The 57,671-nt window shown below is 59.0% G+C and carries 48 protein-coding genes and 1 tRNA gene (1 of these 49 running past the window's edge); 23 read left to right on the forward strand and 26 right to left on the reverse strand.

From position 1 onward, the window contains the following. On the reverse strand, positions 1 to 275 hold the 5' end (the start) of the coding sequence (gene rcsB, locus MKR05_RS17440; RefSeq protein ID WP_004201684.1) for a response regulator transcription factor RcsB. It extends 376 nt beyond the left edge of the window; only the first 275 of its 651 coding nucleotides appear in the window; its start codon is at positions 273 to 275; the stop codon falls past the left edge of the window. A 15-nt stretch (positions 276 to 290) separates the two neighbouring features. After that, positions 291 to 2,948: a phosphotransferase RcsD gene (rcsD, locus tag MKR05_RS17445; protein ID WP_165457838.1), complete on the reverse strand. Its 2,658-nt coding sequence runs from the start codon at positions 2,946 to 2,948 to the stop codon at positions 291 to 293. A gap of 772 nt (positions 2,949 to 3,720) precedes the next feature. Here rcsD and ompK36 point away from each other — a divergent pair. The 6 genes from ompK36 to mgtE all read left to right on the forward strand — a co-directional run bounded on the left by ompK36 (position 3,721) and on the right by mgtE (position 11,063). Further along, complete coding sequence (gene ompK36 / locus MKR05_RS17450; RefSeq protein ID WP_044524243.1) at positions 3,721 to 4,812, forward strand: porin OmpK36; 1,092 nt, start codon at positions 3,721 to 3,723, stop codon at positions 4,810 to 4,812. A 103-nt stretch (positions 4,813 to 4,915) separates the two neighbouring features. After that, positions 4,916 to 5,968: an FAD:protein FMN transferase ApbE gene (gene apbE / locus MKR05_RS17455; RefSeq protein ID WP_238875205.1), complete on the forward strand. Its 1,053-nt coding sequence runs from the start codon at positions 4,916 to 4,918 to the stop codon at positions 5,966 to 5,968. Positions 5,969 to 6,041: 73 nt separating this feature from the next. After that, positions 6,042 to 7,106, forward strand: a complete 1,065-nt coding sequence (ada, locus tag MKR05_RS17460; protein ID WP_117129361.1) for a bifunctional DNA-binding transcriptional regulator/O6-methylguanine-DNA methyltransferase Ada — start codon at positions 6,042 to 6,044, stop codon at positions 7,104 to 7,106. Next, entirely contained in the window at positions 7,106 to 7,759 is a 654-nt protein-coding gene (gene alkB, locus MKR05_RS17465) for a DNA oxidative demethylase AlkB (protein ID WP_130940576.1), read from the forward strand. The genes ada and alkB overlap by 1 nt, the downstream gene beginning before the upstream one ends. A gap of 74 nt (positions 7,760 to 7,833) precedes the next feature. Next, positions 7,834 to 9,477 (forward strand): multidrug ABC transporter permease/ATP-binding protein, encoded by a 1,644-nt coding sequence (locus tag MKR05_RS17470; RefSeq protein WP_238875203.1) that lies wholly within the window; start codon positions 7,834 to 7,836, stop codon positions 9,475 to 9,477. 149 nt (positions 9,478 to 9,626) lie between these two features. After that, a complete protein-coding gene (gene mgtE, locus MKR05_RS17475) occupies positions 9,627 to 11,063 on the forward strand; it encodes a magnesium transporter (RefSeq protein WP_023290477.1) in 1,437 nt (478 codons plus the stop codon). Here mgtE and MKR05_RS17480 read toward each other — a convergent pair. Next, positions 11,026 to 12,264 (reverse strand): SulP family inorganic anion transporter, encoded by a 1,239-nt coding sequence (locus tag MKR05_RS17480; protein ID WP_023290476.1) that lies wholly within the window; start codon positions 12,262 to 12,264, stop codon positions 11,026 to 11,028. The genes mgtE and MKR05_RS17480 overlap by 38 nt on opposite strands. A 282-nt stretch (positions 12,265 to 12,546) precedes the next feature. On the opposite strand from MKR05_RS17480, the gene mqo reads away from it, so the two are divergent. Beyond that, positions 12,547 to 14,181: a malate dehydrogenase (quinone) gene (gene mqo / locus MKR05_RS17485; RefSeq protein ID WP_032453547.1), complete on the forward strand. Its 1,635-nt coding sequence runs from the start codon at positions 12,547 to 12,549 to the stop codon at positions 14,179 to 14,181. 55 nt (positions 14,182 to 14,236) lie between these two features. On the opposite strand, the gene eco is transcribed toward mqo, so the two are convergent. The 5 genes from eco to MKR05_RS17510 form a co-directional block, all read right to left on the reverse strand. Beyond that, positions 14,237 to 14,728: a serine protease inhibitor ecotin gene (eco, locus tag MKR05_RS17490; RefSeq protein ID WP_023290474.1), complete on the reverse strand. Its 492-nt coding sequence runs from the start codon at positions 14,726 to 14,728 to the stop codon at positions 14,237 to 14,239. A gap of 174 nt (positions 14,729 to 14,902) precedes the next feature. Further along, positions 14,903 to 16,012 (reverse strand): AI-2E family transporter, encoded by a 1,110-nt coding sequence (locus tag MKR05_RS17495; protein WP_032453546.1) that lies wholly within the window; start codon positions 16,010 to 16,012, stop codon positions 14,903 to 14,905. 187 nt (positions 16,013 to 16,199) lie between these two features. Further along, a tRNA-Pro gene (locus MKR05_RS17500) sits at positions 16,200 to 16,276 on the reverse strand. A gap of 76 nt (positions 16,277 to 16,352) precedes the next feature. Then, positions 16,353 to 18,113 carry an LPS biosynthesis-modulating metalloenzyme YejM gene (gene yejM / locus MKR05_RS17505; RefSeq protein ID WP_049013176.1) on the reverse strand — a complete coding sequence of 587 codons (1,761 nt, stop codon included), beginning with the start codon at positions 18,111 to 18,113 and terminating at the stop codon, positions 16,353 to 16,355. A gap of 18 nt (positions 18,114 to 18,131) precedes the next feature. Continuing rightward, a complete protein-coding gene (locus tag MKR05_RS17510; RefSeq protein ID WP_004195346.1) occupies positions 18,132 to 18,359 on the reverse strand; it encodes a YejL family protein in 228 nt (75 codons plus the stop codon). A gap of 186 nt (positions 18,360 to 18,545) precedes the next feature. Here MKR05_RS17510 and yejK point away from each other — a divergent pair, with 186 nt between their 5' ends. Then, a complete protein-coding gene (gene yejK / locus MKR05_RS17515) occupies positions 18,546 to 19,553 on the forward strand; it encodes a nucleoid-associated protein YejK (RefSeq protein ID WP_004144267.1) in 1,008 nt (335 codons plus the stop codon). Between the two features lie 13 nt (positions 19,554 to 19,566). Here yejK and MKR05_RS17520 read toward each other — a convergent pair whose 3' ends face one another. Then, positions 19,567 to 20,334: a DeoR/GlpR family DNA-binding transcription regulator gene (locus tag MKR05_RS17520; RefSeq protein ID WP_044524236.1), complete on the reverse strand. Its 768-nt coding sequence runs from the start codon at positions 20,332 to 20,334 to the stop codon at positions 19,567 to 19,569. Positions 20,335 to 20,415: 81 nt separating this feature from the next. On the opposite strand from MKR05_RS17520, the gene MKR05_RS17525 reads away from it, so the two are divergent. Next, entirely contained in the window at positions 20,416 to 21,012 is a 597-nt protein-coding gene (locus tag MKR05_RS17525) for an NUDIX domain-containing protein (protein ID WP_032453543.1), read from the forward strand. A gap of 20 nt (positions 21,013 to 21,032) precedes the next feature. On the opposite strand, the gene MKR05_RS17530 is transcribed toward MKR05_RS17525, so the two are convergent. Beyond that, the gene (locus tag MKR05_RS17530; protein WP_032453542.1) at positions 21,033 to 22,319 is read right to left on the reverse strand and encodes a serine hydrolase; all 1,287 of its coding nucleotides are present in this window, start codon (positions 22,317 to 22,319) and stop codon (positions 21,033 to 21,035) included. A gap of 103 nt (positions 22,320 to 22,422) precedes the next feature. Between MKR05_RS17530 and MKR05_RS17535 the strand changes: the two genes are divergently transcribed. Next, on the forward strand, positions 22,423 to 23,310 hold the full coding sequence (locus MKR05_RS17535; RefSeq protein WP_050533202.1) for a LysR family transcriptional regulator: 888 nt from the start codon (positions 22,423 to 22,425) through the stop codon (positions 23,308 to 23,310). Between the two features lie 58 nt (positions 23,311 to 23,368). Here MKR05_RS17535 and rplY read toward each other — a convergent pair whose 3' ends face one another. Together rplY and MKR05_RS17545 are read right to left on the reverse strand one after the other, a co-directional pair. After that, on the reverse strand, positions 23,369 to 23,653 hold the full coding sequence (gene rplY / locus MKR05_RS17540; RefSeq protein WP_044524232.1) for a 50S ribosomal protein L25: 285 nt from the start codon (positions 23,651 to 23,653) through the stop codon (positions 23,369 to 23,371). 136 nt (positions 23,654 to 23,789) lie between these two features. Next, positions 23,790 to 25,547 (reverse strand): DEAD/DEAH box helicase, encoded by a 1,758-nt coding sequence (locus MKR05_RS17545; protein WP_195805872.1) that lies wholly within the window; start codon positions 25,545 to 25,547, stop codon positions 23,790 to 23,792. 147 nt (positions 25,548 to 25,694) lie between these two features. On the opposite strand from MKR05_RS17545, the gene rsuA reads away from it, so the two are divergent. The 3 genes from rsuA (at position 25,695) to MKR05_RS17560 (ending at position 28,282) form a co-directional block, all read left to right on the forward strand. Beyond that, positions 25,695 to 26,414, forward strand: a complete 720-nt coding sequence (gene rsuA / locus MKR05_RS17550) for a 16S rRNA pseudouridine(516) synthase RsuA (protein WP_023290466.1) — start codon at positions 25,695 to 25,697, stop codon at positions 26,412 to 26,414. Beyond that, positions 26,411 to 27,607, forward strand: a complete 1,197-nt coding sequence (locus MKR05_RS17555; protein ID WP_238875201.1) for a Bcr/CflA family multidrug efflux MFS transporter — start codon at positions 26,411 to 26,413, stop codon at positions 27,605 to 27,607. Before rsuA ends, MKR05_RS17555 begins: the two co-directional genes overlap by 4 nt. Before the next feature lie 330 nt (positions 27,608 to 27,937). Then, positions 27,938 to 28,282, forward strand: coding sequence for a YejG family protein (locus tag MKR05_RS17560; protein ID WP_002912974.1), 345 nt, complete (start codon positions 27,938 to 27,940; stop codon positions 28,280 to 28,282). A 3-nt stretch (positions 28,283 to 28,285) separates the two neighbouring features. Here MKR05_RS17560 and yejF read toward each other — a convergent pair whose 3' ends face one another. From yejF to MKR05_RS17605, 9 genes are all read right to left on the reverse strand, one after another. Beyond that, complete coding sequence (gene yejF / locus MKR05_RS17565) at positions 28,286 to 29,875, reverse strand: microcin C ABC transporter ATP-binding protein YejF (protein ID WP_049013695.1); 1,590 nt, start codon at positions 29,873 to 29,875, stop codon at positions 28,286 to 28,288. 1 nt (position 29,876) lies between these two features. Further along, positions 29,877 to 30,902 (reverse strand): microcin C ABC transporter permease, encoded by a 1,026-nt coding sequence (locus tag MKR05_RS17570; protein WP_165457842.1) that lies wholly within the window; start codon positions 30,900 to 30,902, stop codon positions 29,877 to 29,879. Beyond that, a complete protein-coding gene (locus tag MKR05_RS17575) occupies positions 30,902 to 31,996 on the reverse strand; it encodes a microcin C ABC transporter permease YejB (protein ID WP_004201658.1) in 1,095 nt (364 codons plus the stop codon). Before MKR05_RS17575 ends, MKR05_RS17570 begins: the two co-directional genes overlap by 1 nt. Before the next feature lie 9 nt (positions 31,997 to 32,005). After that, the gene (locus MKR05_RS17580) at positions 32,006 to 33,811 is read right to left on the reverse strand and encodes an extracellular solute-binding protein (protein ID WP_104466547.1); all 1,806 of its coding nucleotides are present in this window, start codon (positions 33,809 to 33,811) and stop codon (positions 32,006 to 32,008) included. Between the two features lie 68 nt (positions 33,812 to 33,879). Further along, positions 33,880 to 35,442, reverse strand: a complete 1,563-nt coding sequence (locus MKR05_RS17585; RefSeq protein ID WP_023290460.1) for a cyclic di-GMP phosphodiesterase — start codon at positions 35,440 to 35,442, stop codon at positions 33,880 to 33,882. A gap of 187 nt (positions 35,443 to 35,629) precedes the next feature. Then, on the reverse strand, positions 35,630 to 36,199 hold the full coding sequence (gene mepS, locus MKR05_RS17590; RefSeq protein WP_004201653.1) for a bifunctional murein DD-endopeptidase/murein LD-carboxypeptidase: 570 nt from the start codon (positions 36,197 to 36,199) through the stop codon (positions 35,630 to 35,632). Between the two features lie 426 nt (positions 36,200 to 36,625). Continuing rightward, the gene (locus MKR05_RS17595) at positions 36,626 to 37,339 is read right to left on the reverse strand and encodes a phosphatase PAP2 family protein (RefSeq protein ID WP_179207808.1); all 714 of its coding nucleotides are present in this window, start codon (positions 37,337 to 37,339) and stop codon (positions 36,626 to 36,628) included. Positions 37,340 to 37,376: 37 nt separating this feature from the next. Next, on the reverse strand, positions 37,377 to 38,354 hold the full coding sequence (locus tag MKR05_RS17600) for a GTP-binding protein (protein WP_023290457.1): 978 nt from the start codon (positions 38,352 to 38,354) through the stop codon (positions 37,377 to 37,379). Positions 38,355 to 38,474: 120 nt separating this feature from the next. Further along, positions 38,475 to 39,941, reverse strand: a complete 1,467-nt coding sequence (locus MKR05_RS17605; RefSeq protein WP_171882372.1) for a mannitol dehydrogenase family protein — start codon at positions 39,939 to 39,941, stop codon at positions 38,475 to 38,477. A gap of 207 nt (positions 39,942 to 40,148) precedes the next feature. Between MKR05_RS17605 and uxuA the strand changes: the two genes are divergently transcribed. Next, complete coding sequence (gene uxuA, locus MKR05_RS17610; protein WP_023290455.1) at positions 40,149 to 41,339, forward strand: mannonate dehydratase; 1,191 nt, start codon at positions 40,149 to 40,151, stop codon at positions 41,337 to 41,339. Between the two features lie 71 nt (positions 41,340 to 41,410). On the opposite strand, the gene yeiP is transcribed toward uxuA, so the two are convergent. Continuing rightward, positions 41,411 to 41,983, reverse strand: coding sequence for an elongation factor P-like protein YeiP (yeiP, locus tag MKR05_RS17615; protein ID WP_002912951.1), 573 nt, complete (start codon positions 41,981 to 41,983; stop codon positions 41,411 to 41,413). A gap of 147 nt (positions 41,984 to 42,130) precedes the next feature. On the opposite strand from yeiP, the gene MKR05_RS17620 reads away from it, so the two are divergent. Then, a complete protein-coding gene (locus MKR05_RS17620) occupies positions 42,131 to 42,385 on the forward strand; it encodes a YkgJ family cysteine cluster protein (RefSeq protein WP_023290454.1) in 255 nt (84 codons plus the stop codon). A 2-nt stretch (positions 42,386 to 42,387) separates the two neighbouring features. On the opposite strand, the gene MKR05_RS17625 is transcribed toward MKR05_RS17620, so the two are convergent. Continuing rightward, positions 42,388 to 43,320 (reverse strand): LysR family transcriptional regulator, encoded by a 933-nt coding sequence (locus MKR05_RS17625; protein ID WP_032453533.1) that lies wholly within the window; start codon positions 43,318 to 43,320, stop codon positions 42,388 to 42,390. 213 nt (positions 43,321 to 43,533) lie between these two features. Here MKR05_RS17625 and MKR05_RS17630 point away from each other — a divergent pair, with 213 nt between their 5' ends. Continuing rightward, positions 43,534 to 43,878 carry a DUF3302 domain-containing protein gene (locus tag MKR05_RS17630; RefSeq protein WP_032453532.1) on the forward strand — a complete coding sequence of 115 codons (345 nt, stop codon included), beginning with the start codon at positions 43,534 to 43,536 and terminating at the stop codon, positions 43,876 to 43,878. A gap of 1 nt (position 43,879) precedes the next feature. Continuing rightward, positions 43,880 to 45,016, forward strand: coding sequence for an HlyD family secretion protein (locus tag MKR05_RS17635; protein WP_068814686.1), 1,137 nt, complete (start codon positions 43,880 to 43,882; stop codon positions 45,014 to 45,016). A gap of 34 nt (positions 45,017 to 45,050) precedes the next feature. Here the strand turns inward: MKR05_RS17635 and setB are convergent, their stop codons facing one another. Next, positions 45,051 to 46,232: a sugar efflux transporter SetB gene (gene setB, locus MKR05_RS17640; protein WP_032453530.1), complete on the reverse strand. Its 1,182-nt coding sequence runs from the start codon at positions 46,230 to 46,232 to the stop codon at positions 45,051 to 45,053. 336 nt (positions 46,233 to 46,568) lie between these two features. Here setB and fruB point away from each other — a divergent pair, with 336 nt between their 5' ends. From fruB to fruA, 3 genes are read left to right on the forward strand one after another with little or no spacing between them, the layout of a single operon-like run. Beyond that, positions 46,569 to 47,699, forward strand: a complete 1,131-nt coding sequence (fruB, locus tag MKR05_RS17645; RefSeq protein WP_023290452.1) for a fused PTS fructose transporter subunit IIA/HPr protein — start codon at positions 46,569 to 46,571, stop codon at positions 47,697 to 47,699. Next, a complete protein-coding gene (fruK, locus tag MKR05_RS17650) occupies positions 47,700 to 48,638 on the forward strand; it encodes a 1-phosphofructokinase (protein ID WP_002912941.1) in 939 nt (312 codons plus the stop codon). 16 nt (positions 48,639 to 48,654) lie between these two features. Then, positions 48,655 to 50,349 (forward strand): PTS fructose transporter subunit IIBC, encoded by a 1,695-nt coding sequence (fruA, locus tag MKR05_RS17655; RefSeq protein WP_238875200.1) that lies wholly within the window; start codon positions 48,655 to 48,657, stop codon positions 50,347 to 50,349. A gap of 53 nt (positions 50,350 to 50,402) precedes the next feature. Here fruA and nfo read toward each other — a convergent pair whose 3' ends face one another. Together nfo and MKR05_RS17665 are read right to left on the reverse strand one after the other, a co-directional pair. After that, on the reverse strand, positions 50,403 to 51,257 hold the full coding sequence (gene nfo / locus MKR05_RS17660; protein ID WP_238875199.1) for a deoxyribonuclease IV: 855 nt from the start codon (positions 51,255 to 51,257) through the stop codon (positions 50,403 to 50,405). 71 nt (positions 51,258 to 51,328) lie between these two features. Then, positions 51,329 to 52,378, reverse strand: a complete 1,050-nt coding sequence (locus MKR05_RS17665) for a YeiH family protein (protein ID WP_023290449.1) — start codon at positions 52,376 to 52,378, stop codon at positions 51,329 to 51,331. 266 nt (positions 52,379 to 52,644) lie between these two features. Between MKR05_RS17665 and yieE the strand changes: the two genes are divergently transcribed. From yieE to cirA, 3 genes are all read left to right on the forward strand, one after another. Next, entirely contained in the window at positions 52,645 to 53,511 is an 867-nt protein-coding gene (yieE, locus tag MKR05_RS17670; RefSeq protein ID WP_004201638.1) for a DNA-binding transcriptional regulator YeiE, read from the forward strand. Positions 53,512 to 53,690: 179 nt separating this feature from the next. Next, complete coding sequence (locus tag MKR05_RS17675) at positions 53,691 to 55,160, forward strand: amino acid permease (RefSeq protein WP_023290447.1); 1,470 nt, start codon at positions 53,691 to 53,693, stop codon at positions 55,158 to 55,160. Positions 55,161 to 55,661: 501 nt separating this feature from the next. After that, entirely contained in the window at positions 55,662 to 57,635 is a 1,974-nt protein-coding gene (gene cirA / locus MKR05_RS17680) for a catecholate siderophore receptor CirA (RefSeq protein WP_023290446.1), read from the forward strand. The last annotated feature ends 36 nt before the right edge of the window (positions 57,636 to 57,671 follow it).

Raw genomic sequence — 57,671 nt, forward strand, 5'->3', positions numbered from 1 at the left:
GGGTTGTTGTTCATGGTCAGAACAATGATCGACAGATCCGGGAAGTGGCGCTTGATGTATTTAATCAGCGTGATCCCGTCGCCGTATTTATCACCGGGCATGGACAGATCGGTGATCAGCACATGGGCGTCCAGCTTCGGAAGATTGTTGATAAGGGCCGTGGAGTCTTCAAACTCGCCAACGACGTTCACCCACTCAATTTGCTCAAGTGACTTACGAATACCGAACAGTACGATCGGATGGTCATCGGCAATAATTACGTTCATAGTGTTCATGTATAAGGCTACCTTCTACAGCAAGCTCTTGACGTAAGCGTCAATGTCGCTGATATATTTTTCTATGCCTTGCGCATCCTTTTCGCGAATCAGATGCTCAAGCGTTTCACATAACTGCTTGCCGGGTATCAGATTAAGCATAGCAAATGCCCCTTTGAGGCGGTGGGCGGTTTGTGCCAGAGCAGCAAAATCGCCCGCTTCGATTTCAGTATACAATCTCTGAACATCATCCGGTACCGTATCGGCAAACAGTGCGTAATAGCCGCTGGCATGGAGTTCGGCGTTACTCTCGTTTCCTGAGGTGGCGGGCTGAACCGCCTCCTCCGCCAGCTGCTGCTCAATAAGCTGCAGGATAGCCTCCTGCATCGCCGTGCTAATATTAAAGTTGACCCGCAGTTGGCCCGGGCCGATTTTGCGTATCCCAACCTCATCATCGCTTAAAAGCAAGCCCGAAGCAGTAAGATTAGACGGATTATCCGTTAAATACAGATCGAACGCTTGACTTGTCGCCCGATCGTCCGGCGTGATGCAGGACGCCCCCCAGCTCTCCAGCTGGCGGGTGACAATTCGCCGCACTTCGCTGGAGGTCACATCCAGCAGGACGATAACGTCATCCAGCAGATGTTCTCCCGCCTCTGGCGCCTCTTCGCTGGCCGGCATTTTCAGATGCAGGCTATAGCGAGTCCCCAGCGACTCCCGCGCTTTGATGGTCAACTGCCCGCCCAGCTTGCGCGTCATGCGGTCACATAACCAGAAGGTGAGGGCGTTCGCTTTGCCGTACAGATCGCTCTGGGTCTCATTGAGATACGGGAAGTGCATATTGTCGATCTCGTTCGCCGAGACCCCGTTGCCGGTATCGAGAATGCGGAAGGTCAGGCGATCGCTGGCCGACTCTTCCTGGCAGACGTCGAGGGTGATCTTGCCGATCGGCGTGGTGGTGACGGAATACTGGATCAGCAGCACCAGCGTGCGCCGCAGCGCTTCACGGTCGCCATAGCGTTGTTCGCCGGCAGGCAGCGCGTTGTTGATAAGCAACTGCAGCCCCTTGCGCTTCATCGCCGGCAGCACCTCCGGTACGACGTCGTCGATCAGCTCCTGCACCGAGAACAGCGACTGGCTGGTTTTCCAGGCATCGCTTTCCAGCAGGTTAGCCAGCTGAATGTCATCGATCAGTGTGACCAGCTCATCGGCATGCTGCGCCAGCGTGCGGTTCTCCGCGCCGTCGAGCGCCGCTGCCTCGGCCGCCAGGTTCAGGGCGGGCTGCTTCAGGGCGCTGCCGATATGCTGCATAAAGGCCGCCCGGCCCTGCTGGTTTTTCTCATACAAGCGCTGGGCCTGTTTGAGCTTTTTATTGACCAGCACTTCGCGGTCCTGGTCTCGGATGATCAGGATCTGCGTGCGCGGCGCTACCTGGCTGCGATACTGGCGGATCTCATACTGTTCGTTGTTGACGGTGGCCTGGATCACCCCCTGATGCTGATCCGCCATGTTGGTGATGTTCTGCAGGTTCAGGTGCGGAAGCAGATGGTCGGCAATCGGGTTGCTGATCACCGTTCGGTTGGCTTCCTGATCGTGGACGAGCAGACCCAGCGGCAGCAAAGACACAATTTCTTCATTAATGGCGCGCAGTAAACGCAGTTCGCTATTGGCGGCGGAGGGGAGCCCGGCGCCCGAGGCGCTGCTGCGTCCTTTATAATGCCGAAAGGCGGTGAAACCGAACAGGGCCAGCGCCAGCAGGCCAATGTTAAGCAGGAGCGGCAGAAGAATGTTCTGCAGGGACTCCAGCAGCATGGTGCTCATCGGGACCGTCCACAGCACCTGCATACCGGTGGTGCTGATGTCGGTGGCGATGTCAATCTGCATGCCGTTGAAGGTGATCCCGATATGATCGCTAGCCTCTTTCTCGGGGCTGGCGGCAACATTTTGCGAGGGATCAGGCTCGATACGGAAGCTGTCCAGCGCCATGCCCGGCGGGATCAGATCGTTAATCGGCAGGTCGAAGGCGACCACTGTCGCCAGGTGTCCTGGCTGATTGAAGGTAGTACGTAACGTAAAGTAGTGCGCGTTCTGCCAGGCAAGATGGCGCAGCGGCGAGAAGGTCTCGCGCTCATCAAGGGTATTGGCCTGCAGCAGCATTTCCGCGCGCCGGGATTCCACCACGCTGCTGATGGTTGACTCTTTAAAGCTTGAGGAGAGGTCCTTCAACGGCAGGGTGGAGATGAGAATCAGGCTATTATCCAGACCATTGAGATAGTACATCGACCACGGAATGGTCTCCGCGCCCCACAAAATATCCAGATAATCGGACATTTTCTGCGTCATCTCGAGGGTCGAGCTGTCGTGGGAGCCAAAGATCAGGGCTTCGGTTTTACGTCGGGGCTTCTCCAGATAGTACACGTCCTGCTTTAAACGCGTCTCCTGCAGGCCGCCGCTGGCGGTGTTGGAAGAGGTGGCGGCGATATTGTCGTAGATTTGCCAGGTGGCATAGCGCCAGGTATCAATACGCTGGTGCAGGGCATGAGAGACATCAACCACCTGATAGCTCTTCTCTTTCAGCCAGGCATTGACGGCGCTTTGAATCATCACCCCCATCGTCGCCAGCAGGACAATAACCATCAAAATGAAGAAGCGGCTGATGTTGCCGGGGATCAGAGAGAATTTTTTCGGGGTCATCTTGTGGCTGAACGACTCATCATTGTTTGTAAACAGGATGTAGCGCCAGAGTAACTGGCAACAAAGCAGATGCTGCAGGCAGTATAAAGGCTAATGGCGTAAATCCATACTACAGATTGGCGCCAGCGGCGCGATACCGCCCAGGAATTATCTTAGAAACGAAGCGTAAATGAAACCGCGTCCGCAAGGCTGACAGCTGACGATATTGGCAGAAACAAAAGCGAAGAATCGCACGAAATAACAAGACATTGGCGGAATAAGCACGAAAGGCGGCCTAATTGATTGATTAATAGTCGTTAGGGAATCATTGGCTATAGCACAGATAAATTAAAGTTGTGTAAAGAAGGGTAAAAAAAACCGGATGCGAGGCATCCGGTTGAAATAGGGGTAAACAGACATTCAGAACTGAATGACGGTAATAAATAAAGTTAATGATGATAGCGACTCTTATTTTAGTCACCAATGATCATTTTGTTTTACCATTCAGTGCTATAGGCTTGGTTTTGTATATCGTATTGATTTTGAATGGCTAAATAATTTTTTTGATTATTAGTGCGTATTTCCCTGGCCATTTTGGGGTGAAAAAAAGTTCCGCTGCATTTACAAATTGAAACATCTTGTGGGAACTTTGAAACATCTTAGAAGTTTTAGTATCATATTCTTGTTGGATTATTCTGCATTTTGCAGCACAATGAAATAGCCGACTGATTAGAAGGGTAATCAGTAAGCAGTGGCATAATAAAAGGCATATAACAAACAGAGGGTTAATAACATGAAAGTTAAAGTACTGTCCCTCCTGGTACCGGCTCTGCTGGTAGCAGGCGCAGCAAATGCGGCTGAAATTTATAACAAAGACGGCAACAAATTAGACCTGTACGGTAAAATTGACGGTCTGCACTACTTCTCTGACGACAAGAGCGTCGACGGCGACCAGACCTACATGCGTGTAGGCGTAAAAGGCGAAACTCAGATCAACGACCAGCTGACCGGTTACGGCCAGTGGGAATACAACGTTCAGGCGAACAACACTGAAAGCTCCAGCGATCAGGCATGGACTCGTCTGGCATTCGCCGGTCTGAAATTTGGCGACGCGGGCTCTTTCGACTACGGTCGTAACTACGGCGTAGTATACGACGTAACGTCCTGGACCGACGTTCTGCCGGAATTCGGCGGCGACACCTACGGTTCTGACAACTTCCTGCAGTCCCGTGCTAACGGCGTTGCAACCTACCGTAACTCTGACTTCTTCGGTCTGGTTGACGGCCTGAACTTTGCTCTGCAGTACCAGGGTAAAAACGGCAGCGTCAGCGGCGAAGGCGCGACCAACAACGGTCGTGGCGCTCAGAAACAGAACGGTGACGGCTTCGGTACCTCTGTAACTTATGACATCTTTGATGGCATCAGCGCTGGTTTCGCGTACTCTCACTCTAAACGTACCGACGATCAGAACAACCTGGTTCTGGGTAACGGCGACAACGCTGAAACCTACACCGGCGGTCTGAAATACGACGCGAACAACATCTACCTGGCCACTCAGTACACCCAGACCTACAACGCGACCCGCGCTGGTTCTCTGGGCTTTGCTAACAAAGCGCAGAACTTCGAAGTGGTTGCTCAGTACCAGTTCGACTTCGGTCTGCGTCCGTCCGTCGCTTACCTGCAGTCTAAAGGTAAGGATCTGGAAGGCTACGGCGACCAGGACATCCTGAAATATGTTGACGTGGGCGCGACCTACTACTTCAACAAAAACATGTCCACCTATGTTGACTACAAAATCAACCTGCTGGACGACAACAGCTTCACCCGCAACGCCGGTGTTTCTACCGACGACGTGGTTGCCCTGGGCCTGGTTTACCAGTTCTAAGTTGCAAGCTGCATAACAAAAAGGCGCCTCTGGCGCCTTTTTTTATGTCTGGTTTAACCTCGCTGGTATACTCTTGTCGCCCTGGTAAGAGGAGTCTCGATTAATGGATATGACTTTCTTTCGCGCCGCGCTGTTGGGCGCCTGCGTACTGTTCTCTGGCTGCGATTCAGCCACCACTCCCGCGAAACCCGCCTCAACGGCCACCGTACTGGATGGTAAAACGATGGGCACCTTCTGGCGGGTCAGCGTTATCGGCGTGGATGAGGCAAAGGCCCAGGCGCTGCGCGCCAAGGTTCAGGCCCAGCTGGACGCCGACGATCGCCTGCTGTCGACCTGGAAAAACGACTCGGCGCTGATGCGTTTCAACCACGCGGCGGATACCCGGCCCTGGCCGGTGAGCGAAGCGATGGCGGACATCGTGACCCTGTCGCTGCGGATTGGCGCCAAAACGGACGGCGCGATGGACATCACCGTGGGGCCGCTGGTCAATCTGTGGGGCTTTGGCCCGGATAAACAGCCGGTCGCCACCCCGGATGCGCAGGCGATCGCCGCGGCGAAAGCGCGCACCGGCCTGCAGCATCTGCAGGTTATCAATCAGAGCGGCAGGCAGTTCCTGCAAAAAGATATTCCCGATCTGTTTGTCGACCTCTCCACCGTGGGGGAAGGCTATGCCGCCGACCACCTTGCGCGCTTGATGGAGCAGGAGGGGATCTCCCGCTATCTGGTGTCGGTGGGCGGGGCGCTGGTCAGCCGCGGGATGAATGGCGAAGGCAAGCCCTGGCGGGTGGCGATCCAGAAACCGACCGACCGGGAAAACGCCGTTCAGGCGATTGTCGACATCAATGGCCACGGCATCAGCACCTCCGGCAGCTATCGCAACTACTATGAACTCGACGGGAAACGTATCTCTCACGTCATCGATCCGCAGACCGGGAAGCCGATAACCCATAAGCTGGTCTCTGTGACCGTTATTGCGCCAACGGCGCTGGAGGCGGACGGCTGGGATACCGGGCTGATGGTGCTGGGGCCGGAAAAAGCGCAGCAGGTGGTGCGCGAGCAGGGGCTGGCGGTCTACATGATCGTCAAAGAGGGGGAGGGCTTTAAAACCTGGATGTCGCCGCAGTTCCGTACCTTCCTCGTCGGCGAAAAAAATTAAAAAGCAAGATTGCGGGTTTTTTGCGGCGGGCTTTACCGCAGACTGAGGATACACTTACAGCAGGAGACCCGTGATGAAACCGATAGTTGCCGATACCGACGATCGCCGCTGGCAGGCGGTCTGCGAGCGTGATACCCGGGCCGATGGTCAGTTCGTCTTTGCGGTACTGACCACCGGCATCTGCTGCCGGCCCTCCTGCCGCTCGCGGCGCGCGCGGCGGGAAAACGTGCGCTTTTTTGCCGACGTCGCTGCTGCCGTGGCGGCGGGATTCCGCCCCTGCAAACGCTGCCAGCCGGATAAAGACTACCCGCAGCAGCAAAGGATCGATAAAGTGGCGCAGGCCTGTCGCTTGCTGGAGCAGGAGGCGCCCCTGACCCTCGAGGCGCTGGCGCGCGAGCTGGCGGTCAGCCCGTTTCATTTCCACCGTTTATTCAAATCCGTGACCGGTATGACCCCCAAAGCCTGGCAGCAGGCGTGGCGCGCGCGACGCCTGCGGGAGGCGCTGGAGCAGGGGAAACCGGTGACCCGCGCCGCGCTGGCGGCCGGCTTCCCCGACAGCAGCAGCTATTATCGCCAGGCCGATGCCGCCTTAGGGATGACCGCCAGCCAGTTTCGCCGCGGCGGCGCCGCCGCCGTGGTGACCTGGACGACGGGCGACTGCGCGCTGGGCCGCTGCCTGGTGGCGCAAAGCGAACGCGGCGTCTGCGCCGTGCTGCCGGGTGATAACGATGCTGCATTGCTCGACGATCTGCGCCAGCGCTTTCCCCGCGCCGAGCTGCGCCAGGGCGACCCTGAGTTTCGTCGTCAGATGGCGGAGATTTTCGCCCACCTCGACGACAGCCGGCGGCCGGTGTCGCTGCCGCTGGATCTGCAGGGCACCGCGTTCCAGCTGCAGGTCTGGCAGGCGCTGCGGCAGATCCCGGCGGGTGAGACCCGCAGCTACCGCCAGGTGGCGGAGCATATTGGCCAGCCGCGGGCGGTAAGAGCCGTGGCCGGCGCCTGCGCGGCGAATTCGCTGGCGGTGATCGTTCCCTGCCATCGGGTGGTGCGTGAGAATGGCGCGCTGTCCGGTTATCGCTGGGGAACCGCGCGAAAAGCGCAGCTGCTGGCGCGCGAGGCGCAACGAGAGGAGGAGTAATGCTCGATCTGTTTAGCGATACCCCGCCGTGGCAGGAGTCGCTGGCCCCCGGCGCGGTGGTCCTTCGGCGCTTTGCCCGCGAGCACGCTCCGGGGCTGCTGCAGGCGATTGCCGACGTCGCCCGTCAGTCGCCGTTTCGCCAGATGGTCACGCCGGGCGGGTACACCATGTCGGTGGCGATGACCAACTGCGGCCGGCTGGGCTGGACCACCGATCGCCACGGCTACCTCTACGCCCCCGTCGACCCGGTAACTCATCACACCTGGCCGCCGATGCCGGCCGTATTCCGTGAACTGGCGCTGGCGGCAGCCGCGGCCGGCGGCTACCCGGGCTTTTCCCCCGACGCCTGTCTGATTAACCGCTACCAGCCCGGCGCAAAGCTGTCGTTGCATCAGGATAAAGATGAACAGGATCTGCGGGCGCCGATCGTCTCGGTCTCGCTGGGGGTGCCGGCCATCTTTCAGTTTGGCGGGTTGCAGCGCAGCGATCCGCTGCAGCGGCTGCTGCTGGAGCATGGCGATGTGGTGGTCTGGGGCGGGGAGTCGCGCCTGTTTTATCATGGCGTTCAGCCGCTGAAAGCGGGCCATCATCCCGAGACCGGAGACTGTCGATATAACCTCACCTTTCGGCAGGCGGGCCGTCCCGGCGATTAAAATAAGAATTATTCTTGATGTCACCGGCGAGCCGTTTAAACTGCTGGCTGTTTTGCTTTTCCGGATAGCCTGTTATGGAACTTCTTTCTCTCGTCTGGCGCCAGTATCGCTGGCCGTTTCTGGGCGTTATTGCCCTCAGCCTGCTCAGCGCCGCGCTGGGTATCGGCTTAATCGCCTTTATTAACCTGCGCCTGATCGCCACTGTCGATACCTCGCTGCGGGTGCTGCCGGAATTTCTTGGCCTGCTGGGGCTGTTGATGGCGGTGACCCTGGGCTCGCAGCTGGCGTTGACCACCCTCGGCCACCATTTTGTTTATCGCCTGCGCGGCGAGTTTGTGAAACGCATCCTCGATACCCAGATTGAACAGGTGGAGAAGATCGGCAGCGCGTCGCTGCTTGCCGGGCTGACCAGCGATATCCGCAATATTACCATCGCCTTTGTACGCCTCCCTGAGCTGGTGCAGGGGATCATTCTCACCTTCGGCTCCGCCGCTTATCTGGCCTGGCTGTCAGAAAAAATGATGCTGGTGACGGCCCTGTGGATGGCGCTCACCATTTGGGGCGGTTTTGTGCTGGTATCGCGGGTCTACAGACATATGGCCAGCCTGCGCGAAACGGAAGATAAGCTCTATCACGACTACCAGACGGTGCTGGAAGGGCGCAAAGAGCTGACCCTCAACCGCGAGCGCGCGGAGTATGTGTTTAATCAGCTCTACCTCCCGGACGCCCGTGAGTACCGGCACCACATCGTTCGCGCCGATACCTTCCATCTCAGCGCGGTCAACTGGTCGAATATTATGATGCTTGGCGCCATCGGGCTGGTGTTCTGGATGGCCAACAGCCTCGGCTGGGCCGATACCGCCGTGGCGGCGACCTACTCCCTGACGCTGCTGTTTTTGCGCACGCCGCTGCTCTCCGCCGTCGGCGCGCTGCCCACGCTGCTGAGCGCCCAGGTGGCGTTCAACAAGCTGCGCCAGTTCTCCCTCGCCCCTTACCGGGCCGATTTCCCCCGGCCGCAGCCGCAGGCTGACTGGCAGACGCTGGAGCTGCGCGATGTCACTTTCCATTATCCGGACCATCGCTTTGCGGTAGGGCCGCTTAATCTGACGCTAAACCGCGGCGAGCTGGTGTTTCTGATCGGCGGCAACGGCAGCGGCAAGTCAACCCTGGCGATGCTCCTGACCGGCCTGTATCAGCCGGTTTCCGGTCATATTCTGCTGGACGGCCAGCCGCTGGCGGCGGATAAACCGGAGGCGTACCGCAAACTGTTCTCCGCCGTGTTTACCGACGTCTGGCTGTTCGACCGTCTGCTCGGGCCGCAGGGCGAGGAGGCCGATCCGGCGCTGGTGGCAACGTGGCTGGAGCGTCTGCAAATGGCCCACAAGCTGCAGCTGGAAAACGGTAAGATCGGCGACCTGCGGCTGTCGAAAGGGCAGAAGAAGCGCGTGGCGCTCCTGCTGGCGCTGGCCGAGTCCCGGGATATCATTCTGCTGGATGAATGGGCGGCGGATCAGGATCCGCATTTCCGCCGCGAGTTCTATCAGGTCCTGCTGCCGTTGATGAAGCAGATGGGGAAAACCGTGTTCGCCATCAGCCATGACGATCACTACTTCCAGCACGCCGATCGCCTGCTGGAGATGCGTGCCGGGCAGCTGTCAGAGCTCACTGGCGAAGAGCGGGCGCAGGCCTCCCGCGATGCGGTGGCCCGCACGGCCTGATTCACGCTGCGCGCCCGGGGAAAGCCCGGGCGCCGCTGAAATTTTCAGCGTCTACATTGCTGACGGTTATTATTTCCCCCTCCTCGCGCTATGCTTAAGGCTTCCGGCCCGCAGGCCGGCTCACTATTCTCAAAAGGATTGCCCGACCGATGTCCGTTTTGCATAAAAAAAGCGCCCGCTTGCGTGACGAAGAGCGCGCCCGTCTGATTTGGCTGTTGAGCACCGATAAAGCGGTGACCTCTGCGCTGCTGGGCAAACTGACGCTGGCAGAACGTTACGATGAAGGTACGCTCGCCGATGACCTGGCCGAAGTGGAAATCCTGGTCTCGCATCTGCCGCCGCCGGATCTCGCCGATGCGCTGGAAGCGCTCCCCTATGACGCCCGCACCGCGCTGTGGTGCCAGGTGCCCGACGATAAACGCGGCGAAGTGCTGCTGGAAGCCTCAGAAAACGTCTGGGGCGACCTCATCGATAAGATGAGCGACCACGAGCTGCTGCAGGCGATGCAGCCGCTGGATATCGATGAACAGGTTTACCTGCTGCAGCATCTGCCGCGCAACCTGACCGGACGGTTGCTGGCGACCCTGCCGGCCGAGAAGCGCGCCCGTATTCGCCAGATCATGCGCTACGCCGACAACAGCGTCGGGTCGATCATGGAGTTTGAGGTCATTACGGTGCGGCCGGAGGCCACCCTGGCGGCGGTCCAGCGCTATTTGCGGCGTCTCGGTAAAATGCCGGAGAACACCGACAAACTGTTTGTCACCACCCGCAATAAGCTGCTGCTCGGCGAGCTGGAGCTGCAGACCATTCTGCTTAACGATGCGCAGAAGCGGGTGGGGGAGGTGATGGAGGGCGATCCGGTCACCTTTCAGCCGCACGAAGAGGCGGAGAAGGTGGCGCGCACCTTCGAACGTGATGACTTGCTCAGCGCCGCCGTTATCGATGCCGATGGTAAGCTGATCGGCCGTCTGACCATCGATGAGATCGTCGATGTGGTCTATGAAGAGACCGACAACGATCTGCGGCGGATGGGCGGTCTGAGCGATGAAGAAGATGTCTTCGCCCCGGTCAGCAAGGCGGTAAAAACGCGCTGGGCGTGGCTGGCGGTCAACCTGTGTACGGCGTTTATCGCTTCCAGGGTCATCGACGGCTTCGAACACACCATTTCTCAGCTGGTGGCGCTGGCCTCGCTGATGCCGATCGTCGCCGGGATCGGCGGCAATACCGGCAACCAGACGATCACCATGATCGTCCGGGCGATGGCGCTGCAGCAGATCCAGCCCGGCAGCTTTACCTTCCTGATCCTGCGTGAAATGGGCGTTGCGCTGATTAATGGCCTGGTGTGGGGCGGGATCATGGGGGGCATCACCTGGTGGCTGTATGACGATCCGCAGCTTGGCGGAGTGATGACGCTGGCCATGATGCTCAACCTGCTGATGGCGGCGATGATGGGCGTCATCATCCCGATGGTCATGGTGAAGCTGGGGCGCGACCCGGCGGTCGGCTCCAGCGTGATGATCACCGCTATCACCGACACCGGCGGCTTCTTTATTTTTCTGGGGCTGGCGACGCTGTTTCTGATGTAGCCTGCGCTTTTGCCCGCAGGCGGCGGGGGATGATCGCCATCGCGACGATCCCCGCCAGCACGCCAATCGCCAGATTGCTGGTTCCCACCGTCGCGGCGACGGTCACCAGCATCACCAGCGTTTCCGGCCACGGATTGCGCGCCAGCTCGCCCGGGCGAATGCTGTGCCAGCTAAAGGTCTTCACCGCCACGATCACCATCACCCCGGCCAGGACCGCCATCGGGATCTTCGCCATCACCTGGCTGAGCGCTGTCACCAGCAGGAGCAGCACCAGGCCGGCGATCGCCGTAGAGAGACGGCTGCGGGCTTTGCCCATTTCCACGTTAACGATGGTCTGGCCGATCATCGCGCAGCCCGCGATACCGCCATAACAGCCGGCGAGGATGTTGGCGATACCCAGCCCGGCGCTCTCCCGCGATTTATTCGACGGCGTATGGGTCAGGTCATCCACCAGCTTAGCCGTCAGCAAAGACTCCATCAGGCCGACAAAGGCGATGCTGAGGGCGCACGGCCAGATAATCTGCAGCGTGGCAAGATTGAGGGGAACGGTCAGGGCGGTGAATCCCGGCAGGCCGCCGCTCATCGAGCCTTCATCGCCGACGGTCGGCAGCAGCTGGCCGGTGGTGACGGTATAGAGAGTGAGCGCGACGATGGCGATCAGCGGCGCCGGGATAGCCTTAATAAAGCGCGGCGCCCACAGGACGATAAGCAGCGTGAGGACAAACAGGCCGACGATGAGCGGCTGACGGCTCCAGAAGTGCGGCACCTGGGCAAAGAAAATCAGGATCCCGAGGGCGTTGACGAACCCGGTCATCACCGCCGGGGGGATAAAGCGCATCAGGCGCGCCATGCCGCACAGACCAAACAAAATTTGAATAATACCCGCCAGAATGACGGCTGGCAGAATGTAACCCACGCCGTGCTGATGCACCATCGGGCCAATGACCAGCGCTACTGAGCCCGCGGCGGCGGTGACCATCGCCGGGCGTCCGCCGAGTAGCGACATCGCCAGACAGAGCACCACGGAAGCAATCAGGCTCACCTGCGGGTCAACGCCGGCGATGACAGAAAACGAAATCACTTCCGGGATTAACGCCAGGGCGGTGAGCACGCCGGCCAGGGCTTCGCGCGTCAGCAGCGACGGAGAACGGAGGATGGTGCGCAGGTTGCCGGAAGCGGCGGAGTCAGAAACTGGAGGCATAAAAAAAAGTTCGCAGCTTATAAAAAAAGGAGGAGCGGTGTCAGACCCTACTTCCGTGCGGTCTGTCACAAAACCAGGGATGATAGCGCGGAATCTACCAGCGCACCAGTACAAAAAGTGATTTGCTGTATACATTTATTAAACATTTTTATAACGGATCTCAAAACAGAACTTAAAATTTAAACAATATTTAAATTTTTGAGCTTCGGTGGTAACGTGAGGGGTGAGAATCGTATCACCTGCGCTAAATAAAAACAGCGAGTAAAGTAAGGCTCAAATCCGATGAATAAAAAGATGGCCGTACCACGCTCACAGGCGGTTGGTCCCAACAGCACTCGGACCAACACCCGCCATGAGCAAGAGACGGATGTATTGTTGATTGGCGGCGGCATTATGAGCGCCACACTGGGAACCTGGCTGCAGGAGCTTGAGCCAGACTGGTCTATTACCATGGTTGAGCAGATGTCCAGCGTGGCGGAAGAGAGCTCAAACGGGTGGAACAATGCGGGGACCGGCCACGCGGCGCTGATGGAGCTGAACTACACGCCGCAGACCGCCAACGGCATCAATATCGACAAAGCGGTCGACATCAACGAAGCCTTCCACATCTCGCGTCAGTTCTGGGCGCATCAGGTGACGCGCGGCGTCCTGAACAAACCAAAATCATTCATTAACAGCGTGCCGCACATGAGCTTTGTGTGGGGCGAAGATAACGTCAACTTCCTGCGCGCGCGCTATGCGGCGCTGCAGCAGAGTGAACTGTTCCGCGGCATTCGTTACTCTGAAGACCATCAGCAGATCAAAGCCTGGGCGCCGCTGGTGATGGAAGGTCGCGACCCGCTGCAAAAAGTGGCCGCCACCCGTACGGAAGTGGGAACCGACGTCAACTATGGCGAAATCACCCGCCAGCTGATCGCCAGCCTGCAAAAGCATGATAATTTCTCCCTCCAGTTGGGCACCGTGGTACGTCGCTTCAAGCGCAACGCCGACAAGAGCTGGACGGTCACCCTCGCGGATGCCGACAACCGTCGTCAGAAGCGGGTTATCAAAGCCAAATTTATCTTTATCGGCGCCGGCGGCGCGGCGCTGACCCTGCTGCAGGAAACCGGCATTCCACAGGCCAAAGAGTATGCGGGCTTCCCGGTCGGCGGCCAGTTCCTGGTCTGCGAAAATCCGGAGGTGGTAAACCACCATCTGGCGAAGGTATACGGCCAGGCCGAAGTGGGCGCGCCGCCGATGTCGGTGCCGCACATCGATACCCGTATTATCGACGGTAAACGCGTGGTGCTGTTCGGGCCGTTTGCGACCTTCTCGACCCGCTTCCTGAAGAACGGTTCGCTGTGGGATCTGCTGGCCTCGACCAATACCTCGAATATCCTGCCGATGCTCAACGTCGGCCTGGACAACTTCGATCTGGTGAAATATCTGATTAGCCAGGTGATGCAGAAAGATAAAGATCGTCTGGCCGCGCTGTGCGAATACTATCCGGAAGCGCGGAAAGAGGACTGGCGGTTGTGGCAGGCCGGTCAGCGCGTGCAGATCATCAAGCGCGATGCGAAGAAGGGCGGGGTACTCCGCCTGGGCACCGAAGTGGTCAGCGATGACGAAGGCACCGTCGCGGCGCTGCTCGGCGCATCGCCAGGCGCCTCCACCGCGGCGCCTATCATGCTGCAGCTGATGGAAAAAGTGTTTAAGGACAAAGTTAATTCGCCGGAATGGCAGGCCAGGCTGAAGGCGATCATCCCGACCTACGGTATTCGCCTTGATGGCAACCCGGCGGAGATTGAGAAAGCGCTGGCGTGGACCAGTGAAGTGCTGGAGCTGAAATATGAGCCAGCCGCCGCGATGGATGAAGCCCCGCAGGCGGAGCTGAAGCCGCTGAGCGGCGGCAAGCCGATAGCGGATATCGCGCTCTGACAAAAACGGCAGCCTGCGGGCTGCCGTTTTTTTATTGCCGTTTTAATGGCGCGCCTTAGCGGACCTCGGCGTTACCGATAGTCTCCTCCGCGCGCCAGATGCGATATTTCACATCGACATTGGTCGGCGTGTAGACGACGATCGGCAGCTTGCTGTTGTAGCGCAGCATGGCGTCATCGCCGAGGCCGGCAGTCACAAATTTCTTCGTTTTCTTGCCGTCCGGGCAGGCCATCATGGTGGATACCGGGCCGCTCAGCTTATCAAAAACATAGTAGTCATAACCCCAGCCTTCCAGGGTTTTGCTTTCCAGCTCCCCGCCAAGACGATGGTGGTTGCAGTCAACTTCCAGCGTCTGGCCGATCATCAGCTCAACCTTCAGCGCCGATTCATCCTGCTGCTGCGGCAGCTGAATAACCTGACGCTTCATGCCTTTTTCCGCTTTCGGGAACGGCGCGACTTTTTCCAGCGGCTGGTCTGCGGCCAGGGCGCCGGCGGACATGCAGGCGGCGGTCAGCAGAGAAACGGCTAGCGTAGTGATTTTTTTCACGGTTGATCATCCTTTATTTTCGTTCCTGACAGAGATAGCCTATCATCACTTTACTAAATGTTAAGATTTATTTACCAATTTTTGCAAAATGAGTAGTGTTATCTACTGGTAAGACGTCGGCCGCGCAGAGCGCAACAGGGACGCTGGCAGGCCGCCAGAGGCCTGCCGGTGAAATTATTCATTACGGCTATTTTTCGCTTCCTCAATAAATTCTTCATCGATTTCATCAGTGTTGCCAGCGTGTTCCCGCCCCGACAGCAAATTCCAGCAGGCGATAAACAAGGCGGCGATCAGCGGGCCGATAACAAAGCCGTTAATACCGTAGATCTCCATGCCGCCCAGCGTGGCGATAAGGATCAGGTAGTCCGGCATTTTGGTATCCTTGCCCACCAGCAGCGGACGCAGAATGTTGTCCACCAGGCCAATCACAATGACAAAGAAGCCGACGATAAAGGCGCCCTGCCACAGCTGCCCGGTGGCGAAGAGGTAAATCGCCGCCGGCACCCAGATAATGGCCGAGCCTACCGCCGGGATAAGCGACAGGAACGCCATCAGCGCACCCCAGAGAATGCTGCCGTCCAGACCGGCGATCCAGAAGGCAAAGCCGCCCAGCGCCCCCTGCGCCAGCGCCACGGCGACGGTGCCTTTTACCGTGGCGCGAGCCACCGCGGCGAACTTAGCGAACAGGTGCTGCTTCACGTAGCTGGATAACGGCAGAGATTCGAGGATCAACAGCACCAGGTGAGGGCCATCCTTCAGCAGGAAGAACAGCAGGTAGAGCATAATGCCGAAGCTGACGGTGAAGCCAAAGGTGCCTTTACCAATTAGAAACGCGCTGCCGGCCAGATACTGGCCGCCTTTCAGGGCGACATCGGAGAGCTGCTGCTGGATCTGCTGCGCGCTATCCAGGTTATGTTCGGCGAGGAAGCTTCTGGCCCAGCCGGGGAGGTGGGCGATCAGGCTGGCGACCACCGTCGGAAACTGGGTATCGTTATGCTGCAGTTTGCTGTACACCACGTTCAGCTCGTAGGCCAGTGACGACAGGATAATCGCCAGCGGCGTGAACACGATAAGGCAGATAATGACGATGGTCATCAGCGCCGCAAGGCCGTTACGTTCGCCGAGGCGGGTGCGCATCTTGTTTTTGACCGGATTGAAAATCACCGCGAGGATGGCGGCCCAGAGGATGGCGGAATAATAGGGTGAGAGAACATCAAAAAAGGCCAGGGTTACAATGAAGACGATAAGGATGAAAAATCCTTTGGTAAGTCCATTAACTCTCATGTCATCCGCTCCTGCTTATGAGTCATACGGTCGAATAATAGATGCTACGACGTAATTTACCATCAGGATAGTCGTACTCTATACGCTGTGGCGCGGAAAGGGCACAAATTCAACGAGCTGAGGGGAACAGGCGTAAAAGAGGGGCATAAAAAAACCAGCCTTAAAAGGCTGGTTTCTCAGGGATTTTTGGTCGGCACGAGAGGATTTGAACCTCCGACCCCCGACACCCCATGACGGTGCGCTACCAGGCTGCGCTACGTGCCGACGCGTGGGGAACAATATTACCCGTTCCCCAGGCGAATGCAAGCGGGTCGCGCGCGATTGATTCATAATTAATCAATCAGTTAGCGATAAAGCGTTTTTCGTCGGTCAGGACCTGCAGCAACAGGCTGAGCTGCGGTTTCTGATCTTTGATTTTCTCACCGTCGCGGCTCCAGGTGGTATAGGTGCCGTTATGGTTGAGGACCACGGTGATAGCCGGGGTGGTAATGGCCAGCGTATCGCCGTTGGCCGCGGTGACCCAGTTCCGACGCCGCGCGGCGCTGAACAGATCTTCCCCCTGCGAATACTCATTGGCCGGCGTCGACACGTGAAGCAGGCGCTGCATCAGCGTGGTCATCACATCTTTGTTATCGGTCAGGGTGGCAATTTCCTGGGCCGGCGTGCCCGGCCAGTGAATAACCAGCGGCACCTGCAGCTGCTCGCGCGACCAGTCGAACGGGTCGTGTTTGACGTTAAGCGGCTTGCCGTGGCCGCCGGTGATAATGACCACCGTATTATCGAGCTTGCCGGCTTCGCGCAGCGCGGTCAGCACCCGATCGATCTGGGCATCAACGTCGCCTGCCGCCTTGCTATAACGGCGGACAAAGCCCTGCTGCTGCGTATCGTCGAGGGTGGTGCCATTGAGCGAGACCCACGAGAACCAGCGATTCTCATCCTGCGCGTAACGGTCCAGCCAGCCGATCCACTGATTGGCGGTCTGCTCGTCGCTCTGGGTCTTCGCGCTCGGCAGCGAGAAGTCGGAGAGCAGCGCCTGGCGATACAGCGGGCTGCTAAACCCATCGGAAGAGAACAGGCCCAGCTGGTAGCCCTGCTGGTTGAGAGCGGTGATCAGCGCCGCGGGAATACGCGCCGAGAGGACACCGTCCATATAGCCTGGCGAAATGCCGTAGAACAGGCCAAACAGGCCGCTGTCGGCGGTATTGCCCGAGCTCATATGCTGGGTAAAATTCACGTTTTCTTTGGCAAACGCCGCCAGCGCCGGCATCGTTTTTTCAAACCGCGAGTAGTTCAGGTTGTCGACGGTGATCAGTAGCACGTTATAGCCCGCGCCGAGGTCGCGGTAGCGCAGGTTACTGAGCGGATACTGGACCGATACCGCCTCCGGCGCCCCTTGCTCCACCAGGCGACGCTGATAATCCTGGGCGTCGAGCAGGCCATGTTTCTCAAGGAAACGACGGGCGGTCATCGGATAAGAAAGCGGTAGATTCGCTCGCTGCATGGTGATCGGGCGATAAAAATTGGCATCCGCCCAGATATAGACCAGGTGGCTGCTGATGAACGACAAAAAGAAGAACCAGGCGACCGGGCGGGCATAATGGCGGCGACGCGTCAGGCTGCGCAGCTTTTGCCAGCTCCAGGTGGCGAAGAGCATTTCAATCAAAAAGATGACCGGGACGCTGATAAACATCAGCTGCCAGTCGCGCGCCATCTCATTCTGGTCAGGGTTGATGACCAGCTCCCAGACCACCGGGTTTAAATGAAGATGAAAGCGGGTAAAGACCTCGCTGTCTATCAGCAGCAGCGTCATCCCGGCGGTGGCAAGGATCACCGACAGGAAGCGCATCAGGCGCTGCGAGACCACGATAAAGGTCAACGGAAAGAGGATCAGCACATAGCTGGTAAACACCAGGAAGCTGAAGTGCCCGACGAGACTGACGTACGAAAAGAGTCGTCCGGCAAGCGTCGTCGGCCAGTCGGCGACAAAAAGGTAGCGGCTGCCGAGCACCATGGCCAACAACATGTTGAACAGGGCGAACCAGTGCCCCCAGCTAACCATCTGGGAGACTTTTTCTCGGTAGGGCTGACGTAGAGTCACCATATACTGTTGCTGTTATCCTTAATGCGCTGGATCGTCGTTAATCGAAGATTGCAAAGCCTGCGCGAAAGAACGGGCGATGGCCTGACGCTGCGCCGGCGCGACGCTACTGTTGATCAGGTTGGTCACCATATTGCCTAACACCATCAGTGAAAGGTCAACCGGGGCTTTGTGTGATTCCAGGACGTTCGTCAGCTCGCTGAGCAACTGTTCGACCTGTTGATCGCTATAGCGGGAAATTTGCGGCATAAACTCAAAATCTGTTTGTTCGTGAAAGGGCAACATATTACCGTAGCAGCAGCTTTTTTTCCGCATTTTTTCGCCGCGGCGCAAAAGCGCACCGATCGTCAGTCATGACGTCGAAATGTGTGGTGCCAGTTGCGTCGGCAACCCGGCGGTGGTTGAATACCGCCCGGTCTAAAAGGAGAGTTTAACATGAGTCTGGATATCGACCAGATTGCCCTGCATCAGTTAATCAAACGTGATGAACAAAATCTGGAGCTGGTGCTGCGCGAGTCACTGCTGGAGCCGAACGCGACGGTCGTCGAGATGATGGCTGAACTGCACCGGGTTTATAGCGCCAAAAGCAAAGCCTATGGCTTGTTCAATGAAGAGAGCGAACTGGCGCAGGCGCTGCGCCTGCAGCGTCAGGGGGAAGAGGAGTTTCTGGCGTTCAGCCGCGCGGCGACCGGCCGCCTGCGCGATGAGCTGGCGAAATACCCGTTCGCCGAAGGGGGCATTGTCCTCTTCTGTCAGTATCGTTACCTGGCGGTCGAGTATCTGCTGGTGGCGGTGCTCAATAACCTCAGCAGCATGCGCGTCAACGAAGAGCTGGATATCCGCTCGACCCATTATCTGGATATTAACCATGCCGATATCGTCGCGCGCATCGATCTGACCGAGTGGGAAACCAACCCGGAGTCGACCCGCTACCTGACCTTCCTGAAAGGGCGGGTGGGGCGCAAAGTGGCCGATTTCTTCATGGATTTCCTCGGCGCCAGCGAAGGTCTCAACGCCAAAGCGCAGAACCGCGGCCTGCTGCAGGCGGTGGATGACTTTGCCGCCGACGCGCAGCTTGATAAATCCGAGCGACAGAATGTGCGTCAGCAGGTCTATGCTTACTGCAATGAACAGCTGCAGGCCGGGGAAGAGATTGAGCTGGAGTCGCTGTCCAAAGAGCTCGCCGGCGTCAGCGAAAAGAGCTTCCAGGAGTTCACCGCCGAGCAGGGCTACGAGCTGGAAGAGAGCTTCCCGGCGGATCGCAGCACCTTACGTCAGCTGACCAAGTTTGCCGGCAGCGGCGGCGGTTTGACCATTAACTTCGACGCGATGCTGCTGGGCGAACGCGTATTCTGGGATCCCGCCACCGATACCCTGACCATTAAGGGCACCCCGCCGAACCTGCGCGACCAGCTGCAGCGCCGGACGTCCGGCGGCAACTAAGCGCCACGCCCCGTCAGCGCGACCGCTGAACGGGGACGATCTCCACGCCGCTCTGCACCAGCCGCTGGCGCAGCGCGGCGTCGGGCTCCCCATCGACGATAAGCGTACTGGCGAGGTTCAGCTCGCCGATGGCAAAGGCCGACGCGGCGTTGAGCTTTTCCCGGGAGGCCATCACCACGGTTTCCGCGGCCCTGGCCGCCAGCGCGCGCTTGATGCCTGCCTCTTCATAATCACCGGTGGTAAAACCCGCTCGCGGGTGGACGCCGGTCACCCCCATAAAGAACACATCGGCGTTGATCCGCGCCATTGCTTCCAGCGTTTCAGGGCCGACGGCGACAACCGAATGCTTAAACACTTTGCCGCCGAGCAGGATCACCTCGATTCGCGGGTGATCGACCAGCGCCACGGCGATGCCGGGGCTGTGAGTGACCACCGTGCAGCTGAGGTCGGCGGGTAATAAGCCGATCATCGCCGCGGTGGTGGTGCCGCCATCGACAATCACCACCTGTCCAGGCTGGATCAGGGCGGCGGCAGCGCGCGCTACCGCCTGTTTGGAGGCGATTTGCACGCTTTTGCGTGTTTCAATAGGGGCGATGGCGGCAGAGACGGGCAGCGCCCCGCCGTGGACCCGCTGCAGTTTTCCTTCCGCCGCCAGCTCGCGCAGATCGCGGCGAATGGAGTCCTCAGAGACGTTAAACCGTTGGCTCAGCTCCCCGGACATCACCTGTTTTTCCTCCGCAAGGATCTGCAGGATTTGCTGTTTTCGTTGACTGGCGAGCATGATTTTTCCTTCACGAGTGATCTTGTTTATGCACGATTATGCATGTTATGGTGCCTGCTGTCATCTGAAAGGGGATATAACATGCAAACTCACGCACCGCACGTCCGACACGTTCGCGAGACGCTGCTCTCTGATAACTGGTACACGCTGAAAAAATATACCTTTGAACTGCAGCGCCGGGACGGACGCTGGCAGGAGCAGAGCCGCGAGGCCTACGATCGCGGCAACGGCGCGGTCATTTTACTCTACAACCGGGAAAAGCGGACGGTGGTCCTGACCCGTCAGTTCCGTTTTCCGGTGTTTACTCACGGTCACGACGGATATCTCATTGAAGCGGCGGCCGGGCTGTTGGATAACGCCTCGCCGGAGGCGCGGATCGTTGCCGAAGCGGAAGAGGAGACCGGCTTTCGGGTGACGCGCATCGAGCCCCTCTTCACCGTCTTTATGAGCCCCGGATCTGTCACCGAAAAACTCTACTTTTTTATCGCCGAATATCAGGCCGATGACCGGCAGGGAGACGGCGGCGGGCTGGCGGCGGAAGGTGAGGACATTGAAGTGCTGGAGTGGCCGCTGGCGCGGGCGCTGCAGGCCATTCGCGATGGCGAGATCATGGATGCCAAAACCATTATCCTGCTGCAGCACCTGGCGCTGAATGCCGACACGCTCCTCGCCGGCTGAGCGGCAAGGAGGAGGGAGGGTTAACGCAGCTCGCGGGCAATGGCGCTGTACATCAGCGCCGCTTCCAGCGGCTGGGCGTTAAAGGAGGGTTCCGCCTGCGGCCAGGTCGACCACTGGACGATCACCAGGTGTTCCGCGCGGTTCACCATGATCACCTGGCCGTAGATCCCCAGCGCCCACAGCGAGTCTTTCAGCCCTTCCTGCGGCGTCGGCTGGACGTTTTGCGCATTCGCCGGAATGGCGTTATTCCACCACTGATAGCCGTAGATACCTTGCGGATGCGCCGCCGAGACCGAGTTCAGCGCAGTGGTCCAGCTTGCGGCCTGATCGAACCAGCCCGCCGGCACCAGCTGTTTGCCGTTGCTTAACCGACCATCGCGGGCGACGAATTCGCCGAAGCGGCCCCAGTCTTCAAGGGTGGCGTTAAAGCCGTGGGCGCCGACATCGTGCTTCCCTTGCTGATAAGCATGCCATACGCCGTCGTGGGCCATCCCGGCGGGCCGCCACAGCGACTGCTCAAGCCAGGCGGCCAGCGACATGCCGGTGGCGCGCTCCAGGATATCGCCCAGCAGCCAGGCGCCGCCGGAAGAGTAGGACCACTGCTCGCCCGCCGGATGTTTGCGCGCCAGGCCGGTGACGATCTTGCGCACGCAGGCATAGGCCCCGGGCTGCGCCTCGCACTGGGTCAGGCGGGCGAAATGCGACTGCGGGTCGGTGTAGTCTTCATTCCATTCCACACCGCTGGTGTGCTGCATCAACTGCTTCAGCGTCACGCCGTCCCAGGCGGTGCCTTTCAGTTCGGGTTCATAAACGGTAATCAGATCATCAAGGGAGTGGATCTTACCCTGCTGAATGGCGATGCCCACCAGCGTCGAGACCACCGATTTTCCCACCGAGCGTGAGGTCCACAGGGTGGTATCGGTGTTGCCGTCGCCAAGATATTTCCAGGCGACTTTGCCGTCTTTCAGCACCAGCATACCGCTGACGTTCTCGCGCTTCAGGTAATCCTGCAGGGTCCAGGTGTGGCCGTTGAGGGTATAGCGGGCATCGGTCAATTGTTTTTCAGCGCGTTCCAGCGGCGCCGAGGCGCCGTGGCGGAAAACATCGCCGGCATAGTTGCGATAGTCATTTCGAAAGCCAATCACGCGTGAAGTCTGATCCCAGCTGAGCATATCTTTGGCGGCGGGTAGCGTTTGGTCGTAAGGCGTTGGGCAGACATCCAGCGTCAGGTCGCCGCAGCGTTGTGCCATTGCCGCGGCCGGCAGCGCCGCCAGGAATAACGCCAGGGCCAGTGGTTTTCTTATCATCATCCTTTCCTCGTTTGCCATAGATTCGCATCGCAGTATATAAATCGGCGCGCGGCGGCTAAAATCAGCAAAGGGGGGATTTTCCCCCGCAAGGGAGAGAAGGATGAAAACCCTGCAGTATTCTTTCGCGCAGATTGAAGCATTCGCCACCATCGCCGAGACCGGCAGCCTGTCGCGGGCGGCCATTCGGTTAGGTAAAGACCGAACCACGCTGCGCGATCTGCTGGACTATCTGGAAGATGCGCTGGGCTATCGGCTGTTCAGCCGGGAAGGGCGTACCCTGACCTTAACCGCCGAAGGGGAGCAGCTTTTTCGTCAGGCGCATCTGCTGTTGCGTCAGGCGCAGGCTTTCGAGTCTTTTGCGCAAACGCTGCCGCAAACCGCCGGGCAGGCGCTGCGTCTGGTGTACGATCCCTTTATCCCACGTGATTTTCTCTGCGCGCTGGCCGATACGCTGGCCCGGCGGCAGATCCGGTTAAGCTGTTGGAGCGCCTCACGGCGCGAAGCCGAGCAGGCGCTGAGCGATGGCGTGGCGGATATGGCGATGTGCCAGGCCAACAACCGCACGCTGGGCAGCGAAATGGAGTGGCGGGCGCTCGGCACCGTGGATCTGCGTTTCTACGCGGCGGACCGCCTGTTCCGGGATGCCGCGCGGCCGCTGACGCTGCTGAATCTGTCGTTGACGCCGCAGCTGGTGATGCACCGGCGCAGCGACGATCAGATTGCCCGCCGGCTGCAGATCTCCGGCCATACGCTGTATATGAACGAAATTACCCTGCTGCGCCATGCGATGGAGCAGGGGAGGGGCTGGGGGTTTTTACCGGACCATTTGCGGCCAGGCGAGTGGCGGGGAGTCGGTGAAATCGCGACGGAGGTCGGCAGTCAGGGGCTGAATGTCACCATGGTGATGCTCTGGCTGCCCGGAATGAATAAGCACCGGCTGCTGAGCGACATCGTGGACGAGGCGCCGGCGCTTTGGCGGCGCGGATAACAAAACGCCCCGGAGCCGAAGACCCCGGGGCGCTTGCCATACAACTTGCTATCGGCGATTACGCGCGAACGAAGTCGATGTGAGTCAGTTTCGGCTTGAACGCGTGGCGCTGAACAGCCTGAACTTTGACTTTTTCTTCTTTGCCATCAACAACGACGGTCAGAACTTCGCCGTAAAACTCAGCTTTGCCCTGCATGTTCCATACTTTGTCGTGGTCCAGTTCGATAGCAACCGGAGCAGCTTCGCCACCGTAGATGATTGCCGGGAACTTGTTAGCTGCGCGCAGGCGGCGGCTCGCACCCTTACCCTGCTCTTTACGTACTTCTGCGTTGATAGTAAACATTGATGTCTCTCTTTATATAAAGCCTGCTACAGGCGACCCAGCAACAGGCGGATTATCTGCTTTGCGAATGCAAAAGCGGGCGGCATTATAGCCGCCAAACGACACACGGGCAATCAAAACCTCAGCTTTCGGGTGATTAACGCAGCTCGTTGGCGCGGCGAAAACGCCCCTGATAATCGAACACTTTTTCCCGCACCTGCCAGTACTGGCCTTTCATGCGGGCGACGACAAAGTCCGGATGGCGCAGCAGCGCCTGCTGGGCCACGATATCCGCCGGCGTTATCCAGCGCAGCGGCACTCCCGGCGTGCGGGTATGCGGGCGGATAAACAACTGCTCAAAGGCGGTACGCTGGGCGGGCGTTTGCAGACGGAAGCGCTCACTGACGTCGGCGCCGTCCTCATCGTAGTAGGTGATTTTCAGCCACGGGCCTTTCTCGTCGCTACCGTGCTGCAGGGCCATGCCGCTGCAGCGCAGCACCAGCGCGTCCTTCAGCTTCAGCGCCGCCTTCAGCATGTCGTCCGGGTCAACCAGAATGGTGTCGCACTCCCGGCAGCGGCGGGCGGCGATATCGTTTTCCGCGTTGCACTGCGGGCAGTTTTTGAAGCGAAAGCGGAAGTCGCACTGTTCGCGGTGGCCGTCGTCATCTTCGAACCACCCCTGGCAGCGGCGGCCAAAATGCTCAATCAAGGTGCCGTCGGCGGTGGTTTTTCCCCAGAAGGTGTTGGCGAAGCCGCAGGCCGGGCAGAAGACCTGCACCGGCACGTTGTCGCTTTTGCCCTTCGGCGTCCCCACTTCCGGGGCGTACAGGTCGTGCGGGTTGCCGGCGTAGTCGAGGATCAGGCAGTCGGTTTTTCCCGGTGCCAGGCGCAGGCCGCGGCCAACGATCTGTTGGTAAAGACTCACCGACTCGGTGGGGCGGAGGATGGCGATCAGGTCGACGTGCGGGGCGTCGAAGCCGGTGGTCAGCACCGCGACGTTCACCAGATAGCGATACGCCTGCGCTTTAAACGCCTCGATGATGCGATCTCGCTCCGGACCCGGGGTTTCCCCGGTGATCAGAGCCGCCTGGCCTGCCGGCAGCAGGCCGGTCACTTCCCGGGCGTGCTCCACGGTGGCGGCGAAGATCATCACCCCTTTGCGGCTTTCGGCGAACTCCACGATCTGGCTGACGATATGCGGTGTAATGCGCTGCTGTTTTTTCAGTTCGTGATTAAGATCGGCCTCGCTGAACAGGCCGTTGCTTTGCGCCTGCAGGCGGCTGAAATCGTACTGTACCACCGGCATATCGAGGCGTTCCGGCGGCGTCAGGTAGCCGTGCTTAATCATATAGCGCAGCGGCAGCTCATAGATGCAGTCGCGGAACAGCGCTTTTTCATCGCCACGCACCATCCCGTGGTAGTGGAACTGATAGATCCACCCCTTGCCGAGGCGGAACGGGGTCGCCGTCAGGCCGAGCAGCCGGAGCTGCGGGTTGACCTGCCGCAGGTGGCTGATGATGTGCTGATACTGACTGTCGTCATCATCGCTAATGCGGTGGCATTCATCGACGATGAGTAGCGAAAATTCGCTGCGAAACTGGTCGAGATTGCGCGCCACCGACTGCACGCTACCGAACACCACTTTGCCGTGGCTCTCTTTTCGCTGCAGACCGGCGGCAAAGATATCCGCCTCGAGGCCAAGGGCGCAGTATTTGGCATGATTCTGCGCCACCAGCTCTTTGACGTGGGCCAGCACCAGCACGCGGCCGCGGGCCAGGCGGGCAAGCTCGGCGATCACCAGGCTTTTGCCCGCGCCGGTGGGCAGGACAATCGCCGCCGGCTCGGTATGGCGACGGAACCAGGCGAGGGTGGCATCGACGGCTTCTTGTTGGTAAGGACGTAATGTAAAAGTCATGAATTCACGGGGCTAATTAACTCGCGAATAGTATGCCATGAATCTTTTCCCTTGAGTGGTGTTAAGAGCCCGTTATACTAGCCAGTGAAATTCTTCTTTTTCGGGCGATTTGCCCGCTCCAGCACTTTGACAGGCTAAAAAAATCTCATGCGACTTGATAAGTTTATCGCTCAGCAGCTTGGCGTCAGCCGGGCTATTGCCGGGCGTGAAATCCGCGGCAGCCGCGTTACCGTGGACGGCGACATTGTAAAAGATGCTTCCTTTAAGCTTCAGCCGGAGCACGAGGTGGAGTATGACGGGAACACGCTGACCCAGCAGAACGGCCCGCGCTATTTTATGCTCAACAAGCCGCAAGGGTACGTCTGTTCCACCGACGATCCCGATCATCCGACTATCCTCTATTTCCTCGACGAGCCGGTGGCGCATAAGCTGCATGCCGCCGGTCGGCTGGATATCGACACCACCGGACTGGTGCTGATGACCGATGACGGCCAATGGTCGCACCGCATTACCTCGCCGCGACACCACTGTGAAAAAACCTATCTGGTGGCGCTGGAAAGCCCGCTGGCGGAAGGGACCGCGGAGCTGTTTGCCAAAGGCGTCCAACTGCATAACGAAAAAGATCTCACCAAACCGGCGGTGCTGGAAGTTATCACTCCGACCGAAGTGCGCCTCACCATTAGCGAAGGCCGCTACCATCAGGTGAAACGCATGTTCGCCGCCGTGGGCAACCACGTGGTTGGCCTGCATCGGGAACGCATCGGCGACATCCTGCTGGATGAATCTCTGGCGCCGGGTGAATATCGTCCGCTGACGGAAGCGGAAATCGCCAGCGTGGGCGCCCCGCAGCCACGGAGCAAAACGTGACGCTGAAGCAAAATTCGTCTCTGGGGATTGTCTTTATCCTTGGCCTGCTGGCCATGCTGATGCCGCTGTCGATCGATATGTATCTCCCGGCCCTGCCGGTGATCGCTGCCCAGTACCACGTGCCGGACGGCAGCGCGCAGATGACCCTCAGCACCTATATCCTCGGCTTTGCGCTGGGGCAGCTGCTGTACGGTCCGATGGCCGACAGCCTCGGCCGCAAGCCGGTGATCCTCGGCGGAACGCTGGTCTTCGCCGCGGCGGCGGTGGCCTGCGCCCTGTCGCAGACCATCGAGATGCTGATCGCCATGCGCTTCTTCCACGGTCTGGCGGCCGCGGCGGCCAGCGTGGTGATCAACGCCCTGATGCGCGATATCTATCCGAAAGATGAGTTTTCGCGGATGATGTCGTTTGTCATGCTGGTGACGACCATTGCGCCGCTGGTGGCGCCGATGGTCGGCGGGGCGGTGCTGGTCTGGTTCAGCTGGCATGCCATCTTCTGGATCCTCGCCCTGGCGGCCCTGCTGGCGTCGCTGATGATCGGCCTGTTTATCCGCGAAACGCTGCCGGCTGAAAGGCGTCAGCCGTTCCACCTGCGCACCACGCTGGGTAACTTTGCCACCCTGTTCCGCCATAAGCGGGTCCTGAGCTATATGCTGGCGAGCGGCTTCAGCTTCGCGGGCATGTTCTCTTTTCTTAGCGCCGGGCCTTTCGTCTATATCAATATTAACCACGTCGCGCCTCAGCACTTTGGCTACTATTTTGCGCTGAACATTGTCTTTCTGTTCCTGATGACCATGTTCAACAGCCGGTTTGTGCGGCGGGTAGGAGCGTTGCGCATGTTCCGCGCCGGGCTGTGGATCCAGTTTGCCATGGCGGTGTGGATGGTGGTTTGCGCGCTGCTCGACGTCGGCTTCTGGTCGCTGGTCATCGGCGTGGCGGCCTTCGTTGGCTGCGTATCGATGGTGTCGTCGAACGCGATGGCGGTGATCCTCGATGAGTTTCCGCATATGGCGGGCACCGCTTCGTCGCTGGCGGGGACTTTCCGCTTTGGTATCGGGGCGATTATCGGCGCGCTGCTGTCGATGGCCACCTTTACCACCGCCTGGCCGATGCTGATCTCCATCGCCTTCTGCGCCACCAGCTCTATTTTCTTCTCCCTTTACGCTTCCCGCCGGCGAAAAATCGCACGCTAGGTCACATTTTCAGGGGCGAAATCGCCCCTTTCTTGATGCACGTCAACCGCAATGGGCTTCAGGGTTCTGCGATTTGTTTCCTTTATGTAAAATCAATTAGTGTAAAAAGTCGCATTGTTGCGATAAAAAAGTTGTTTTGGATCACAGAAACGGGTACATATAGCGCCAATCGGCTTGCCGGGTTAAAAAATAACACGCTGGAATATAAGCGCTTAACCCTGGGCCGCCGCGGCTGTAAACGTTTTCTGCGTCTGAGCAGGACTATTTGTCAACAGTGTGTTAATATTGATGTAAATTTATTGTGAAGCCTTTTGCTTCCGGGGAAACCACGTGAATACACAACAACTCTCTATCGTACACCGTCTGCCGCAGAGCTATCGCTGGCTGGCCGGTTTTGCGGGTTCCAGAGTTGAACCGATTCCGCAAAACGGCGCGCAGAACGAAAACAGTCTCGTCGCCCTGAAGTTGCTGAGTCCGGACGGTGAAAAAGCCTGGCCGGTGATGCATAAGCTCAGCCAGGCGTTAAGCGACATCGAAGTCGACTGTTCCGTTCTGGAGTGCGAAGGCGAGCCCTGCCTGTTCGTTAATCTGCAGGATGAGTTTGCCGCCACCTGTCGTCTGAAAAACTTTGGCGTGGCGATCGCCGAGCCCTTCTCCGGCAATAACCCTTTCTGACCGTCAGCTTAGCGCCAGCAACTGGCGGGTATACTCATGCCGGGGCGCGCTGAAGACGGACTGGCACTCGCCCTGTTCGACCACCACTCCCTGCCGCAACACCATCACCTGGTGACACAGCGCGCGCACCACGCCTAAATCATGGCTGATAAAAATATAGGCCAGCTGATGCTTCAGCTGTAATGCTTTCAGCAGATTCAGGATCTGCGCCTGAACGGTTTTATCCAGCGAGGAAGTCGGCTCGTCGAGGACGATCAGCTGCGGCTTGACGATTAACGCTCTGGCGATGGCGATACGCTGGCGCTGGCCGCCGGAGAAAGCCGCCGGGTAGCGCTGGCGGCTGGCCGGGTCGAGGCCGACCTCCTGCATGGCAAGGATCACCGCCTGTTCGCGTTCAGCCGCCGTCAGCGTCGGCTGGTGGACGCGCAGGCCCTCCTCAATGATCTGCTGCGCCGTCAGGCGCGGATTGAGCGACGAGTTCGGATCCTGAAAAACCACCTGCATCTGTCGGCGCAGCGGCAGCAGCTGTCGGCGACCGCGTCCCTGAATCGGCTGGCCGGCAAAGGTTATCTTGCCCTCGGAGGGGATCAGGCGCAGCAGCGCCAGACCGGTCGTGCTTTTGCCGGAACCCGATTCTCCCACCAGACCCAGCGTCTCGCCGGCCCGTAGCTGGAAATGGAGATCATTGACCACCCGATGGTGATCGACCACCCGACGCAGGATCCCCCGGCGAATGGGGAACGCCACCTGTAACGCCTCCGCCTGCAGCAGCACCGGGGCATCGGCGGCCAGCGGCACCGGCTCGCCGTCCGGTTCGCTATCCAGCAGGCGTTGGGTGTAAGGATGGGCCGGCGCGCTAAACAGCGCCCGACAGTGATTGTGCTCCACGCAGCGGCCGTTCTGCATCACCGCCACCCGGTCAGCCAGCTGGCGGACGATGCTCAGGTTATGGGTGATAAACAGCATCCCCATGTTCAGCTCCCGCTTTAGCTCGCGCAGCAGCTGCAGAATTTGCGCCTGCACTGACACATCGAGGGCGGTGGTCGGCTCGTCGGCGATCAACAGCTCCGGGCGCGTCAGCAGCGCCATGGCGATCATCACCCGCTGGCGCTCGCCGCCCGAGAGCTGGTGCGGATAGTCCGCCAGCCGCCGCGGCGCCTGACGGATCCCGACGCGCTCCAGGCAGTCGAGGATCTCTCCGCGCGCCGCCTCTTTGCGCATTCCCCGGTGTAACGACAGCACCTCGTAGAGCTGTTTTTCCAGGGTATGCAGGGGATTGAGCGACACCATCGGCTCCTGAAAGATCATCGCGATCCGGTTGCCGCGCACGCCGCGCAGGGTCGCCTCATCCGCATGCAGCAGCGACTGGCCATGAAAACGGATATCGCCGCTGGGGTAGCTGGCCGGCGGGGTAGGGAGCAGCCGCAGCACCGACAGGGCGGAGATGCTCTTACCGGAGCCGGATTCCCCCACCAGGGCCAGCGTTTCGCCGGCCGCCACCTCGAGCGACAGATTATGCACGACGGTCTGCGTCTCCCCCTGCTGGCGAAAGGCGATAGAGAGATTGTCGATAGCTAACAGCGGGTGGGTCATATTACACCGCCTTACTGGGGTCAAAGGCGTCGCGAACCGCTTCACCGATGAAAATCAGCAGCGTCAGCAGCACGGCGACAGAGAGAAACGCGGCAATGCCCAGCCAGGGCGCCTGCAGGTTGTTTTTGCCCTGCAGGAGCAGCTCGCCGAGGGAGGGCGAGCCGAGCGGCAGGCCGAAGCCGAGAAAATCCAGCGACGTCAGGGTGGTAATAGAGCTGCAGAGAATAAAAGGCAGGAAGGTGAGGGTCGCCACCATCGCGTTGGGCAGCATATGCCGCAGGATGATCTGCCGGTCGCTGACCCCTAACGCCTGCGCCGCCCGGATGTAGTCGTAGTTGCGGGTGCGAAGAAATTCAGCGCGCACCACGCCCACCAGCGTCATCCAGCCAAACAGGACGGTGATCGCCAGCAGCCACCAGAAGCCCGGCTGCACGACGCTGGAGAGCAGGATGATCAGAAACAGCGTCGGCATACCGGACCAGACTTCGATAAAACGCTGCCCCCAGAGGTCGATTTTACCGCCGTAATAACCTTGTATCGCACCGGCCAGCACCCCCAGCACGCTGGAGAACAGCGTCAACAGCAGACCAAACAGTACCGAGATGCGCGTCCCATAAAGGATCCGCGCCAGCACATCGCCGCCGTTGGCGTCGGTGCCGAGCCAGTTGCTGGCCGAGGGCGGCGATGGAAAAGGAACCGTGCTGGCAAAATTGATCGTCGTCGCGCCGAAGCGCACCGGCGGCCAAAGCGCCCAGCCGTGGCTGGCCAGCTGCTGCTGCAGCCAGGGATCCTGATAGTCGGCGGCGGTGGCGAATGCGCCGCCGAAGGTCTGCTCGGTATAGTTTTTTAACACCGGGACGTACAGCTGGCCCCGGTACTGCACCAGCAGCGGCCGATCGTTAGCCAACAGCTCAGCCCCCAGGCTGCAGAGGAAGAGAATTAAAAACAGCCACAGCGACCAGTAACCGCGACGGTTGTGGCAAAAGCGCGCCCAGCGGGCCTGATTAACGGGACTGAAGAACGACATTAGCGGCCCTCAAAATCAATACGCGGGTCGACCAGCGTATAGCTAATATCGCTGACGATATTAAGCAGCAGGCCGATCAGGGTGAAAATATAGAGCGTCCCGAACATCACCGGATAGTCGCGGGAGACCGTCGCTTCATAGCCCAGCAGCCCCAGACCATTCAACGAGAACATCACTTCGATCAGCAGCGAGCCGGTAAAGAACATACTGATAAAGGTGGCCGGGAAACCAGCGATCACCAGCAGCATGGCGTTGCGGAACACGTGTCCCCAGAGGATCTGTTTCTCCCCGACCCCTTTGGCGCGGGCGGTAACCACATACTGTTTGCGGATCTCGTCGAGGAAGCTGTTTTTGGTCAGCATGGTCAGGGCGGCGAAGCCGCCGATCACCGTCGCCAGCACCGGCAGGGTGATGTGCCACAGATAGTCGAGGATCTTTTCATACCACGGCAGGGTGTCGAAGTTTGGCGAGACCAGACCGCGCAGCGGGAAGAGGTCGAAATAGCTGCCGCCGGCAAAAATCACGATCAGCAGGATGGCGAACAGAAAGGCGGGGATCGCATAGCCAATGATAATCAGCGTACTGCTCCAGATGTCAAAGCGGCTGCCGTTGCTGACGGCTTTGCGGATGCCCAGCGGAATGGAGACCAGATAGATGATCAGCGTGCTCCACAGCCCGAGGCTCACCGAGACCGGCAGGCTGTCTTTAATCAGCTGCAGCACGGAGGCGCTGCGAAACAGGCTGTCGCCAAAATCAAAGCGCAGATAATCGCCCAGCATCTTCAGGTAGCGCTCGTGCAGCGGTTTGTCGAAGCCGTAGCGGTGGGTGATCTCGGCGATGACTTCCGGATCGAGGCCGCGCCCGCCGCGATAGTGCCCCTCGCTGATATTGCCGGCGCCGGTGCGGGCATGGCTGGCGCCCATCCCGCCGTCGCCGGCGCCTGGCATTCCGCCGTGCTGACCAAATTCGATGGCGGCGATGGCCTGGTCGACCGGGCCGCCGGGGGCGATCTGCACAATAAAAAAGTTAATGGTGATGATGGCCCACAGGGTGGGGATCACTAACAGCAAACGGCGGATCAGGTAACTGCCCATGGTATGTCCTTAGCGTCTGTCCGCGGGGAGGGTGGCCGCTTTGTTCACGTCATACCACCAGGTATCAAGGCCGGACGAATAAATGGGGCGGGTTTTCGGGAACGAGAATTTATTCCACCACGCGGTGCGGTCCTGCGCCATATACCACATCGGCAACATATAGTGGTTCCAGGTGAGGACGCGGTCCAGCGCCCGGCCGAGCGGGATCAGCTTCTGCTTATTACCCTGCCACTGCAGGATCTGCGCAATCAGTTTATCTACCACCGGACTTTGCACCCCCGGCGCGTTGTAGCTGGAGTGAATATAGTCTGACGCCCAGGATATTTGCAGGTCGGTCCCCGGCCAGGGCATGGCACGCCACAGGCTTGGCATCATGTCGTAATCGCGGCTGCGGCGGCGGTTGCTGTACTGCGAGTTATCCACCTGACGAATATCCATGACGATCCCCAGGCGCTGCAGGTTGTGCTGGAACGGCAGCACCCAGCGGTCATTGCTTCCGGCCGGCATCAGCAGCTCAAAGCGCAGCGGCTTACCGGTGGCGGCGTTAACCCGGCGCTGGTTCTTCACCGTCCAGCCTGCCGCGTTGAGCAGGGCGTCGGCTTTGAGTAAGTTGGCGCGGTCAAAGCCATCGCCGCGGGAGACCGGCGGCTGGTAAACCTGGCTGAAGAGCTCGGGGGGCAGTTCGTTTTTCATCGGCGTCAGCAGGGCCAGTTCGGCCGCGTCGGGCAGGCTGCGGGCGGCATATTCAGTGTTCTGGAAATAGCTATTGGCGCGCTGATAGGCGCTGTAGAACAGCGCTTTGTTCATCCATTCAAAATCAAACGCCAGGGTAATGGCCTCCCGCACCCGGCGATCGGCGAATACCGGGCGCTGGATATTGAACGCCAGCCACTGGGTATCCTGCGCCGAGGTGTTGGCATACTCCTCTTTAATGATGTAGCCGCGGCTGAAGTTGCGGCCGACGTAGCGGGTGGCCCAGTTTTTGGCGACCGTCTCTTCCCGGCGGTCGACGGCCCCGGCTTTAAAGGCTTCGAAAGCGACGTTGTCGTCAAGATAATAGTCATAGCGCAGCGTATCGAAGTTCCAGCGACCGCGGTTGACCGGCAGGTCGGCCGCCCAGTAGTCGGCGACCCGGGAATAGGTAATATACTGTCCCATCCGCCAGGCGCTGATGCGGTAGGGCCCGCTGGCCAGCGGCGGCTTTGACAGCGGGTCGCTGAGTTTGTGATGACGCCAGAACGCCTCGGGCATCACCGGCAGGCTCAGCAGGCTCAGCATGTTCTCTTTACCGGGCTGGCCGAGGTCGATACGCACGGTCAACGGCGCGATGGCCTTCACGGTGGTGCCTTTATAAAAGAGGCGGAACTGCGGCACCCCTTCGGTCATAAACTTATTAAAGGTAAAAGCGACATCGCGGGCGGTGATCGGCGTGCCGTCGTGAAAACGGGCGCGCGGGTTGAGGGCGATCTCCATCCATGAATAGTCCCCGGCGTAGCGCGCCCGTTCGGCAATCAACGGATAGTAGCTGCCGGGCTCATCATCCGAGGTGGTGAACAGGGGATCGTAGAGCGCCTCAGTGCGTACCGCGGGATTGCCGCGCAGCGCGTAGCGGTTGAAGTTGTCAAAGGTGCCAATCGCCGCCAGGGTGAGGGTGCCGCCTTTCGGCGCCTGTGGATTAACATAATCAAAATGGCTGAAACCGGCGGCGTATTTCGGTTCGCCGATAATCGCGAAGGCGACGCTTTCCTGAATGGATTGCGCTTTAGCGCTCAGGCTAAACAGAGCAAGCAGAAGCAGAAAAAGTCGCGCATACATAGGCGGCAGAATACCCTGTCATAGCCGGCCCCCGTGGCCGACTTCTGTTCCCGCATCATAAGTGAGACTTAGCGCGTTGTGAAATAATTCGCGGGTTCATCGTGCGCGGCCACCAGCGCCGCCAGCGACAGCGGCCGGCTGATCCAGTACCCCTGCAGGAAATGCACTCCCTGAGCGCGGAGCCACTCCGCCTGCTCCTGGGTCTCCACCCCTTCGGCAACGGTCATCAATTTCAGCCGACGGCTGAGGGTCAGCACCGCATCCAGCACTGGCGAGGTGACGGTTTCGGTGCCGATCGCCTGCACAAAGCCGCGATCGATCTTCAGATAATCGAAGTTATAGCGTTCGAGATAGATCAACGCGCTATGCCCGGTGCCAAAATCATCGATCGCGATTTCAAAACCGTGCTGGTGCAGCCAGGCGAAGTTAGCGACCGATTTTTCTTTGTCAATCATCGCCCGCTCTGTGACCTCCAGCACCACGTGAAAATGGCCGGCGGGCAGCGCGGCGGCGAAGCGCAGCATATCGTCGCGGAAGCTGTCGGCCTGCAGATGGGCGGGGGAAATGTTGAGCCCCAGCTTGACGCCGTGCGGCAGAATACGCTTCAGCGCCGGCGCGTCGCGGGCGATCAGCGCCAGCAGGTGATCGGTCAGCGGCACGATCATCTGCTGGGTTTCCGCGAGGTTAATAAAGACGTCAGGCGGAATTTCGCCCACCACCGGATGGCGCCAGCGCATCAGGACCTCCACGCCGCTGATACGCAGAGTCTGGGCATTCACCACCGGCTGATAGACGACGTAGAACTGGTTGTTTTTGATCCCCAGCAGAATGGATTTTCGCGGATCGGATTTGATCGACAGCACGTAATAGCAGAGCAGCCCCGCCAGCAGGCCGCACACCACCCCGAGCAGCAGAGCAAACTGCGTATTTTCCGCCAGCCAGCTGTTGGCATACAGGTAGACCTTAAGGGGGAAACCGTCGATCTGCACTTCGCGGATAGGCACGTTATGCAGCGTTTGCGGATCCACCAGCCGGTTACTGAAGGTGGAGATAGCGGTGTGGCCGATGACCAGCGCAATACCGCTGAAATCATTCTGCCGTGCGGAATAGAGGATATACGGCGTGAGATTGGCGTTAATCGACACGAAAATGCCGCTGTTTTCATCACCGGGTTTGCCTACCCATAGCGCCAGCGCCGCGCTCTTCGGCATCATCGGCGTGCCTGGCAAAATCGCCATATCAAGGGGTTTGCGGATATCAATGGCCGGGATCAGCTGGGTGAGGGGAGTATTCATGGCGCCGGTTGCCGAGGAGCAAAAGGCCACGCCGTTTTTGACCAGCAGGAAAGCGCGGACGTTAGGGCTGAACGCGGCATGGGAGGTAAGCCCGGAGTCAATATTCTCGCAGGGCTGCTCCACCAGCGGCTGCAGGCCGTCAATGGTCTGGCGCAGGTCGTGAAAATAGCTTTTCAGATAGGTATTAACATTGTTGATAATGGCGTCGAAACGCTCGGCCCGGTTATGGTAAATCACCATAAACTGAATGCTGCCAGCCAGTAGCGCGACGATAATGCCCACGCACAGGCTGGTTAGCCAGGTTTTACGCTGGGGCGAAAAGTAGCGAGTCAGCATAGCTATAGTCTTTCCGTGTTATTGATGCGCAGCAACGGGTTGTCAGTCGTCGTTTTTCTCATTCCCACTTAAAAGACATAGCTTATTTTGCGTCGTTCAGAATCAGGTGGCAAAAAAAAACACTGCCGGGGCAGTGTTTTTTATCCCGCTTCCAGCCAAGGGATAACCGGCGGCGGTAGAGGACAGTTTACGAGCGGCTCAGGACTCGACGCGCTTCGTTGTAGCGCTTTTTCCAGTATGGCTCATCCATGCTGGAGATGGTCACTCCGCTGCTGGTAGAGGCGTGAACAAACTGGTTGTTGCCGAGGTAGATCCCGACATGGCGGCCGGTAGAGCCGGCGCGGAACAGAACCAGATCGCCAGTACGCAGCTGGGTACGGGAAATCGATTTTCCGGTTTCCTGCTGTTCAGAAGTTGAACGCGGCAGTTCCAGACCAAATTGTTCGCGGAAGGTGCGCTGCACGAACGCCGAGCAGTCGATACCTTTGCGAGTGCTGCCGCCGAGGCGGTAACGCACGCCTTTCCAGCTGGCATACTGATCCATTAAACGGGACTTCACGTCCAGGTTACGGACCATCGTTTCAAATTCATCCTGAGAGGCTTGCAGTGATGATAAATCGCCACTACCCACAGCATGCGTCTCAGAATGCATATTCCTGGCGGTACTTGTTGAACTACACGCGGAAAGCAGAACCGCTACTGCAATCGCGGGGGCTACCCGCAAGATGTATCTCAAAATCGGCTGAGATTTGACCATGCTGTTTATTTTCCCTTGTTGTCCTTAACGACAATGTCGTTATAAAAAATGCCAAACGTGTTAGAGCCTAAATACCCATCCGCAATGAGACAATTCCTTAAGTTTAAATTTGTGCAGTCACGCACAATTTTATTCAGGGCCTGAATTAATGTTGCGGAAAAGGCAAAACGAGAACGAGATTACCCTATCAAACGCCGCATGGCGAGCGGTTTTGCGCGATTTCTTATAAGTATTTTGGTGACAAAAAGTGAATCATCGGGAAAGGCCAAAATTGCGGCAATTACGGGCAAAAAACAGACAATTCCTTCATTTGTCACGGGATTAATGTGACAAGAAGATGAACGTGATGTTGAAAAAAAGGACAATTGAAAAAAGGGACCCAAAAGGTCCCCTTATAGATAATGCCCCTGGCGGCGGCCCGCGGCTTTATTTGGCCGATATTCCGCCGGGTAAGTAGCGATCGAAAAAGGCGATCAGTTTATCGCTCAGCGGCGTCATCAATACCCAGGGCGCGCCAATCAGCACGGCGGTCAGAGAGCCGACGGCAATATCGCTGAACCAGTGGGCGCCAATCATCACCCGCGGGAAAGCAAAGACCACAAATATCACCAGCGCCACGGCCAGCGCGCGGCGGCCAAAATAGCGCCACATAAAGCTCGCGAAGATCAGCAGCATCATCCCATGATCGCCGGGGAAGCTGTCCTTGGAAGCATCCTTAGTGGGGAAATTAACGACGTCGCTGACGCGGGTGACACCGTTAAAAAACAGCGACGGACTGGCGCGCTGAACCGGCATCAGGTGCTGCGCCAGCTGGTTGATGATCACCGCCGCCAGCAGCATCACCACGCCCATAATGGCAATCTGACGACGGCTTGCCGCCGGCGCCTTGAGCCAGTAGCTGAGCATCAGACAACCCATCGCCAGCAGCGAGCAGGCGTCGAAGGCGCGATTGTTGATGATCGCCAGCAGCCAGGCGTAAGCGCGGCTGACGCTGACGCCATGGTTAAAGAAATGGAAGATCGCGGCGTCTACCGGCGCCCACGCGCCGTGGTTGGCTGGCAGATACCAGGAGCAAAATAGCGCCACACCCGCGATGTTAAGCAGCAGGATTAAAGGAATTCGGTTTTTCATCATAGCCATTGCGATTTTGTGACAGTCGGCGGCAACCTTAGCCGCCTTAACTTAAACGAAGCCTCAACAATGAGGTCTGGAGCGCGTTCCAGTCGGCTTCATGGGCGGAGATAAGCTCGATGCGGCTATCGGGCGGGGCGACGCTAAGGGTCTCGATATGCAGATCCTCGCCCTGGCGGTTGATCCGCACCGCCCCTTCGGCAATGCGCAGCACACCTTTGACGCGCGCCACCGGCGCCAGCCGGGCCCACTCCAGCAGGGCGATGGTGTCAAAGACCGTTTCCGCGTCGAAGATCCAGCCGCAGGCCTGATAGCCCTGGCCGCTGTTAAGGTGGCGGCGCCAGCGCTGGTGTTCCGCCAGACTAAGGGCGGCGAGACCGGCTGTTGGGGGATGGCGGTGGGCGTGCTCCGCGCTCGCCGGCAGCGGGGCGGTGTTGCGCCGCGGTTCATCAAGCAGGGCCAGGTCGATATTACCCTGGGTCGCCGACACCTGGCGGCGATCGCCGCCCCAGCGTTGCCACCAGTCGACAAACGCCTGAGCGCTTTCGGGCGTTTCCCGATCGCTTTTATTGGCCACGATGATATCCGCCGCCGCCAGCTGGTCACGAAAGTTGTCGTTGTTGACCGCTTTCTCGTCCAGTAGCTGACGCGGATCGAGAATGCACAGGGTCGCGCGCAGATCGATCCAGGGTTCATACACCGCCGCGGTGAGGATATCGAGGATCTGCTTTGGATGGCCAAGTCCGGTGGGCTCAATCAACAGACGATCGGGTTTCCCCTGGCGCAGCAGGGTATTCAGCCCGACCTGCATCGGCAGGCCATTGACACAGCACATGCAGCCGCCGGGGATCTCCTTGAGCAGGGCGCCGCTGTCGGCCAGCAGGGCGCCGTCTATCCCGACTTCGCCAAACTCGTTAACCAGTACGGCCCATTTTTCATCCGCAGGCTTCTGCGCCAGCAGATGAAGAATCGAGGTCGTCTTACCGCTGCCGAGAAAGCCGGTGATCAAATTGGTTCTGGTCACTCTTTTCTCCAGGATAAATGTAATGTTGTAACAGTTACGCCTATCCTGACGAAAAAAGAGGGAAAAGAGAAGTCCTGAGGCGGACAGAAGGAAATTCTGTCCGCATAAGCGCAAATATTGTTAAGAATTGAGCGCGCGGGCAACCACCTCGCGGGCGCCGTGCATCGCCAGCTGCTGCCAGGCGGCGCGGATCCCGGCGACAAACTGCGCGTTGCGCGGCAGGTCGCGGCCAAATATTTCCTCCAGACCCAGCAGGGCGTCAACGCGCTGCTGCTCATCGCTCTGCGCCACCCGCTGCTGGATCTTGTCCACCAGCGGATCGCGGACGTCGATGGCCTGACCGGCATCGTCCGTACCGCTGACGTAGCGCATCCAGCCGGCTACGCCGAGGGCCAGCAGCGGCCAGCGGCTGCCGCGCTCAAGATGCACGCGAATACCGTCGAGCATACGCTGGGGCAGCTTCTGGCTGCCGTCCATGGCGATTTGCCAGGTACGGTGTTTGAGCGCCGGGTTGCTGAAGCGCGCGATCAGGCTGTCGGCATAGGCCGCCAGATCGACGCCGGTAATGGTCAGCGTCGGGGCCTGTTCGTCAAGCATCAGCTGGCGGGCGGCGCGGCGGAAGACCTCATCCTGCATGCAGTCGCTGACGTGCGCATGACCTGCCAGATAGCCAAGCCAGGCGAGGAAAGAGTGGCTGCCGTTGAGCATCCGCAGCTTCATCTGCTCCCAGGGCAGCACGTCGTCGGTCATCTGCACACCCGCCGTCTCCCAGGCGGGGCGCCCGGCGACAAAGTGGTCTTCGACCACCCACTGAATGAAGGGTTCGCAGCTGATGGCGCAGGGATCTTCCACCCCCAGCACGGCGGCGATTTCCGCCAGCGACTCCGCGGTGGCGGCGGGAACAATGCGATCCACCATGGTGCCAGGGAAGCTAACGTTGTCGGCGATCCAACTCGCCAGCGCCGGACTGCGTTTTTCCGCCATGCCGAGGACGGCATTTTTCACTACGTGGCCGTTGTCGGGAATGTTATCGCAGGAGAGCACGGTAAAGGGCGACAGGCCTCGTTCCCGGCGGCGGGCCAGCGCTTCAACTAAAATACCGGGAGCCGACTGCGGCAGCGTCGGATTTTCCAGATCGTGAACGATACGCGGATGCGTCGGATCCAGCTTGCCGGTCGCCGGATCGATGCAATAACCTTTTTCCGTGATGGTCAGCGAGACAATCGCTACCTGCGGCTCGCAAAATTTCTCGATAATCGCCGCCAGCGAATCGAGCCTGGCGTTCAGGCATTCGTGCACCGCGCCGATAACAATGGGCTGATTACCGTCGGCGCCTTTTTCCAGTACGGTAAACAGGTGGTCCTGTTCGCGAAGCTGGCTCATCAGCGTATCGCCGCTGAACAGACTGATTTCGCAGATCCCCCAGTCGCCGCCGATGTTATTCAGCACGCGATCGGTCAGCAGCGCCTGGTGCGCGCGATGAAACGCGCCAAAGCCGAAATGGACAATACGCGAGCGGAGCTGGCTGCGATCGTACTGAGGACGTTGCACGTTTTCCGGTAGCGTAGCGGTTGCAATTGTTGTCATTCTTTACACACCTGTTTAACTGCTTATTAACATTGCCAGTCTAAAGTTATATGACAGGAAATTAAATTGGTAAGCCGAAATTATCCGCTGACTGTGAGCTGGATCAATCAATGCGCCGGCTCTGTTTGCAGTCTGACGAGAAACATGTATGGTAGTCGTCATGATTGTCGCCATTATTGGTATAACAACTTTTGTGAGGGCATAGCGATGGAGCAAACCTGGCGGTGGTATGGGCCGAACGATCCGGTATCGCTTGATGATGTACGACAGGCGGGGGCGACCGGGGTCGTCACTGCGCTGCACCATATTGCAAACGGTCAGGTCTGGCCGGTCGACGAGATTAAAGAGCGTCAGGCGCTGTTAGCGGCGAAAGGGCTGACCTGGTCGGTGGTCGAAAGCATTCCGGTGCACGAGGATATTAAAACCCACAGCGGACAGTATGCGACCTGGATTGCCAACTATCAGCAGAGCATCCGCAACCTCGCGGCCTGCGGCATCGATACCGTATGCTACAACTTTATGCCGATCCTCGACTGGACGCGCACCGATCTGGAATATGAGCTGCCGGACGGCTCCCGGGCGCTGCGTTTCGATCAGATCGCCTTCGCCGCCTTTGAGCTGCATATCCTCAAACGCCCGGGGGCGGAAGCGGATTACAGCGAAGAAGAGCAGCGCCAGGCCGAGGCGTATTATAAGGCGATGAGCGAAGCGGACATTGAGAAACTGACCCGCAATATCATCGCCGGCCTGCCGGGGGCGGAAGAGGGCTACACCCTCGACCAGTTCCGCGCGCGCCTGGCGGAATATGACCACATCGATAAAGCGCAGCTGCGCGAAAATATGGCCTATTTCCTGCGGGCCATCGTACCGGTGTGCGAAGAGGTGGGGATCCGACTGGCAGTGCATCCGGACGATCCGCCGCGGCCGATCCTGGGCCTGCCGCGTATCGTGTCGACCATCGAAGATATGCAGTGGCTGAAAGAGACAGTGGACAGCATCAATAACGGCTTTACCATGTGCACCGGATCCTATGGCGTCCGCGCCGATAACGATCTGGTGAAGATGGTGGAAACCTTTGGCGATCGCATCCACTTTACCCATCTGCGCGCCACCTGCCGCGAGGCGAACCCGAAAACCTTCCACGAGGCGGCGCACCTTAGCGGCGACGTCAATATGGTGGCGGTGGTGGATGCGATTCTGCGTGAAGAGCAGCGGCGTAAACAGGCCGGCGATCTGCGCCCGATCCCGTTCCGTCCGGATCATGGTCATCAGATGCTGGACGATCTGCGCAAGAAAACCAACCCAGGCTATTCGGCGATTGGCCGTCTCAAGGGTATGGCGGAAGTGCGCGGCGTGGAGCTGGCGCTGAAGATGACCAAATACCCTGAGCTGCTGTAATCGCGGCAACGGGGATAACAAAAAGGACAGCCAGCGGCTGTCCTTTTTTCTGGTCAACTCGTCACGGAAAATTAATCCGCGCGGCCCATATAGCGGCACTCTTCGATATGAATGCGGATTTTCTCACCTGTGGTCAGGTATTCCGGCACCTGAATCACCAGGCCGGTGCTCATGGTGGCGGGCTTGGTGCGGGAGCTGGCGGATGCCCCTTTAATACCCGGCGCGGTTTCGATAATTTCCAGGTCCACGGTCTGCGGCAGCTCAAGCGCCAGAAGCTGGCCGTCCCAGGTCAACACCTGCATATCCGGCATGCCGCCTTCCGGAATAAACTGCAGCTCTTCTTCGATCTGCTCTTTCGTGAAGGTGTAAGGGGTGTAGTCTTCTTTATCCATGAACACGTATTCGTTGCCATCGACATAGGAGAAGTCAACGAAACGGCGGGTCAGGGTCACGGTATCGACGATATCGTCGCCTTTGAAGCGCTCTTCTACTTTCAGGCCGGTACGCACATCGGAGAAGCGCATTTTATACAGTGTCGCAGCACCGCGGGCGCTGGGTGACTGAATATCGATATTTTTTACAATCAGCAGCTTGCCGTTGTAATTCAGCACCATACCTTTTTTAATTTCATTCGCTCTTGGCATTGCAGTAATCCTGTCACTTAACGAGTCAAAAATATCGCGTAAAACTACTCGCGCCCGGGCGTTCAGGCAAGTGGAATTCGCGAGTTTTGCTATCTTCTGGCAAAACGTTTAGGCTGTGGCGCAAAATGAGCGTTTGGGAGCTGGGTTGTGGAATGTCGTACTGATTGTGGCGCATGTTGCATCGCCCCCTCTATATCCTCGCCGATCCCCGGCATGCCGCAGGGCAAGCCGGCCAATACCCGCTGTATTCAGCTCTCCGAGCACAATCTGTGCCTGATTTTCGGCTCCCCACTGCGTCCGAAGGTGTGCGCCAGCCTGCAGCCCTCGCCGGAGATGTGCTTCACTCATCGTGATGACGCCATCACCTGGCTGCTGGAGCTTGAGCTGGCCACCGCGCCTTGAGCTTAAAGCAGCAAATGAGACAGGTTTTTGATATGGACGCTGAGGCCGTCCAGCAGCGCCTGGACGCGTAGCGGAAGAATGTCCCGTCGCTGGTAGATAAGCCAGGCCTGCAGATCGATGCAGCGCTCCTTCTTCAGACAGGGAACCAGCTGTCCTGCCGCCAGCTCGGTGGCGAGTGAATAGTAGGGCGCATAAACGATCCCCATTCCCAGCTTCGCCAGCTCCACCGCCGGCAGCGTGTTATCGCACACGAATCCCCCCTTTACCGTGAGATTGAGCGGTTTGCCGTTTTTGCTTTTGAAGGTCCAGATATTGTCGCTGCCGCCCAGCATGCGCAGGGTGATGCACTCATGATCCACCAGCGCCTCCGGCTCGGCGATAGGGTGTTGCGCCAGGTAATCCGGGGAGGCGAAAACGCCGGTGCGAAAGCGGGTGAAGGGGCGGGCGATAAGGTTTTCATTCTGTGGCTTAAAGGGGCTTATCAGCAGATCGCAGTCGCTATTGAAAATGGCGCCGTATTTCTGTTCCCGCTCGCTGGCGTTGCGGGTGACCAGATTGATCTGCAGCTCCGGCAGCGTTTTTCTTAGCGCCGGCAGAATATAGCGCCCGAGAAACTGGTGGATGCCGATGGGCGCCCCAAGGGTGACGACGCCCTGCAGCGTGTTTTTATAACGGTCGGCGAGGTTGATAAGCTGCTCATGCTGCTCAAGAACGGCGCTGCTGGCGTGAATAAACTGCTCGCCGAACTCGGTACGCACCAGTTCCCTGGCGGTGCGCAGAAAAATGGCCAGGCCGACTTTCCGCTCCACGCTGGTCAGCGTCCGTGAGACGTTAGACTGGGGCATATTCAGGCGCTGTGCTGCCCGGCTTACGCTGGCGGTTTCGGCGATGGCGCAGAGGATCCTTAGCTCATCCATTTTAAAGTCTTTCAACATCTTATCGCTGCCTGATATTGATGGTATATCAAAAATGATATACCGGTTTGGCGGAATTGCCATGTGATTTATTGATCTGCTGAACGTATGATGGCCTTTGCCGTGAACAGTCGGTTATTTAAGGAAACCTGTGCGTTTTATTAATTCTTTTGTGGTTCTCGATGTCATTAAAAATAACGATCTTCCCGCTGGCTTACTGAGTGTATATGCCCCATGTTGCTTAATTATTTTGCTTTGTTTGTATTAATACTGGTTTTTCTCATACTGTTTTATGGAGTTATTATTATCCACGATATTCCCTATCACATCGCGCAAAAACGCCAGCACCCCCATCAGGACGCGATTCATGTGGCGGGCTGGATAAGCCTGTTTACCCTGCATGCTATCTGGCCTTTCCTGTGGATCTGGGCCACGCTGTACCGGCCTGATCGTGGCTGGGGGATGGCTTCGCAGTCCGAGGGACATCAGCAGCGAGCGGAGCTGGAAAAACGCATTGCGTTACTTGAAGCGGCGTTAAAAAACAGCCAGCAGGCGTCGGCGGAGAATAGCGAGAAATAATATGGATCTGTTAATTATCCTTTGCTATGTCGCCATTGCCTGGGGCGTGTTTAAGATATTTCGCATTCCAGTAAATAAATGGACAATCCCGACAGCGATATTAGGCGGAATAGTGGTCGTTGGCGCGTTAATATTAACGATGAACTATAACCACCCCTATACGATGCGAGCGCAAAAAATTGTCGTCTCCATTCCGATGGTGCCCCAGGTATCAGGCGAGGTGGTGGAGGTCACCAGTAAAACCAATGTGTTAATGAAGAAGGGCGAACTGCTGTTCCGCATCGACGATACCCGCTACCGCGCGCGGCTGAACAAGCTGAAAGCCGATCTGGCGGCCGAAGAGGCCACGCTGCGGGCGAAGCAGGCGACCATTGACGATGCCCGTGCCAGAGTACAGCAGGCGCAGGCGGAGTACGACCGGGTCACCCGTGACAACCAGCGCTATGCTCAGGGGGCGGCCATGCCGGTGAATCCTTTTTCGGAACAGGATGTGACTCACGCCAGGCAGCAGGTGCAGATCCAGGCGGCGGTCCTGCAGGCGGCGAGAGCGCAATTACAAAACGCCAGAGAGCAGGTATCCGGCCGCTACCACGGGCTGGATGCCAATATTGCCAGCCTGAAATCGCAGATCCTTGAGGCGGAGTATAATCTGGCGCAAACCGTGGTTCGCGCGCCGAGCGACGGCTACGTCACCCAGCTTCTGGCGCGGCCGGGGATGACCGCGGTGCGTCTGCCCTTCAAGCCGGTGCTGGTGTTTATTCCCCAGCAAAAGCGCCAGGTGGTGGCGGTATTCCGTCAGAACTCGGTCCTGCGTCTGACGGCCGGGGACAGCGCGGAGGTGGTGTTTAATGGTCTGCCGGGCAGCGTCTACAGCGGTAAGGTATCGCGCGTGTTGCCGACCGTCCCGGACGGCAGCTATCAGGCCAGTGGCGCGCTGCAGGGGCTGAACGCCGGGGCGGGGAAAGAGGGCATTTACGTGCTGATCGACCTCGATCCCCATCCGGAAGTGGAACATTTACCGGACGGGGTCAGCGCCCAGGCGGCGGTATATACCGATTATTTTGCCCATGTGTCGATTATGCGCAAGGTTCTGCTGCGCATGACCAGCTGGCTGCATTATCTCTATCTGGATCACTAATCTGCACTGCCCGGCTCCGGCCGGGCAACCTTATCTATACGTCTCTGATCCGCCACAGGCAGGCCTGCGTGGCGATCCCCATAACCAGCGCTATCCAGAACACCGCATGATAGCTCCAGATCTCTGCCACCACGCCCGCCAGTGAGCCGGCGATGATCCAGCCGACGCGGGTAGTATTGGTGTAGAGGGTGGTGGCCGCGCCCGCCTGCCCGGGCATCAAATCCTGGAAATAAAGCATGCCAATCCCGGCGAGGATCCCGATATAGATGGCGTTCAGCACCTGCATCGCCAGCAGCAGCGCCGGCGTGTGCACCGTCAGCATGCCCACATAAAACAGCACCCCAGCCACCGCGGAAAGGCGCATCAGAAAGCGTTTACCGAAGCGCCGGGCGTAGTAACCGGCAATCAGCATGGTGGGAATTTCCAGCCCGGCGGCGGTCCCCATCATCAGGCCGGCCAGCTTCTCCGGCAGATGCAGCTCGTTAATGATAAACAGCGGCATATTAATGATGTACAGGCTGTTGGTGCCCCACATCAGCGTGCAGATGCTGAACAGCAGCAGCGCATCGCGGCGGTGCGTGCGCGGGGCTTCCAGCCGGCCAGTCGCCACCGCCTTCGCTTTGCGCATGCTGGGCAAGAACAGCCAGACCATGATCCCGCAGACGATAAACGCCGCCGCGGCGCTGAGGTACATCGCGGTAAAGCCAAACCCCATCGCCAGGGCATAGGCCAGCGGGGGACCAATCACCCAGGCCAGGGAGACCTGGGCGCGCAAAATGGAGCTGAACATCACCGCTTCGCGGCCGGTTTTGTCGGCATGCTCGCGCGCGAGGGCGAACATCTGCGGGTTGGCGGTCGAACCAAAGCTGCTAAGGAATACGCCGATGAACAGCAAAATGAAATAGTTCCGGTTCCAGGCAAACAGCACGCAGGCCAGCACCCCCAGCAGGCAGCAGACGACAATCAGCTGCTTGCGATCGCCCTGACGGTCAGAACGTCCGGCGAGGAACTGGCTGACCAGAATGCCGATGACGGCGCTGCCGGTAAAAAAGAAACCCACCATCGCCGGGCGGACATGCACTTCATTGGTCAGAAACAGGCTCAGGGTCGGCGTCTGCAACGCCCCGGCAATGCCCGTCAGAAAGGCGACGATCAGGAAGGCGGAAGAGGTGACATCGAACCCGCGTCGGGGAAGGGCGGCGCTTCGGTTTTCCATGTGTTTGGTTTTCTGTAGTTTCAGGAGACGGCGCGGAGTTTACGCCTGCTGGCTGAAAATAAACAGTAGTATGGCACGAATAATTAAAAAGGCGTTTCAAAATAGAGGGTTCAGCAAAAAGCTGACGTTTACCGCAGCCAGGCGCCAGGGCTTCAGCAAAAGTGTGCAGTACCTCTAAGTTCTGCAATCAAGTCGCTGACGTACCTTGCGCGTTGAGCAAGAAAGGTACAGAATTCTTGAAACGTTTCAGCGTCATTCGGCATATCGTTCACCGTCAGATGGCGCCTTTTTTCTCAAGTTAGCTGAAACGATTCAATTCAGCAGGAGAGGAGAACCATGTTCCAGTTATCTGTGCAGGATATTCATCCCGGCCAGCAGGCCGGTAATAAAGAAGAGGCCATCCGGCAGGTCGCCGCCGCGCTGGTCAGCGCCGGCAACGTGGCCGATGGCTACGTGAACGGCATGCTGGCGCGCGAGCAGCAGACCTCGACCTTCCTCGGCAACGGGATCGCGATCCCGCACGGCACGACGGATACGCGTGACCAGGTGCTGAAGACCGGCGTTCAGGTGTTTCAGTTCCCGCAGGGCGTCACCTGGGGCGAAGGGCAGACCGCCTATGTGGCGATCGGGATTGCCGCCAGCTCAGATGAACACCTCGGCCTGCTGCGTCAGCTGACCCATGTGCTGAGCGATGACGCGGTCGCCGCCCAGCTGCAGTCCGCCACCACCGCGGAAGAGCTGCGTGCGCTGCTGATGGGGGAGAAGCAGAGCGAAGCGCTGAAGCTGGACAACGAGACCCTGAGTCTCGACGTCGCGGCCAGCGATCTGCTGACCCTGCAGGCGCTGAACGCCGCGCGTCTGAAAGAAGCAGGCGCTGTGGATTCCGCCTTCGTTAGCCACGTCATTAACGATACGCCGCTGAACCTCGGTCAGGGCATCTGGCTGAACGACAGCGCCGAAGGCAATCTGCGCAGCGCCGTGGCGGTCAGCCGCGCCGCCACCGCCTTCACCCGCGACGACCAGCCGGTTTCCCTGCTGGTCACGGTGGCGATGACCGACGATCAGCCAACCGCGGTGCTGAACCGCCTGAGCAAGCTGCTGCTGGACAAGAAAGCTGACCATCTGCTGAAAGCCGACGCCGCCACCGTGCTGGCGCTGCTGACCAGCGACGACGCGATTGCCGAAGATGTGCTGAGCGCCGAATTCGTGGTGCGCAATGAGCACGGCCTGCATGCCCGTCCGGGCACCATGCTGGTCAACACCATTAAACAATTTTCCAGCGACGTCACCGTCACTAACCTCGACGGTTCCGGCAAGCCGGCCAACGGCCGCAGCCTGATGAAGGTCGTGGCGCTGGGTGTGAAAAAAGGTCACCGTCTGCGCTTTACCGCGCAGGGTGAGGATGCGCAACAAGCGCTGGATGCGATTGGCGAAGCGATCGCCGCAGGCCTTGGGGAGGGCGCATAAATGAGCAGACGTGTAGCAACCATTACTTTAAACCCGGCGTACGATCTGGTGGGCTTCACCCCGGAGATCGAGCGCGGTGAAGTGAACCTGGTGCGTACCACCGGCCTGCACGCCGCCGGGAAAGGCATTAACGTGGCGAAAGTGCTGAAAGATCTTGGTATTGACGTCACCGTCGGCGGCTTCCTGGGGAAAGACAACCAGGATGGCTTTCAGCAGCTGTTCAGCGAGCTGGGGATCGCCAACCGTTTCCAGGTGGTGCAGGGCCGGACCCGCATCAACGTTAAGCTGACGGAAAAAGATGGCGAAGTGACCGATTTCAACTTCTCCGGCTTTGAAGTCACCCCAGGCGACTGGGAACGCTTCGTCAACGACTCCCTGAGCTGGCTGGGGCAGTTCGATATGGTCTGCGTCAGCGGCAGCCTGCCGTCCGGCGTCAGCCCGGAAGCCTTTACCGACTGGATGACCCGTCTGCGCAGCCAGTGCCCGTGCATCATTTTCGACAGCAGCCGCGAAGCGCTGGTTGCCGGACTGAAAGCGGCGCCGTGGCTGGTGAAACCGAACCGTCGCGAGCTGGAGATCTGGGCTGGCCGTAAGCTGCCGGAGATGAAAGACGTTATCGACGCCGCCCATGCGCTGCGCGAGCAGGGGATCGCCCACGTGGTGATTTCCCTGGGCGAAGAGGGCGCGCTGTGGGTGAACGCCTCCGGCGAGTGGATTGCCAAACCGCCTTCAGTCGAAGTGGTCAGCACCGTTGGCGCCGGCGATTCGATGGTCGGCGGCCTGATTTACGGCCTGCTGATGCGTGAATCCAGCGAGCATACCCTGCGCCTGGCGACCGCCGTCGCTGCCCTGGCAGTCAGCCAGAGCAACGTCGGGATCACCGACCGTACCCAGTTGGCCGCGATGATGGCGCGCGTCGACTTACAACCCTTTAATTGACAGCAGGAGAGGCATAATGAAAACGCTGCTGATTATTGATGCCGGACTCGGACAGGCGCGCGCCTATATGGCGAAAACCCTGCTGGGTGCCGCAGCGCCAAAAGCGCACCTTGAACTGATTGATAATCCGAACGACGCCGAACTGGTGATTGTTCTCGGGTCGGCGCAGCCCACTGACAGCGCGCTGAACGGCAAACAGGTTTTCCTCGGCGATATTAATCGCGCCGTGGCGCACCCGGAGCTGTTCCTCAGCGAAGCCAAAGGCCACGCGACGCCGTACGCGGCGCCTGCCGCCGCGGCAGTCCCGGCGGCCACCGGCGGACCGAAACGTATTGTCGCGGTCACCGCCTGTCCGACCGGCGTTGCTCATACCTTTATGGCGGCAGAAGCCATTGAAACCGAAGCCAAAAAACGCGGCTGGTGGGTGAAAGTGGAAACCCGCGGCTCCGTCGGCGCGGGCAATGCTATCACCCCGGAAGAGGTGGCCGAGGCGGATCTGGTGATCGTCGCCGCCGATATCGAAGTCGACCTGGCGAAATTCGCCGGCAAGCCGATGTATCGCACCACCACCGGTCTGGCGCTGAAGAAAACCGCCCAGGAGCTGGACAAAGCGGTGGCTGAAGCCAAACCGTACCAGCCTTCCGGTAAACCTCAGGCTGCTGGCGAAGGTAAAAAAGAGTCGGCGGGCGCCTACCGCCACCTGCTGACCGGCGTCTCCTACATGCTGCCGATGGTGGTGGCGGGCGGCCTGTGTATCGCGCTCTCCTTTGCCTTCGGGATCAAAGCGTTTGAAGTGAAAGACACCCTCGCGGCGGCGCTGATGCAAATCGGCGGCGGCTCGGCCTTCGCGCTGATGGTGCCGGTGCTGGCGGGCTTTATCGCCTTCTCCATTGCCGACCGTCCGGGCCTGACCCCGGGTCTTATCGGCGGTATGCTGGCGGTCAGCGGCGGCTCCGGCTTTATCGGCGGGATCATTGCCGGTTTCCTTGCCGGTTACGTGGCGAAAGCCATCAGCACTAAGCTGAAACTGCCGCAGAGTATGGAAGCGCTGAAGCCGATACTGATCATTCCGCTGGTCTCCAGCCTGATCGTGGGCCTGGCGATGATCTACCTGATTGGTAAACCGGTCGCCGGTATCCTCGCCTGGCTGACCCACTGGCTGCAAACCATGGGCACCGCCAACGCGGTTCTGCTGGGCGCGATCCTCGGCGCGATGATGTGTACCGACATGGGCGGCCCGGTGAACAAAGCGGCCTATGCCTTCGGCGTTGGCCTGCTGAGTACCCAGACCTACGCGCCGATGGCGGCGATCATGGCGGCCGGTATGGTGCCTCCGCTGGCGATGGGTATCGCGACGCTGGTTGCCCGCAATAAGTTCGACAAAGGGCAGCGGGAAGGGGGTAAAGCCGCGCTGGTTCTCGGCCTGTGCTTTATCTCTGAAGGGGCGATTCCTTTTGCCGCCCGTGACCCGATGCGCGTGCTGCCTTGCTGTATCGTCGGCGGCGCGGTAACCGGCGCTATCTCGATGGCGATTGGCGCGAAACTGATGGCGCCGCACGGCGGGCTGTTTGTTCTGCTGATCCCGGGGGCGATTACGCCAGTGCTGGGCTACCTGCTGGCGATTGTTGCCGGGACGCTGGTGGCGGGCCTCTCCTACGCGGTGCTGAAACGCCCGGAAGCGCAGGTAGCGGAAGTCGAAAAAGCGGCATAATCTCTCCGCAATAAAAAAGGGCCGAACAGTCGGCCCTTTTTTTATGTCTCTATTTACGCCACTTCGGCGATCTGCTGCGCCCGCAGCCAGGCAATCTCTTCCGCCCAGATATCCGGGTTGATGGTTTCCAGAATAAGCGGAATGCCGTCGAAGCGGTTGTCCTGCATGATCCAGCTGAAGCAATCGTGGCCGATGTTGCCTTCCCCCAGACTATGGTGACGGTCGACCCGGCTGCCGAAGGCGCTCTTGGCATCGTTGAGATGCATGCCGCGCAGATACTGAAAGCCGACGATACGGTCGAAGTCGGCAAAGGTCTTCTCGCAGGCTTCCGCGCTGCGCAGGTCATAGCCGGCGGCGAAGGCGTGGCAGGTATCGATGCAGACGCCGACGCGGGTTTTATCTTCCACGCCGTCGATGATGGCCGCGAGGTGCTCGAACTTAAAGCCCAGGTTGCTGCCCTGGCCGGCGGTATTTTCGATCACCGCGGTGACGCCTTCGGTCTTCGCCAGCGCGATATTGAGCGATTCGGCGATGCGCGCCAGACACTCTTCCTCCGGGATCTGCTGCAGATGGCTGCCGGGGTGGAAGTTGAGCAGCGTCAGCCCCAGCTGCTGACAGCGGGTCATCTCATCGATGAAGGCGTCACGGGATTTTTCCAGCGCCTCTTCCACCGGGTGGCCGAGGTTAATCAGGTAGCTGTCGTGCGGCAGGATCTGTCCGGGGCCAAAGTGATACTTTTCACAGGCGGCTTTGAATTCGGCGATGGTCTGGTCGCTGAGCGGCGCGGCGCGCCACTGGCGCTGATTTTTGGTGAAGAGGGCGAAGGCGGTTGCTTCGATTTCGGCGGCGCGAATGGCGGCATTGGCCAGTCCACCTGAGGCGCTCACGTGCGCTCCTACGTATTTCATAAAAAAACTCCAGTTAAAGCCGCTGGGGGGTGGGTAATGATAGCGGCTTAACTGGAGAAAGATGTAGTGCTTTATGCCATCAGGCTGTGGATGGCGACGTTAATGGCCCCGCCGCCGACAATCAACCAGACGAACAGCATCAGCGCCATCAGCAGCGGTTTCGCCCCGGCTTTTTTCAGGGCGCTGACGTGAGTGGTCACCCCAAGAGCGGCCATCGCCATCGCCAGCAGGACGGTATCCAGCGTCACCAGCATCTCCACGACCGCTTTCGGCAGCAGATGGAAGGAGTTAAACACCGCCACCAGGATGAACATAATGGCAAACCACGGAATGGTGATTTTGCTTTTCTCGCCGTTACCTGCCGGGGTCAGCTGTTTAACACGCGCCGCCAGGAACAGCAGGAACGGGGCCAGCATCATCACGCGCAGCATTTTAGCGATAACCGCGGCGTTCTCCGCATCCGGGCTGACCGCATGGCCGGCGGCGACGACCTGCGCCACTTCATGCATGGTGGAACCCATATAGATCCCGTAGGTCTCCGGGGTAAACCAGTGCGCCAGCAGCGGGTACATCGCCGGGTAGAGGAAGATGGCGATGGTACCGAAGATCACCACCGTGGCGACGGCGACGGTCACTTTACTGGCTTCAGCTTTGACCACCGGCTCGCTGGCGAGCACTGCCGCCGCGCCGCAGATGCTGCTGCCGGCGCCGATCAGCCAGCTGGTGTGCTTATCGAGCCCAAACACTTTCTGGCCGAGGAAGCAGGCGATGAAAAAGGTGCTGGAGAGCGTCAGAACGTCAATCAAAATACCGCTCACGCCGACGTCGGCAATCTGGGCGAACGTCAGGCGGAAGCCGTAGAGGATGATCCCCAGGCGCAGCAGATACTGTTTGGCGAAGATCACCCCGCCGTCGCAGGGCTGCCAGATTTTCGGATAGACCGTGTTACCGACGACCATCCCGAACAGAATAGCGAGGGTCAGGGCGCTGAAGCCCGCCCCGGCGATGGCCGGGAAGCTACCGGCCCACAGGGCGGCGCCGGTCAGGGCGGCGGTCAGCGCCAGGCCTGGGACAAAATGCCGCAGGGAACGATGTTTGGTGGGTAAAGTGAGTGCTGTCATAACCTTCTCCTTTGTCTGCCTAAAGGTTACGCCGCGCGGGATTAAATATAAAATTGATTATATGTTTATAATCAATCGTAATAAGTGGTAAATGGCCAGCTTCGCTGGCGACAACGGGGCAGGGGAGTGAGGCGCGCAAGCGAGCTGATCTTGTCAGCAAGACGATGATTTTGTGACGTAAGGGGATTTTCCTTCCGTCAGCCGCCTCGATTTGTGTCACCATAGTAAGGAAGGTTATTCAGACTGGATTACTAAACGGGTGGGTTATGCATATTACGCTGCGGCAGCTGGAAGTGTTCGCCGAAGTCCATAAGAGTGGGTCGACCACTCAGGCGTCACAGATGCTGGCGCTTTCGCAATCGGCGGTCAGCGCCGCGCTGACCGATCTGGAAGGGCAGCTTGGCGTACAGCTGTTCGACCGCGTCGGCAAGCGGCTGGTGGTCAATGAGCATGGACGGCTGCTCTATCCGCGCGCCCTGGCGTTGCTGGAGCGGGCCCTGGAGATTGAGCAGCTGTTTCGCGGCGACAACGGGGCGATTCGGGTCTACGCCAGCAGCACCATCGGCAACTATATTATGCCGGAGATCATTGCCCGCTATCGCCATGACTTCCCGGATCTGCCGGTTGAGCTGAGCGTGGGCAACAGCCTGGACGTGATTAACGCCGTTGCCGACCTGCGGGTGGATTTCGGTCTGATCGAGGGGCCGTGCCATGCCGCCGATATTATCGCCGAGCCGTGGCTGGAAGATGAGCTGGTGGTGTTTGCCGCGCCTGACTCGCCGCTGCTGGCGGGGGAGGTGACCCTGCAGCAGCTGGCCGAGGCGCCGTGGATCCTGCGCGAGCATGGGTCTGGCACCCGGGAGATTGTCGATTACGTTCTGCTGTCGCATCTGCCGGCGTTTCACCTGGGGATGGAGCTGGGCAACTCGGAGGCGATCAAGCACGCGGTGCGCCATGGGCTGGGGATCAGCTGCTTATCGCGGCGGGTGATTGCCGAACAGCTGGCCTCCGGCACGCTGGCGGAGCTGAAAGTGCCGCTGCCCCGGCTGACGCGCACGCTGTGGCGCATCCACCACCGGCAGAAGCATATTTCCAAAGCATTACAACGTTTTCTGCAGTATTGCCAGGTGTAGCGATCCGGCTTTATCGCCTGATAAAAGGGGGGAATTTGCTGGCAATTCCGCAGGTTAGTGCTTTACTAATAATTTGCGGTCGATCATGAAGCTCTCTTATAACTTTGCATTTGTACCGGATGGAACCCCGATCGTCTGCTACAATCGCGCCTCATTTTTTGGATGGATAGCATTATCACATGGTTTCGGAAACTAAAACCACAGAAGCGCCCACGCTACGTCGTGAACTAAAGGCGCGCCACTTGACCATGATCGCCATCGGCGGTTCCATCGGTACGGGTCTTTTTGTTGCCTCTGGCGCAACGATTTCGCAAGCAGGTCCCGGCGGGGCGCTGCTGTCTTATATTCTGATCGGTCTGATGGTCTATTTCCTGATGACCAGCCTGGGCGAACTGGCGGCGTTTATGCCGGTGTCCGGTTCCTTCGCCACCTACGGGCAGAATTATGTTGAAGAGGGCTTCGGCTTCGCGCTGGGCTGGAACTACTGGTACAACTGGGCGGTAACGATCGCCGTTGACCTCGTGGCCTCGCAGCTGGTGATGAGCTACTGGTTCCCTGATACCCCAGGCTGGATCTGGAGCGCCTTGTTCCTCGGCATTATGTTCCTGCTGAACTGGATCTCGGTGCGCGGATTTGGCGAGGCGGAATACTGGTTCTCGCTGATCAAAGTGGCCACCGTCATTATCTTTATCATTGTCGGCGTGATGATGATTGTCGGCATCTTCAAAGGGGCGCAGCCTGCCGGCTGGAGCAACTGGGGGATCGCGGATGCGCCGTTTGCCGGCGGCTTCTCGGCGATGATCGGCGTGGCGATGATTGTCGGCTTCTCCTTCCAGGGCACCGAGCTTATCGGTATTGCCGCCGGTGAGTCTGAGAACCCGGAAAAGAACATTCCGCGCGCGGTGCGCCAGGTCTTCTGGCGTATCCTGCTGTTCTACGTCTTCGCGATCCTGATTATCAGCCTGATCATTCCGTATACCGATCCGAGCCTGCTGCGCAACGACGTTAAAGATATCTCCGTCAGCCCGTTCACGCTGGTCTTCCAGCACGCCGGTCTGCTGTCGGCGGCGGCGATCATGAACGCCGTTATCCTGACGGCCGTTCTGTCGGCGGGTAACTCGGGGATGTACGCCTCTACGCGTATGCTGTATACCCTGGCCTGCGACGGCAAAGCGCCGCGCATTTTCTCGAAGCTGTCGCGTGGCGGCGTACCGCGCAACGCCCTGTATGCGACCACCGTTATCGCGGCGCTGTGCTTCCTGACTTCGATGTTCGGTAACCAGACGGTGTACCTGTGGCTGCTGAACACCTCGGGGATGACGGGCTTTATCGCCTGGCTGGGGATTGCCATCAGCCACTATCGTTTCCGTCGTGGCTTCGTCCTGCAGGGTAACGATATTAATAATCTGCCGTATCGTTCCGGGTTCTTCCCGCTGGGGCCGATCTTCGCCTTCGTGCTGTGCCTGATCATCACCCTCGGACAGAACTACGAAGCGTTCCTCAAGGACACCATTGACTGGGGCGGCGTGGCGGCGACCTACATCGGTATTCCGCTGTTCCTCGTCATCTGGTTTGGGTACAAACTGGCAAAAGGCACCCGCTTCGTTCGCTACAGCGAAATGACCTTCCCGGACCGCTTTAAGCGTTAATCTTCGCTATTGTGCGATAAAAGCCCTCTGTAAAGAGGGCTTCATCTTTCTGGTCAAGCGCAATCTTCAGGAATTGCCCGGCGGCGCTGCGCTTGCGCGGGCCTACAGATATCTGCGTAACTGTTTGATATTGCAATTTTTCGTAGGCCGGGTAAGGCGAAAGCCGCCACCCTGCAGACAGATGAGTACGATAACGAAAACAGGTTTGTCATCACCCGGAAGCCCTCTGAAAACGAGGGCTTTTTTTATGTCCACACGGTTACAGCCTGACACAATTCTTCATAATTAGATTGATAATAGAAATCATTATCTTTATCATTTCCGACCATTACGGATGAAGCCACTCCCCCCGTCTCTGCCATGTGTACAGACTGACATCGGGCGACCAGCCACATCGACGAGAAAACAGCGCGAGTCTACCGCCGACAGAGCGGCAGGCCGCCAGCGCGTGTGAGCAGCACCTTTTTGTTTGTTTGGTTGTACACCTCATGGAGATTTGGAATGTTCAGGTTAAACCCTTTTATCCGGGCGGGATTGTCTGCGTCCGTCGTATCGTTGGCGTTTCCGGCCCTGGCCGATGTGAATGAAGAAACGCTGGTGGTGACCGCCTCGGCCACTGAACAGAGCGTCAAAGACGCACCGGCGAGCATCAGCGTCATCACCCAGCAGGATTTGCAGCGCAAGCCGGTGCAGAACCTGAAAGACGTACTGCGCGATGTGCCCGGGGTCCAGCTCACCAACGAAGGGGATAACCGCAAGGGCGTCAGCATTCGCGGTCTGAGCAGCAGCTATACCCTGATCCTTGTCGACGGGAAACGCGTCAACTCCCGGAACGCCGTCTTCCGCCACAATGACTTCGACCTGAACTGGATCCCGGTGGATGCCATCGAACGTATCGAGGTGGTGCGCGGCCCGATGTCCTCCCTGTACGGCTCCGATGCGCTCGGCGGCGTGGTCAACATTATTACCAAAAAAATCGGCCAGAAATGGACCGGGACGCTGAGCGCCGATACCACCATTCAGGAACATCGCGACCGCGGCGATACCTGGAACGGCCAGTTCTTCACCAGCGGCCCGCTGATCGACGGCGTGCTCGGGATGAAGGCCTACGGCAGCCTGGCGAAGCGCGCCAAGGACGATCCGCAGTCTTCCAGCAATGCCACCGGCGAAACGCCGCGCATCGAGGGCTTCACCAGCCGCGATGGCAATGTTGAATTCGCCTGGACGCCGAACGACAACCACGATTTCACCGCGGGCTATGGCTTTGACCGCCAGGATCGCGACTCCGATTCCCTTGACCGCAACCGCCTTGAGCGTGAGAACTACTCTCTGAGCCATAACGGACGCTGGGAGATGGGCAACAGCGAGCTCAAGTTCTACGGCGAAAAGGTGGATAACAAAAATCCGGGGCAGAACGGCACCATCACCTCGGAAAGCAATGCCATCGACGGCAAGTATGTCCTGCCGCTGGACATGATTAACCAGCTGGTGACCTTCGGCGGCGAATGGCGCCACGACAAGCTGAAAGATCCGGTCAACCTGAGCAGCGGCGGCCAGTCGACCTCCGCCAGCCAGTACGCCCTGTTTATTGAAGACGAATGGCGCATCATCGAGCCGCTGGCGCTGACCACCGGCATTCGTATGGACGACCATCAGACCTATGGCGATCACTGGAGCCCGCGCGCCTATCTGGTGTATAACGCCACCGATACCGTCACCGTCAAAGGCGGCTGGGCGACGGCGTTTAAAGCCCCGTCGCTGCTGCAGCTTAACCCCGACTGGACCACCAACTCCTGCCGCGGCTCGTGCAGCATCATCGGTAACCCGGATCTGAAGCCGGAAACCAGCGAAAGCTTCGAGCTTGGTCTCTACTATCGTGGGGAAGAGGGCTGGCTGCAGGATGTTGAAGGCAGCATCACCACCTTCCAGAACAATGTCGACGATATGATTGATGTTCTGCGCACCTCCAGCGCCAGCGAAGCGCCGGGCTACCCGAACTTTGTCGGCTGGAAAACCGTCAACGGTAAGCGCGTGCCGATCTTCCGCTATTTCAACGTCAACAAAGCGCGCATCAAAGGGGTGGAGACCGAGGTGAAGATCCCGTTCGGCGATGAGTGGAAGCTGACGGTGAACTACACCTACAACGATGGTCGCGATCTGAGCAACGGCGGCGATAAACCGCTGCAGACGCTGCCGTTCCATACCGCCAACGGCACGCTTGACTGGAAACCGCTGGACGACTGGTCCTTCTACGTGACGGCCAACTATACCGGCCAGCAGCGCGCGGTGAGCGCCACCGGCAAAACGCCGGGCGGCTATACCCTGTTTGACGTCGGCGCGGCGTGGCAGGTCACCAAAAACGTGAAACTGCGCTCCGGGGTGCAGAACGTGGGCGATAAAGATCTCAACCGGGACGACTACAGCTATACCGAAGAGGGCCGTCGCTACTTTATGGCCGTGGATTATCGCTTCTGATCGTTGGCGCTTAACGATGACCTGCGCCGCGACGTG

It is taken from the genome of Klebsiella sp. K5-204, assembly GCF_030128585.1.
Lineage (GTDB): Bacteria > Pseudomonadota > Gammaproteobacteria > Enterobacterales > Enterobacteriaceae > Klebsiella > Klebsiella quasipneumoniae.

Coding starts and splice junctions, on each gene's coding strand:
- MKR05_RS17495 (WP_032453546.1), bottom strand. CDS start 16,012: ATGAGAGTTAATGGACTTACCAAAGGATTTTTCATCCTTATCGTCTTC.
- nfo (WP_238875199.1), bottom strand. CDS start 51,257: ATGAAATACGTAGGAGCGCACGTGAGCGCCTCAGGTGGACTGGCCAAT.
- MKR05_RS17510 (WP_004195346.1), bottom strand. CDS start 18,359: ATGCCGCAAATTTCCCGCTATAGCGATCAACAGGTCGAACAGTTGCTC.
- mepS (WP_004201653.1), bottom strand. CDS start 36,199: ATGGTCAAATCTCAGCCGATTTTGAGATACATCTTGCGGGTAGCCCCC.
- uxuA (WP_023290455.1), top strand. CDS start 40,149: ATGGAGCAAACCTGGCGGTGGTATGGGCCGAACGATCCGGTATCGCTT.
- fruB (WP_023290452.1), top strand. CDS start 46,569: ATGTTCCAGTTATCTGTGCAGGATATTCATCCCGGCCAGCAGGCCGGT.
- MKR05_RS17630 (WP_032453532.1), top strand. CDS start 43,534: ATGTTGCTTAATTATTTTGCTTTGTTTGTATTAATACTGGTTTTTCTC.
- yieE (WP_004201638.1), top strand. CDS start 52,645: ATGCATATTACGCTGCGGCAGCTGGAAGTGTTCGCCGAAGTCCATAAG.
- fruK (WP_002912941.1), top strand. CDS start 47,700: ATGAGCAGACGTGTAGCAACCATTACTTTAAACCCGGCGTACGATCTG.
- MKR05_RS17530 (WP_032453542.1), bottom strand. CDS start 22,319: ATGATAAGAAAACCACTGGCCCTGGCGTTATTCCTGGCGGCGCTGCCG.
- yeiP (WP_002912951.1), bottom strand. CDS start 41,983: ATGCCAAGAGCGAATGAAATTAAAAAAGGTATGGTGCTGAATTACAAC.
- cirA (WP_023290446.1), top strand. CDS start 55,662: ATGTTCAGGTTAAACCCTTTTATCCGGGCGGGATTGTCTGCGTCCGTC.
- MKR05_RS17635 (WP_068814686.1), top strand. CDS start 43,880: ATGGATCTGTTAATTATCCTTTGCTATGTCGCCATTGCCTGGGGCGTG.
- rsuA (WP_023290466.1), top strand. CDS start 25,695: ATGCGACTTGATAAGTTTATCGCTCAGCAGCTTGGCGTCAGCCGGGCT.
- MKR05_RS17470 (WP_238875203.1), top strand. CDS start 7,834: ATGGAACTTCTTTCTCTCGTCTGGCGCCAGTATCGCTGGCCGTTTCTG.
- ada (WP_117129361.1), top strand. CDS start 6,042: ATGAAACCGATAGTTGCCGATACCGACGATCGCCGCTGGCAGGCGGTC.
- MKR05_RS17665 (WP_023290449.1), bottom strand. CDS start 52,378: ATGACAGCACTCACTTTACCCACCAAACATCGTTCCCTGCGGCATTTT.
- MKR05_RS17580 (WP_104466547.1), bottom strand. CDS start 33,811: ATGTATGCGCGACTTTTTCTGCTTCTGCTTGCTCTGTTTAGCCTGAGC.
- MKR05_RS17525 (WP_032453543.1), top strand. CDS start 20,416: ATGCAAACTCACGCACCGCACGTCCGACACGTTCGCGAGACGCTGCTC.
- MKR05_RS17585 (WP_023290460.1), bottom strand. CDS start 35,442: ATGCTGACTCGCTACTTTTCGCCCCAGCGTAAAACCTGGCTAACCAGC.
- MKR05_RS17595 (WP_179207808.1), bottom strand. CDS start 37,339: ATGGCTATGATGAAAAACCGAATTCCTTTAATCCTGCTGCTTAACATC.
- MKR05_RS17625 (WP_032453533.1), bottom strand. CDS start 43,320: ATGTTGAAAGACTTTAAAATGGATGAGCTAAGGATCCTCTGCGCCATC.
- MKR05_RS17480 (WP_023290476.1), bottom strand. CDS start 12,264: ATGCCTCCAGTTTCTGACTCCGCCGCTTCCGGCAACCTGCGCACCATC.
- rcsD (WP_165457838.1), bottom strand. CDS start 2,948: ATGACCCCGAAAAAATTCTCTCTGATCCCCGGCAACATCAGCCGCTTC.
- rplY (WP_044524232.1), bottom strand. CDS start 23,653: ATGTTTACTATCAACGCAGAAGTACGTAAAGAGCAGGGTAAGGGTGCG.
- MKR05_RS17545 (WP_195805872.1), bottom strand. CDS start 25,547: ATGACTTTTACATTACGTCCTTACCAACAAGAAGCCGTCGATGCCACC.
- MKR05_RS17675 (WP_023290447.1), top strand. CDS start 53,691: ATGGTTTCGGAAACTAAAACCACAGAAGCGCCCACGCTACGTCGTGAA.
- apbE (WP_238875205.1), top strand. CDS start 4,916: ATGGATATGACTTTCTTTCGCGCCGCGCTGTTGGGCGCCTGCGTACTG.
- MKR05_RS17575 (WP_004201658.1), bottom strand. CDS start 31,996: ATGGGCAGTTACCTGATCCGCCGTTTGCTGTTAGTGATCCCCACCCTG.
- MKR05_RS17520 (WP_044524236.1), bottom strand. CDS start 20,334: ATGCTCGCCAGTCAACGAAAACAGCAAATCCTGCAGATCCTTGCGGAG.
- MKR05_RS17605 (WP_171882372.1), bottom strand. CDS start 39,941: ATGACAACAATTGCAACCGCTACGCTACCGGAAAACGTGCAACGTCCT.
- setB (WP_032453530.1), bottom strand. CDS start 46,232: ATGGAAAACCGAAGCGCCGCCCTTCCCCGACGCGGGTTCGATGTCACC.
- mqo (WP_032453547.1), top strand. CDS start 12,547: ATGAATAAAAAGATGGCCGTACCACGCTCACAGGCGGTTGGTCCCAAC.
- mgtE (WP_023290477.1), top strand. CDS start 9,627: ATGTCCGTTTTGCATAAAAAAAGCGCCCGCTTGCGTGACGAAGAGCGC.
- MKR05_RS17535 (WP_050533202.1), top strand. CDS start 22,423: ATGAAAACCCTGCAGTATTCTTTCGCGCAGATTGAAGCATTCGCCACC.
- yejK (WP_004144267.1), top strand. CDS start 18,546: ATGAGTCTGGATATCGACCAGATTGCCCTGCATCAGTTAATCAAACGT.
- yejF (WP_049013695.1), bottom strand. CDS start 29,875: ATGACCCACCCGCTGTTAGCTATCGACAATCTCTCTATCGCCTTTCGC.
- MKR05_RS17570 (WP_165457842.1), bottom strand. CDS start 30,902: ATGTCGTTCTTCAGTCCCGTTAATCAGGCCCGCTGGGCGCGCTTTTGC.
- ompK36 (WP_044524243.1), top strand. CDS start 3,721: ATGAAAGTTAAAGTACTGTCCCTCCTGGTACCGGCTCTGCTGGTAGCA.
- fruA (WP_238875200.1), top strand. CDS start 48,655: ATGAAAACGCTGCTGATTATTGATGCCGGACTCGGACAGGCGCGCGCC.
- alkB (WP_130940576.1), top strand. CDS start 7,106: ATGCTCGATCTGTTTAGCGATACCCCGCCGTGGCAGGAGTCGCTGGCC.
- yejM (WP_049013176.1), bottom strand. CDS start 18,113: ATGGTGACTCTACGTCAGCCCTACCGAGAAAAAGTCTCCCAGATGGTT.